Consider the following 57,671-nt stretch of genomic DNA (forward strand, 5'->3'; position numbering starts at 1 on the left):
TTTCTTCTACTGTTTCGCCTACTTTTTTCAACACAAAAATAACGTTCGCCCCATCAATACCGGTCATATAATAGAAGTTTCTGTTTGGCACAAATGTATAAAGGTAATCAGCCGACTTATGAGGCGCCTGTCCGGCAAATAGAATCGTAACAGATTCATCCGGCAATGTTTCTGCTAACCTTTTTCGATTTTCAATAAAAAATGATTGCTTCATAACAATCCCCCTTAAGTTCTATGAATCTCCTTAAAACTGTCTATCCAGTTTATTTAATTGTATTATCGTTATAATTTTCCGTCAATTCAATACCTATCGATAGACTCGAACAGGTCGAGATAAATGATGACACAAGACTGTTTTTCATAGCCTAATACTTAAAAATATATTGCACTTCTTAAATGAAATAATAATACAATACCAATCACAAATTAAAAGGCCACTTTTTCATAAAGTGACCTTTTTGTAAAAAACGATTGAAATTACCTTTTACTCCACATCATATCCTTGATCTTCAATAACTTCTTTCATTTTTTCTACATCTACTTTTGTATCATTATACTCTACATTTACAGTTCCCTCTTGTAAATCCACTTCAACATTTTGTACTCCTTCTAACTCCGTAAGTGCATTTGTTACTGACATTTTACAGTGATTACATGTCATTCCTTGTACGTTTAATGTGATTGTCATAATAAATTCCTCCATTTAATTTATATTTTAACGCGTTTCAAGCGAAGCGCATTAGTCACAACAGATACTGAGCTAAATGCCATCGCTGCCCCTGCTACCCAAGGTTCTAACAATCCAGCCGCAGCTACAGGAATTCCAATTGCATTATAAAATAAAGCCCAAAATAAATTTTGACGAATATTTTTCATTGTCTTACGACTTAACTCAATTGCTTTTGATATATGAGATAAATCCCCACCAACTAGAGTAACATCTGCTGCTTCAATCGCTACATCTGCACCAGTTCCAATGGCCATACCGATATCAGCTTTCGCAAGAGCTGGTGCATCATTAATACCGTCTCCCACCATTGCCACTCTTTTTCCTTGCTTTTGTAAATCATCTACAATTTTAGCTTTATCTTCTGGTAATACCTCTGCGTATACATGATCAACATCAACTAGCTTCGCAATCGCTTCAGCTGTACGTTTATTATCCCCCGTCACCATGTATACTTCAATTCCTATTTCTTTTAATGTTTGAATCGCATACTTTGAGCTTTCTTTTACTGTATCAGCTACAGCGATAATTCCAGCAAGTTTCCCATCAATTGCGACAAGCATTGCTGTTTTACCTTGATACTCTAATTCTTTCATGACTTCTTCATGCTTTGATATTTCCACTAATTGTTCATTCATTAATTTACGTGTTCCAACAAGAACCTTTTTGTCTTCAATATTTGCCTCAATACCATGACCTGGAATTGCTGAAAACTGTTTTAAATCTTTCAATCTAATTTCATTTTTCTTTCCATATTCAACAATAGCATGTGCTAATGGATGTTCAGAAGCACTTTCAGCTGAAATAGCATAATCCAGCATGCCTTTTTTAAATTCTAGTACATCAGTAACTTCTGGTTTCCCTTTTGTTACTGTTCCCGTTTTATCAAGTAATACCGCATTGATTTTATGCGTTCCTTCTAAGAATTCACCTCCTTTAAATAGAATTCCTTTCTCTGCTCCCTTTCCTGTGCCAACCATAATAGAAGTTGGTGTAGCCAGACCTAACGCACACGGACAAGCGATGACAAGGATCGCAATTCCAACTTCCAATGCTTTTGGTAAATCCCCTGGTGTGATAAAGAAATACCATACAATAAAAGCAATTAAAGCAATAACTACAACAATTGGAACAAAAATACCTGAAATGATGTCTGCTAATCTCTGAATAGGTGCTTTAGAGCCTTGAGCTTCTTCAACAATTTTAATAATGCCTGCTAAAGCTGTATCTTTCCCAACCTTGTCAGCCCTAATAGTCAGAACACCATTTGCATTAATAGTCGCGCCGATAACAGCGTCTCCCTCTTTTTTATCAACTGGAATAGATTCTCCAGTAATCATAGACTCATCAACAGAAGATATCCCCGAGATTACAATACCATCTACGGGTATTTTTTCACCTGGTTTTACAATAATCGTATCTCCAATAACTACTTCTTCAAGTGGTATTCGTATTTCTTGACCATCACGTACAACAAGTGCATCTTTAGCCTGTAAACTCAATAATTTAGAAATTGCTTCTGTTGTACGCCCTTTGGCTAATGTTTCAAAATATTTCCCAACTAGAATTAATGTAATTAAAACTGCACTTGTTTCAAAATAAAGGTCAGGAACATATGCAGAATTACTCAATGTTTTCAATGCTTCATATAAGCTATAAAAGTAAGCTGCTGATGTTCCTAAGGCAACTAGTACATCCATATTCGCACTTTTGTTTCTAAGAGCACGATAAGCACCTACATAGAAATGGCCACCAATATAAAATTGAACCGGTGTTGCTAGTAGAAGTTGAAACCATGGATTCATTAAAATATGCGGCATTGGTAGACCTGTATCAAATGGCATATGCCCAAGCATTGTATAGAGTAAAGGTAAAGACAAAATAATAGAAATAATAAGTTGACGCTTCTTCTCCTTAATTACCTCCTCTTTTCTCTCTGAATGATCTACATCTTCACTACGTATTTGCCCCTTATACCCTGTCTTCTTTATTTTTTCTAAAATATTTTCTGTAGAAATTAAACCTTCATTATATTCTACAACCGCACTGTTTGTAGCTAAATTAACAGTTGCATTCGAAACTCCTTCCATTTTGTTTAGCACTTTTTCAATTCGGGTTGCACAAGCTGCACATGTCATTCCTTCAATATCTAAAGTAACTTTTTCCTCTGCTACGTTATAGCCTAGTTTTTCAATTTTATTTTTTATATTTGAGATTTCTTGTTTTGATGAATCATATTTAATACTTGCTTTTTCCATAGCTAAATTTACGTTAGCTTCTACCCCCTCCATTTTATTTAGTACTTTTTCAATCCGGGTTGCACAAGCTGCACATGTCATTCCTGTAACTCCAAGCGTAACATGTTTTTGTTTATCCATTGTATACCCCTCCTATTTTGAAAACTGTTTAATGACACTCATTAATTCTTGAATAGATTCATCTCCATTCCCTTCATGAATTGCCTTTGCTACACAATGTTTTGTATGACGTTCTAATAATGAAAAACCCACCTTATTTAAAGCTGCATTAATCGCTGAAATTTGGATTAAAATATCAACGCAATAACGATTATCTTCAACCATTTTTTGAACACCACGTACTTGACCTTCAATACGCTTTAAACGTTTTATAACATTTTGAATTTCCTCTTCTGTTCGAGGAACCATTTTTGAATTTGTTTCATTACCTTCACAATGCCCCATCCATACCACCTCAGTTATAGTAATCATCGTTCTTCAAATACATTATACGGGTAAGGGGTATAAAATGCAACTGGATATAATCCTATTTTTGAATTTTTTCAAACATATACCCCTTCAACCTACAAAAAGAAGCCTACTGTTATCAGTAGGCTCTTAAGTATTTCTATCCTATAACAAACACAATTATTGTAACGCTTTTTGTATATTTTTAACTCGCTTTAAAGCCACCACCTAATACATCACGTACATCATGAATAACAACGAACGCATTTTCATCTTTTTGGCTCACGACTTTCTTTAATTGCATAAGTTCTTGTTTATTAATGACAATATATAATACTTCTTTGTTATTTCCTGTGTAACCGCCCTTTCCATCTAATACTGTGACACCTCGTGTCATATTCTTCATAATTGATTCTTTGATCATGTCTGGATAGTTTGAAATAATTGTTACAGCAGTCTTTGTATTCAATCCTTCTACAATAAAATCAATAACCTTTGCACCTATAAATACCGCTACCAGCGTATACATAGCCTTTTCCTGTCCGATAATAAATACTGAACCCGCAATAACTACGATATCAATAATTAATACACCTTTCGCAACGCTCCAGCCTAAATATTGGTTTGCTAGTTGTGCTATGATTGCAGATCCACCTGATGTACCACCTGCACGGAACATAAACCCTAAACCGATTCCAACAAAAACACCAGCGAAGAGAGCCGCTAATAATGTATCATGATTTACTGGAGTCGCAATATCTTCTGTGATATATAAAAAGAAAGATGAAGATACAATACCAAGTATTGTATATACCATTGTTTTCTTATCAAAAAATTTATACCCAATTGCAAGTAATACTGCATTTATTATAAGGTTTACAGTACCTGGTGACCAATCGAACAGATAATATGTAATAACTGTCAGTCCGATAATTCCACCTTCAGATAATCGATTTGGAATAGCAAAAAAGTTAATTCCAATCGCAAACAATAATGATCCAATTACGACAAGCGCTATTTCTTTTACTCTTTCGTTCATTACTTTTCCCCCTACCTATCCAATACATATGTTTTTCAGCCTAATTTCATCTCAGAGAATCAAGAGAATTTTTTCCATTTCTCTGCATGCTTTTCTATCATTTCAATTAATTTCTTCATTGCAGGAGTTAACCATTTACTTTTATGATATGCCAATTCAGTAGTAACGAAATCTTCACTATACTTCCATGGTAATACACTTAGCTTACCCTGCTCGATTTCTTCTTTTACCGTTATAAACGGTAAATAAGATATCCCTAGCCCACACATAACAGTTTGCTTAATCGCTTCAATACTCCAAAAATGAATATGAGAACAATTAATACCATCTTCTTTAATTCGTCTTTCTAACAAATCTCGATAACTCCCTGGCTCTGTAAGTAACAACATTTCCCCTTCTAAATCAGCAGGATCAACGTTCATTTTTTTCGTTAAGGGATGTCTCGGCGGAGCAATAAGTACAATCTTCTCTTGAACAAGAGAATGAGTAACGATGTCTGCCCCAAGTTGTTCCGGATGTGTAAATAATGCGAAATCAAATTTCCCTGATTTTAATTCATTATGCAACTCTTGACTCTCTGATGGTTGTAAAATGATATGAACTTGTGGATACTTCCTTTTAAATTCATATAAAACAGCAGGTAATCGATAAATCATTAAAGATTCATTTGCTCCAATACGTATTGTTCCTGACGATTTACCGTTCATTTGAGATGATTCCAATGCTTCATTCGATAATTCTAATATTTTATGTGCATAAGAAAGCATATGCTCTCCTACCTCAGTTAAAATTACCTTTTTGCCAAGACGATCAAATAATGGATTTCCTATCTCTTCTTCTAATGATCTAATATGATTGGTGATTGTCGATTGCGTATATCCCAGTTGTTCACCAGCCCGTGTAAAGCCACCGCTTTCCGCTACAATAATAAAAGTTTTCAAATGGCGCAGCTCCATACTTACTCCTCCTGTTGTACGATCATTCTTTTGTGTTATATAAAGCTAAACTATAAATCCCTGATATTTTTCTTGTTATATTCATATTTCCATAATAATAAAAAAGATAATATGTAAATTACATAGTTTTCTTCTAAAGCGGAAATGTAGTCCAGTATTCACCAAAACACCAATAAAAATAATAATTCTCATGAAATTAGTTGGTTTTAGTAACAACCTCATTATATTTTCAACTTAATCAATGCTCTAAAAAAGCATTAATTCCTATACTCATGAAAAAGCCGCTTCTTTGCACTCACCTAATCGCTATTATATATTTAGAATACAAATAAATAAAATGAATTATTTTAATAGAAATCATTTATAAAAATGATGGATGAATCTAATGTAGCACAGTTAGACACTCTTCTTGGAGAAAAGAATGTCTTTTTCATTTACAACTATTGACATAATCAAAAAGAAATATTAAAATAACTATAAATTAGTAAGTTACTAATTTATAGTTAAATAACAGAGGTGAAGAAAATGAAACATATATTATTTCGTATTAATGAATTGGCAAAAAAAGAAAGAATTTCAGGACTTCAAGAAATTGAAAAACAAGAACAGCAAATGTTAAGACAAAGCTACATGAAGGAATTTCGCGGGAGTTTAGATTCCATTTTATTAAATACAACGATTGTAGATCCTAACGGAGAAAATGTTACTCCACTTGCTTTACAGCATGCACAAAATCGTATGAACGTTAAAAAATGAGATCTAAGATCGATGCAAACGACCAATTTTACAAAATCGTATCAACATAAAAAGAGCCCAATTTCTAAATTGAGAAATTTTGGCTCTTTTTATAGTATAGACATAGTTTCATACGTACTACATTGTGATTTAAACACCATATCATTCCTCATATTCTTGTCTCACCTGTTGATAATTCCCCCATGTATCTACATCAAAAAACATTCTCTCACTTTCCGACAACAATGAAATTCCATTTATCGTAGGCTTCATAAAAATCGCGCGTGCTCCTTCATCCCCTTTCAACGTTTGAAAAAGTGGAAATACTTTCTTTGTAAATAAAACAGGCGGTTGCCTTATTCCCCTATAACTCGCTGCTACAAAATGAATGTTTTTATTTTGCTCATAGCAACCTATTATCTTATTAATAAATTCAGCTGTCACAAATGGTTGATCAGCCAGAAGGACCATCACTCCATCAACATTCATTCGTTTCGCCTTCTCAATACCGCATTGAAGAGAGTACGACTGTCCTCTACAAGCATTTGGACAAGAAAGAATGTGCACATTTTCACGGTGCATTCTTTTTAACATCCAAGCAGGCTCATTCGTAACAACAATAATATGTGAGAGCCTTGAAGAAATTGCTGCTTGTAACGCTAGGCTCCCAAGTGGTTCCCCTTGTAATGGAAGGTGTAACTTGTGTATTCCGGGTCCCATCCTCCGACTGTTTCCAGCAGCTAAATATATACCAGCAATCTTAATTTTACTTCCCCCTTAATTCTTGAACAATTTCAGCTATAATACTAATCGCAATTTCAGTTGGTCCTTTTCCACCAATCGCAAGCCCTACCGGAGAATGAACGTTTTTAGGTATCGCCTTTCCTTCTAACAGACGAGCAGTGCGATGACGTGGACCTAGAATACCGATATAGCGAACACATTGTTCCAATAAAAGTTCGATCAATTGTTGATCACGCTGAAAATGGTGAGTCATAATCACAACAAAATCTTCTTTGCTTAATAGAAGTTGTGGTACAACCTCTTTTGGAAATCCACTTATACAAACATCTGCACTCGGAAAACGTGCAGCATTACATAGCGATTCTCTCCAATCACAGACTGTTACAAAAAAGTTTACTTCTTTTGCAAACCGAACAAGCGGTTTTGCATCCTCGCCTGCTCCAAAAATACAAAGCCTTGGCTTTGGTGTAAAGTGTTGATAAAACCATTTACCGTGTAAACCATGTAAGGAATGAATTGGAAACAAAACTTCCTCATTCCCAAACGTGTCACCATTCTCACTAATAAATAAAGTCTGTATTAAAGAAATATTTTTTATCATTCGAACTGAAATACCCTTCTTAAGGTATTCATATAGTGTTTGCAAAAAAACTTTGTACTCTTCATCTATATACTCAACTAATATATGAATGATGCCATTACATCCCATTCCCCAAGATAAATCATCTTCTGCCCTCGTATTAAATTGATGAATAGACCATGTTTGATTCTCCATTACTTCGGCTGCATAAATAGAAACCTCTTCTTCTAAACAACCTGCACTTAATATTCCGACTTTTGTTCCATCTTCACAAAAAAGCATGATAGTTCCCTCTTTACAATATGCAGAACCTTCCACATGAATAATAGTTGCTACAGCACACCGTTGTTCACATGATAGTAGGGCTTCTAGTACAGTATGAATAGAAGTCATTATTGATTCTCCCGTTTCTTTTGTAAGACAGATTTCACAGCTTCTTCAATTTCTTGATAACTTGTGCACCGGCAAATATTAGAACTTAACCATTCTTCAATAACTGAATCATCCATGTCCATTTTTTTTGTAACGAGCGCATGACAATTTATAATAAATCCAGGCGTACAATATCCACACTGAAAAGCCCATTTGTCTTCAAAAGCTTGCTGAATAGGTGTTTCCCGTAAGCCTTCAATCGTTGTAATCCGCTTACCAATAGCTTCTACGGCTAACATAATACAAGACTTAATTGGTAGCCCCTCAACAAGAACGGTACAAGCACCACAATCACCGTTTTCACATCCTGGTTTAGCTCCAGTTAGACCGAGGTTATGTCGTAATGTATATATTAACGTATCTGCCATTCTGACAATCACTTCTCTATCTTCCTCATTCACATGAAGAATAAATTGTCCCTTTCCCATTACTTCACCCCTTTAAGCTTCATCAGCACATCATAAAGCACATGTCGCAAAATAAATATACGATAAGCACGCGAACCTCGTATATCATCTAATATAGGTGCAGGAATATGAAAAAGGACGTGCTCAATTCTCTTCTTAACTGGTATACTTCCATCATTTAGCACCGATTCTACCGCGAGCGACCGAAATGGAAATGCGCACAATCCACTAAATGCGATTCGAATATTTTCATCACTTTTTAACGCAGCAACCGTTACAAGTGGGTAATCAATTTTCTCTAATTGTCTTTTTTTTACACTGTAATAAGGAGATTCTATATATTTTTGATCAGTAATAATTTGTACAAGAAACTCTCCTTTTTGCAATTGTAACTTCTCAATAAAGGCCTCCTGTGCCCTTATATATTTCACACCTTCTTTTCCTGCAACAACAAATGTACTATCCGCTAGTAAAAATGGGAGTACCGCTTCTCTATATATAATTTTCCCTGCAATGTTGCCACCAAGCGTAATTTTATTTCTTGCTGTGTGGTCTGCAGCTCTTCCGGCAGTTTCTCCAAGAAGAGGGAATACTTTTTCCTCTTGAACTTTTGTTAATGTTAATGTAGCTCCTAGAATAAGCTTTTGGCCATTCCATTCACAAATGTTACATTCGGGAATATCTTTTAAATCAATGACCGCTTTCGTGACAATTTGTTGCAGACGCCCCATTGTAATAATTTCAGTGCCTCCTCCATAATAAATAGGCCTCTTTTCCTCTTTATCCAGCTGATGAAATAATCGGATTGCTTCTTCAATAGAATTTGGACGATAATATTCAAAGTCAAATGGTATCATATACACCATTCTCCTTTGTTTGTTTTACTTTCCAAATCAATTCAGGATTAATAGGTAATTGACGAAGTGAAATACTAGCTGCAATAGATAACGCATTCGCTAAAGCAGCGGGCATACCGATAATTCCATGCTCACCAAGCCCTCTTGATCCAAATGCAGCTTGATCATGCGGTACTTCCACAAATTCAGCAATGTATTTTGGGTGTTGCCCATAATGCATCACTTTATAAGAACGAAACTGATTATTAAGAACTCTCCCATACAAGTCATAGTGAAATGTTTCTCTCGTCGCAAAACTTAATCCCATACTCATAGCCCCTATAATTTGTGTTTCTGCTCCCTTTCTATTTAAAATCCTTCCTGCATCTGCAACCGTTACTGCTTTTATTAATTTATATGTATATACTTGTGGATCAAATTCTACCTCGATTGCCTGTGCGCCCACTCCCCATTCAGGTCCACCTTGTCCTTTTCCTGTCTCATAATCAATCTTCGTAATCCCTTCAAATACATAAGCACCTCTGCCAATTATCGGCGAACCATACACATTTCCACTCGAATCAACATATCCAAAAACAATCTTTGAAAATGATACATACATATCTGGGTTTGTTTTTACATATACAACTTTATTCTTAATTGCTAACTCATGCACTGGTATTCCAAGTATATTAGCTGCTGTATCTAGTAACTGCTTCATTGCATCTTCAGTCGCTTTTACAACTGCATTTCCAACGAGATGTGTCGTTCGACTAGCAGCTGTTTTCCAATGTTTTGGCGCTATTTGTGTGTTGACTTCCATCATAATAGATACATCTTTAACTTTCATATTCATTTTTTCTGCAACCATTTGTGTTAAAGTTGTTTTCGTTCCTTGCCCAATTTCAACTGCACCACAATTAATATTTACACTCCCATCACCATTAAAAGTTATAGTCGCACCCGCTCCAGCATTATTAGGTGTCGTCGAATTTTTCCAAAAGCAACTAATTCCTTTTGCTCGTATCCTTCCATTTGATAAAATAATTCGATTCCCTTCTTCCCAATTAATAAGCGACTTTAACTTTTGTATACACGCCTGAATATCCCCTGTATTACTTTTAGTGACCGTTACTTGTGTTGGTGTTGTATCTCCTTGCTTAATTGCATTTTTCATACGAAACTCGAGCGGACACATATCTATTTTATTTGCCAATATATCTATCATTCTTTCAATTACAAATGTATACTCAGCATGACTAAACCCACGAAACGATGTCGCATATGTATGATTCGTGTACATACAAAGCGAATCACAAGATACATGCTGAATTGAGTATGGACCTGTACAATCTAATCCGGCCGCTTTACTCATAGTCACTGCCCGATCAGCATACGCACCGCCATCAAATAAATATAAAATCTCTGCTGCTTGTAATTTCCCATTCTTTGTACATCCAAGCTTTACTTTTGCTTGTAAACCAATGTGAACAGGCGACGTTACAAAATCTTCTTCTCTACTATTCCGAAGAGTAACACGCCTCCCATCCACTGCTTTGGAAGCAAGATATACTAAATACTCAAGTTGTACCGTTGTTTTCCCACCATACGCCCCTCCAACTAAAGGCACATGTACAATTATTTTTTTCTCATCAATTTGAAACGCTTTACTAAGTAATCTTTTAATTTCAAAAGGTGCTTGCGAAGTAGAATGAATAATAACCTCTCCATTTGGCTTAATTTCTGCTTTCGCACATCGCGTCTCCATTGCAGTATGATCAGATTGCCGAAAAGAAAACGTTTCCTCTACAACAACTTCGCTATTTGCAAACCCTTCTCGAATATCTCCCTTACGAATTTTCGTCCGATTTGCAATGTTTGTATGTGCTTCTGGATATACTTCTTCTTCTAATTCATATTGTTCTACGTTTTCATGTACGAGTATATCTCTTTCTAAATAGGCTTGTAGCGGGGCATGAACCACAGGAAGTTTCTTATATGTAACACGTATTTGCGCTGAGGCATGTTTAGCAATCGCCTCGCTATCCGCTACAACAAGTGCTATAGGCTCACCAAAATACCGAACTTTTTCATAGGCTAACAGGGGACGATCTACAATACTAGAACCGACAAGAATAGGATAATCTGCTCCTGTTATCACAGCATGAACACCCGGGATTTCCTTTGCTCTCCTTATATCAATACTCTCAATAACAGCATGTGCATATACACTTGTTAAGAGTTTTGCATATAAAGTACCTATCTCAATCTCGTCATCTACATATTTTACTCTTCCCGTTACTTTGTCGGCACCTTCTTTTCGTTTAATACTTTTTCCAATGATGTGATACGGTTTCATTTTAGACCTCCCTTCTTTCTACTCTTCTACCAGCCTATTCGTAGCTCCCCTCGTTTAGTACGAAACTCTTTATAGATTCGCCTAACCTTGTGGACAGTTTACGAGGTTGAAATAGCTAAGAAGCAGACAGAAAGAGTACTCCTGCAAAACGGTCGATCCAACCCCAGCAAATTCTCATTTAAATAGAAAAATGTCTTTCCTAAACAGAATCTCAACGCTTAATTAAAAACCTATTCTTCACACAAAAAAAGAAGCTCTCCCAACATATGAATTTTAGGACAACTTCTTTCTCTTATTCATTTGAAATTAGATTAAATCCTCTATCGAAAAAGCACCTGGAAGCAATTGTTCCACCGTTACTTCTTTTTCATCACCTTTTTGATTTGTTAATAAAACTGGCATTTTAGGATCACAAAACTCTGCAATGACTTGTCTACAAGCTCCGCATGGTGAAATAGGTCCATCTGTTTCACCTGTGATTACTAAATAGCTAAAATCGCGTTCTCCTTCTGATACTGCTTTGAATATAGCGGTTCTTTCCGCACAGTTACATAAACCATAAGAAGCGTTTTCAATGTTGCAACCAGTATAAATTTTACCTTCTTTCGTAACTAACGCTGCTCCCACAGGGAATTTAGAATACGGAATATATGCTTTTGACAACATTTTTGATGCTTCTGCAATGTATCTTTTTTTATCCATAACTATTTCCTCCTCAAAGTAAATTCCATGTTACTAATCATTAATCAGTAATAATTGTATGAATTAATTTTGGAGTTTCAGCCTTTTCTGATACAGAAATGTTTTCATAAATTTTAGCTTTTACATCGTCCACATTTTCACGATTTGCATAAATTGTAACAAGTGATTCCCCTTCTTTTACAACTTCGCCCACTTTTTTACGTAGCATTAAACCAACTGCTAAATCAATTTCGTCCTCTTTAGTTGCGCGGCCTGCTCCTAAAAGCATGGCAGCAATACCAATTTCATCTGCCACAATGTTAGAGACAACACCTGAAGTTTTAGCTGGCACATCAATTACATATTTCGCTTGTGGTAATTTTTCTGGGTAATCTACAATCGAGCTATCTCCGCCTTGGTTACTTAAAAACTCTTTGAATTTCTCAATCGCTTTTCCATTCTTCATAACTTCTTTCAACATTTCACGTGCTTCTTCTAATGTATCAGCCTTTTTACCAAGTACCACCATTTGACTACCTAATACAAGGACTAATTCCGTTAAATCTTCTGGACCTTCCCCTTTTAATGTGTCAATTGCTTCTTTTACTTCAAGAGCATTACCAATTGCAAAACCAAGAGGTTGTGACATATCTGAAATAACAGCCATTGTTTGACGTCCAACATTATTTCCGATTCGTACCATCGCATGTGCTAATTCTTTCGCATCCTCTTCTGTTTTCATGAATGCACCAGCACCTGTCTTAACATCAAGAACAATCGCATCAGCACCAGCTGCAATCTTTTTACTCATAATTGAACTTGCGATTAACGGAATTGAATTCACTGTTCCAGTAACATCACGTAATGCGTATATTTTTTTATCGGCAGGTGTTAAATTTCCTGTTTGCCCAATAACTGCAACCTTATCACGGTTCACTAAATCAATGAACTGCTCCTTCGTAATTTCAACATGGAAGCCCTCTACTGCTTCTAATTTATCAATCGTACCACCTGTATGTCCTAAACCTCGACCAGACATTTTTGCAACCGGTACATCTAAAGCAGCTACTAATGGTCCTAAAACTAATGTTGTTGTATCACCAACACCACCAGTTGAATGTTTATCTACTTTAACCCCTTCAATTTCCGATAAATCAATTGTTTCTCCAGAATTCACCATAGCCATCGTTAAATCAGCACGTTCACGGTCAGACATGTCTTTGAAAAAGATAGCCATTGCCAATGCACTCACTTGATAATCAGGTATTGATCCATCTGTATATCCTTTAATAAAGAACCCGATCTCCTCTGTTGTTAATTCTTTACCATCACGTTTTTTCGCAATAATATCTACCATTCTCATTTTAATCACCAATCCTTTTTATTTTCTATGAAACTTTTAGTATATTAAACCAACTATCGTTGCTGATAAGAAACTTACTAACGTTGCACCGAAAAGTAATTTCAAACCAAATTTTGCTACTACATTCCCTTGTTTTTCATTTAAGCTCTTAACAGCCCCTGCAATAATTCCAATTGAAGAGAAGTTCGCAAATGAAACAAGGAACACGGATATAATAGCTGTTGTTCTTCCAGAGAAATTAAAGTTACCTTGTGCTAAATCTGTCATTGCCACAAATTCATTTGATACAAGTTTTGTCGCCATAATATTACCTGCGTTAACAGCTTCATGCCAAGGAACTCCCATAATAAATGCAAACGGTGCAAATACATAGCCAAGAATTTCTTGGAATGAAATACCTATCGCTCCTTTAAAAATAGCATTGATGAAAGCGATTAAAGCAACGAAACCAATTAGCATAGCTGCCACTGTAATAGCAACTTTAAATCCATCAATTATATACTCCCCTAATACTTCAAAAAAGGTCTTTTTCTCTTCCTCTTGTACTTCTAACATATCTTCTTCTTCAGTAACCTCGTAAGGGTTAATGATAGAAGCAATAATAAATCCACCAAACAAGTTAAGTACTAAAGCGGTTACAACATACTGTGGTTTCAATAAAACCATGTATGATCCGACAATCGACATAGAAACTGTTGACATTGCAGATGCGCATAATGTATATAATCTTCTTTCCGATAATAAACCTAATTGTTTCTTAACCGAAATAAATACTTCTGATTGTCCTAGAATCGCTGAAGCTACAGCATTATACGATTCTAGTTTCCCCATTCCATTTATTTTGCTTAAAGCTAAACCAATCCCTTTTACAATGATCGGCAATATCTTAAAGTGCTGCAGGATACCAATTAAAGCTGATATAAAAACAATTGGCATTAATACTCCTAAAAAGAATGAAAATTCTTTTTGATTTACTAACCCACCAAACACGAAATTAACACCATCACCAGCATACTTTAACAATTGTCCAAAACCATCTGCAATCCCAGCAATCAATATGTTCCCGATGCTCGTATTTAATAGTAAGAAACCTAAAATAAACTGAAGCACAATCATTGTGATAATAGGGCGATATTTCACTTTTCTTCTATTATTACTAGCAAGCCAGGCGATGCCTAACACAATGATCAAGCCTATGATACCGATTACATATTTCATAACATTCTCCCTCCTTTTCCGTATCCGGTTACATATTTTTCAATTGTTAAAGCAATAGATACACCCTGCTCCTTGCAATATGTGTATCTATTACTTCTAAATCTTTATAAATTAGTAGTTATCTGAAGCGCCTTCTGTGTCATTTAATACAATTGCAACACTTGCACTTGCACCGATTCTAGAAGCCCCAGCTTCAATCATTTTCTCAGCATCTTCTCTTGTACGAACACCACCAGATGCTTTCACACCAACATTTGCTCCAACTGTTTTACGCATTAATGCGATATCTTCAGCAGTCGCTCCACCAGTTGAGAATCCAGTTGAAGTTTTTACAAAATCAGCACCAGCTTTTACTGACAATTCGCAGGCACGTACTTTTTCTTCATCTGTTAATAAACAAGTTTCAATAATAACTTTTACAAGTGCTTTTCCTTTTGCAGCTTGTACAACTTCGTAAATATCTTTTTCAACGAATTCATTATCGCCATCTTTTAAAGCGCCAACGTTGATTACCATATCAACTTCAGTCGCACCTTTTGCAATTACATCTTTTGTTTCAAATACTTTTGTTTCAGTTGTATTTGCACCTAAAGGAAAACCAATTACTGTGCAAACATCCACGTCGTGTCCTGCTAATTCTTCAGCTGCTAATTTCACCCATGTTGGATTAATACAAACAGAAGCGAAATTGTATTTTTTTGCTTCTTCTAAAACTTTCATAACGTCTTCTTTTTTAGTATCCGGTTTCAAAACTGTATGATCAATTAACTTTGCAATGTTCATTTTCTTCACTCCTCATATCTTTTAACAACTTCATTCTAACTCCACCTTGAACAAATGTAAACACACTTTTGAAATTTTGTTCAATTTTTTTTCGAGATAGTGCAATAAGTTTTTGAAATTGACACAAAAAGAGAGCTGCGATATTAACAGCTCCCTCATAAAGCACAAAATTTATTCATTCATAAAGTGAAACTTCCATTTTAACCTTTTTAATAATTTAAAAGCTCTTTCGCGGTATGCTGATCGATAATCAACACATTCGCATACCCTCCGCTTAACGCACCATCAATTGCCTTTACTTTTCTAGAACCTCCAGCAACAAGAACAGAACGTTTCTTTAGACGTAATTCTTCTAAATCAATTCCAATTGTGCGTTGATTAATTTCCTCGCTACAAATTTTACCATCTCCATCAAAGAAACGTGAACAAATGTCTCCAACAGCTTGTTCTTTCAATAGGCTCATTTCTTGTTTATCTAAATAGCCTAACCGAAACAATAAAGCTTCATCTCTAACAGTTCCGACTGTAAAAATCGCAATATCCGCTTGTTTTCCCATTTCAATAATATGGTGAATATGTCGATCCTGTTCCACTAATTCCTTTGTAACTGCGTTATCAAATATAACTGGAAGCGGCAAATTTCGAGGTGTTGTTTGAAAGGCATCTGCAAATAAAGCAATCGTTTCATTTGCATACGTATTAACACTTGAGTGACTAATACCTCCTTTTAATTGAACAACCTCTACCCCTTTTACATGTTGCGGCACAATTTTCCTTGCGATTTCATACATAGTGGTTCCCCAGCTCACACCGACGATATCACCATTTGTAACAGTCTTCTCCATGTATTCAGCAGCATACTTACTTATATACTCCGTAATCGCCGTGTACTCTGGTACAGGGGAAAATACGATGTGCACTTCTAATAAATTATATTTTTCTTTAAGTAGGTTACCTACATTATCTAAATCAGCAAATGGATCCGCTATATGAATTTGAACAAACCCTTTTTCTTTCGCATATTTTAACAGTCTTGAAATGGTTGGTCTGGAGATATTCAATTTATTTGCAATTTCTTGTTGGCTATAATCAGATTGGTAGTATAATCTTGCAACTTCAACGCTTAGTTGTTGTTTTTCTTTATCCATACTAACGATATGTCCTTCCTTACATTTTCTATACTCATATACATCGTACTTACAAGCATTATACCGCTTTATTCTAGAAAATTCGACCATCTGCCAACTTCCCAAAGATAAATCACTTCAAAATGACCGATTTATAGCGTGAAAATTCCCACGAATAAGTCTCTCTTTTTTCTCCTTACTACAACATATACGTTTTCTTTACTCTCTATTTATTTTACTTTTGCATCCTCATGTAATTTTTCTGTATAATTCTTGACATCCTGCCAGCTATCTCCTGCTGTATTCAGATCCTCTTTATAAACTACCCTCACCTTCACTTCGTTTAGAGAAGAGGTCTTCTCAGTTAAAATGATAAAAACTCGAAGATCCATAATTCCCTCTACTTTCGTAATCGACTTTAAAATGATGGCAAACAAGAAAAGGTAGCTCTACCTCAGTAAAGCTACCTAAGAAATTACTTATTTTCCAATCTTTATTTTTTCAAATGATACGGTACAGTCGTAATAACTACATTTCTCTTATAAAGCAAGAATGCACGAATCAATAAGCTCGACTGGTTATGAAGAATATTGTGCCAACCTTTTTTAGGAATAAATTGCGGTATTACTACAGTAACCCGATAATTTGATTCGCTAGCTTTATATTGAACTGTGTCAATAAATTTGGTTAGCGGCTGAATAATACTTCTGTAATGAGAGTGTAGTGTCACCAGTCTAACTTCAGGCTGCCATTTCTTCCATTTTTCTTCAAACTTCTTCTCATCTTCTCTTTCAAAAGAAACGTAAACAGCTATGACCTGATCTGGTGAAAGGGATTTAGCATAATTTAATGAGTTCTCTACTACATGAGTCATACCAGCAACAGGAACAATGATTACATTCCCTTCAATCGGCACAATTGGTTCACAGGTTTTAAGACTTAATTGATCTCCTACCGCTTCATAATGCTTTCTAATTCGATGAAAAACAATAATAATGACAGGTAAGAAAATTAAAACTGTCCAAACTTGTGCAAACTTAGTTAAAAAGAACATACTCATAACTATAAAACTAATAATAGCACCAGTTAAATTAATCGTTAATTTTAAGATCCATCCTTCAGGCTTTTCTCGAATCCATTTTACCACCATCCCTGACTGAGACAACGTAAATGGAATAAACACACCTACTGCATAAAGTGGAATAAGATGTTCTGTTTGCCCTTGGAAAGCACTAATTAAGAGAATTGAAGCAATTCCAAGTATGATAATTCCATTTGAATATCCTAATCGGTCTCCCCTAACTGTAAACATTCTAGGTATAAACTTATCTTTTGCAAGATTAACTGCTAGTAAAGGAAAAGCAGAATAACCAGTATTAGCAGCAAGGATTAATATCAACGCTGTTGTTCCTTGAATAAAGAAATACATGAAGTTCCGTCCAAATGTTTCTTCGGCAATTTGTGAAACAACTGTTACCTCTTTACTTGGAGTAATACCATAATAGTAAGCTAAAAATACAATTCCTGAGAATAACACTGCAAGTAATAGGCCCATCGCAAGTAACGTTTTCGCAGCATTTTTAGGAGCTGGATCTTTAAAGTTCGGAATAGCATTGGAAATAGCTTCAACACCTGTCAAAGCAGAACTACCTGATGCAAATGCTTTTAAAAGTAAAAACAAACTAATCCCTGCTACTGGTGTACCGATTGGTGTATGCAAATTAGGTGAGACTTCACCTGTTACAATGTTGTATATACCTACACCGATTAATATAAATAGCGCTAAAACAAATAAATAAACGGGATAAGCTAAAACAGAAGCTGACTCCGTTACGCCTCTTAAGTTCAAGATTGTAATAAATATGACAAATATGATTGCAATAACCACATTATGAGCATGTAGACTAGGAAAAGCAGATGTAATCGCATCTGTACCTGCAGATACACTTACTGCCACCGTTAAAATATAGTCTACTAATAAGGAACCTCCAGCTATTAACCCTGGATTCACCCCTAAATTTTCTTTTGATACTACATACGCTCCTCCCCCATGAGGATACGCAAAAATAATTTGTCTATAAGACAAAATTAGAGCTGTTAACAAAACTAATACTCCTATTGCGATTGGAATAGAATACCAAAATGCTAACGCACCAACTGCAGATAGAGCAATTAATATTTGCTCTGGACCATATGCCACTGATGACAAAGCATCAGAAGAAAGAATCGCTAATGCTTTCGTTTTATTAAGCTTTTGCTCTCCTAATTCAGTTGATTTTAACGGTCGACCAATTAAAAATCTTTTTATGGAAGAAACCACTGATCTTCACTCTCCAATAATTTTATGCATTTCTCTCTGTTAGTTCAGTAAAAAACGGACTTTTAAGAAAATAAAAAATGCCTACAAGTCCATGACGAATAAACTTGTAGACATCAATTTTTTTGTCGCACAAGCTCCACCTTCCTTCTCATATAACGCTTACGAGGTTAGCTGTCGGATTCGGGCCTGTGAGTAGCCCTACCTTTTTCAAGGATTCACCCCTTGGATTATGCACTAATCCATAAAAACGGGTCCCCCGTACCATGCGGTTTCAGCGATTTAGAAATTTGAAACTGTCGATTATAATACTCCCTTATTTAGAAAAAGTAAATACAAATTTTTAAATAAGGGCTTAAATTTTTAGAAATAGAACAGTTGTAATGATTTTGTAGGATTTTACTTCATCAATAAACATAATGGTCCTGATGCAAAATCATTTCATAAAAACATAAAGTCTACACAATATGTTCAAGTTTAAGAGATAACTAACAAGAGTTTTTGCACCATTACCAAATGATTTATATGTGCTATCTATTAATAAATTGACTTCACCTTTTCAAATAACAATATTCAAAACATCCAATCTGAAAACCCGTTTTATTTGTAGGATTTCCTTGCTTTTTGTCGAATACGTTCAATGAGAGGAGGAATATTACATGATCTTCAAAGGATTCTTCATTAATCTATCTATTTTTGCTTTCTTAGTTAGCTCAGCTATATTTATTCGAGTGTTGATTTTGAATATTCATTCTAAATTAAATCAGCTATATGGAGGAATAGTTGCCGGTATCATAGCTACTATTTTGATGGTCTTTAATTTTAAGCACATGGGATTGTTTTATGATCTCCGAATGGCTCCTCTTATAATTTCGTACATTTATTTTGGTCGTACGGCTGGTTGGATTACAATAACATTTATTATAATTATGCGTATTTTCTATCTTGGTGGTAATTGGGGACCATCTTTGATTGTTTCTTTAGGAATAGCTACTATATATACTATTTTTGAAACATATCTCAAGAAGCTTCATCCCTTTAAGAGAGTCTTTCTCTATCTAGCTGTTTACATAGCTATGATTCATTTGGTATTTGGATACTTTTTTCCTTCTATACCACTTATACTTTTTGACATTCAAGGTACATTATTTATATCTTCTGGACTATTGATCAGTATTTTTCTTATGGAGTCCTATCAAAAATTATATTATTTAACACAAAATTTAACTAAAGCGAATGAAACATTACAAGAATCAAAGCAAGAATTAAGGGATACCGTACATGAACTGCAAGGAGGTATTTTTAAGTTTAAAAAAGTGGATGGGAATTTTATTCATACTTTATGTGATGGACAGTTATTTTATCAACATGGTTTTCACTCTGAACAAGTGGTAGGGAAAAGTTTACCTACCATAGATTCTTCCATTGTTCCATTCCATTTAGTACCTCGACTACTAAAATATTATCAACAGGCATGGGATGGTAATGAAGTCACTTTCGAATTACCTTGGCCAAATGATGAAACTATTATTCTATTCTCTCTTAGGCCAGTTAAAAGAAAGGGAACAGTGATTGAAGTGGTTGGTTCTACTGTTGATATAACGAAAAGAAAAAATGCAGAAAATGAACTAAAGGTAACGAAAGAACGGTTGGAATCATTTATTAATCATAACGTAGATGCTATCACCATATTTGATTTAGACGGACACATGATACAAGCCAATAAAGCTTACGAAAAGATATTTGGATGGTCAGAAAAAGAAATCTTGGGAAAAAAATTACCTTGCGTACCAGATTTTTTAATGGATCAAACTTTAGAAACTATTAAAAATATTACCGCAAAAGATCCTGTTATTACTAAATTAGAAACAGTGCGACAACGCAAGGACAAAACTCTCATTGATGTAAGCTTGACAGTTTCACCCATTTTAGATTTACAGGGCAATGTAATTGCTTTATCAGGAATTTGTAGGGACATTTCTGAAAGAAAACAAGCAGAAAGAAAACTACAGCATCTACATCAACAATTAAAAGGCAGTGAGATGAAATACCGTGCACTTATCGAACAAGCAACGGATGCGGTATACGTAGTAGAGCTAAATGAGGATCAATTTCCAGTTCGATTTATTGAGGTAAATCCTGTTGGGTGCAAAAGATTTGGATATAGTAGAGAAGAACTTCTCTCGATGCCATTTCCTAGTACCGTTCCGCCAGATTCTCCAATGGTCAATAGAGTGATAGAGAAAATTAGAGATGGGCAAACTTCTTTCACTTTGCAAGATGAATTTGTTTTTCCAACAGGAAAAACAATAACAACTGAGTTTGGTGTCCGTGTTTTTAACTTGAATGGCAAAAACGTTTTCTTGAGTATCTCTCGAGATATCACTGAGCGGTTAAAAACTGAGGAGTTATTACGAAAATCGGAGAAACTTGCTGTAGTGGGTCAATTAGCCACTGCTATTGCCCATGAAATTAATAATCCTTTAACAGCAATGAAAGGATTCATGCATTTACTAAAATCAACAGAAAATAAGAACAATAAGCATTATATAGATATCGTGTTATCAGAGATTGAGCGAATAGACAGTATTACCAATGAATTTATGGCGCTAGCAAAACCTCAGGCGTTAGAAATTAAAACAAATGATCTTGGCAAAGGACACAAGTTGTAATGATACTTCAGCCTCAAGCAATGATGAACAACATACAAATTACAACTGAGTTTACATCTAATACTTCATTCATCCTTTGTGAAGGGAATCAATTAAAGCAAGCTTTTATAAATATCTTAAAAAATGCGATTGAAGCAACTCCAATGGGAGGGGAAATCTTGATTCAAATCGAAGATGTACCAGATAAAAACCAGGTAAACATTCGATTTACTGATTACGGGTGTGGAATTGAAAAAGATCGTATACCTTATCTAGGAGAACCATTTTATAGTATCAAAGAAAATGGTATCGGTTTAGGATTAATGATCTGTTATAAAATTATCGAAAAGCACCAAGGAAAGATACTTATTGAAAGTGAAGTAGGCAAAGGAACGACAGTTAATATTAATCTTCCTATATCTACTCTCGAAAATTAAAGCTCTTATTCATCTTCTTAGGTACACCCTTTCACCATGAAATTTAAAATAAACATATCTCAAAAGCAAAAAGTTTCTTTTCTATAGTTTAGAATAAAGAAACTTTTTTGCTTTTAAATATTATGGATAGATTTAATATACACAACTCCTTCCCTTACTTTAATAGATCCTGATATATTTCGTTGATATTCCTGCTCTAAAGACTATTTCACGGAAGAAACTCCATTAAAGGAGCCTCGATGGTGCCTTTCAGGAAATACTTTGGTTGCATATGGAGCGAAGCTTTTCAATCTCCTTCATTTATCTGATTCTCCTTATTTTCTTGTAGCGATGTGAATGTTAAATTATAATTTAAGGTAGTTTGACATAAAAACATTGATAACATTAAATAAAAATTTCATTATTTTAAATATATTTTAACGAAATATTAAGGAGTATAGTCATGGAAAATATAGATATTGGAAAAAAAGTACAAAAGTATAGAAAAGCTAAAGGCTTGAGCAGTAAGGAGTTAGCAAAATTAGCTGCAATTACCCCTTCAATGTTAAGCCAAATCGAACGTGGATTAGCAAATCCTTCAATACAAACCATAAAGGTCTTAGCTAAATCCCTTGATGTTCCAACATTTAGTTTTTTCATTGAAGAAACAAACACAGATGATTTAATCGTAAGATCCAATAAACGTAAGAAAATGATTGTTGATAATTTATCTTATGAGTTATTGTCACCTGATTGCACTGGTAATTTGGCAACAGCGATTATGAATGTTCCTCCCAATACCTCTTCGTCAGAAAATCCTCTGGAACATAGAGGTGAGGAAGTTGCAGTCATTTTAGAAGGAAAAATTTTGTTATATCTAAATGAAGAACAATATGTATTAGACGCTGGTGATAGTGTAAAGATACCAGCAAATTTAAAACATAAATGGGAAAATAATTTCAACGAAATGGCAATTGTATTATTTTCAGTGACACCACCTTCGTTTTAAATTAAATAAAATATTGAATGTTCCCTTACAACATCTTTTCGTAAACTTTTAAATTTTGATAAATAATTTTTAACAATGGAGCATCTACATGAAATTGTTTTGCTAATTTCAACAAATATCCTTGTAAGTACTCCCCCTCGATAGATGAACCTTTTTCCATATCCCGCTGCATAGAAGATTTCATATCATATGAAATCTTCTCAATCGTCTTCATATGTTCGTCAACAATATTATCCTGAATGGGGGCCCCAGATGCTTTCATAATCTGTGCTGCTTCTTTAAATAAATTCCGAATCAAGTCCCGTCCCCCATCACTTTCACGGATCGGACCTATTGGTGCGCGCATTAGCGTAGTCACGCCTGACATAACAGTAATAAATAAATATTTATGCCACATATCTTGCACGATATGATTACTTAAAACAAAACTTGCTTTTGTACCCTTTAATGTGTTGGCAATCCCCTGTATTCGCTCTGTATGTAAATGTTTTATTTCCCCAAATACAAGTCGGTTAGCAGAGCTAGTTTGAACAACATCTCCCTCACCGTTTAATGTTGTTTCGATAAAACACAAACCTCCAATAACTTTATCCTCACCAAATACCTGTTGCAATGTAGATAAGTGAGCTATACCATTTAGTAGTGGTATAATAATTGTATTTTTACCAACAAATGGCTTCAAATCGTTTATTGCTTCTTCTAAATGATAGGTTTTTGTTGAGAATAAAATTAAATCGAATGGATCTACGGATTCAGTTTTTGTGATTAATTGTGGTATAAAGGAGAAATTTCCATTTATGCTACGAATAACAAGACCATTTTTCTCAAGCTGTTGTTTTCGTCCACTACGAACGAGAAACGTAACATCTTCCCCTTTTTCTACTAAACGGCCTCCAAAATATCCTCCAATTCCTCCAGCTCCTAATACTAAAATACGCATATAGAACTCCCCTTTTCCAATTATGAAAATTTCACTTCCTTGTAGCATAACTATATTATACATCTGACTTATTTATTTAACAGAAGATTCAACTTCTTAATAAAGTTTTATTTTAAAATTATGTATTATAGTAAAGAATTGTGTGGTTAGAAAGGATGAGAAAAAATGCAATATCCAATGTTCTTATCTAAAAGATTAACAATACGCCCATTTGAATTAGACGATGCTCCGAGAGTTCAAGAATTAGCAGGAGATAAAGAGGTTGCTAAGACTACTACAATTATTCCTCACCCTTATCCAGATGACGTGGCAGAAGAGTGGATTACCTCTACTCATACAGCTATGGATAAGGGTGACAGTTTTCACTTTGCAATGGTTAATGAGCAAAATATGCTCATCGGTTGCATATACCTTTTTATTAATAAAAAACATAATAAAGGTGAGCTAGGATACTGGATAGGTAAATCATATTGGGGGAAAGGATACTGCACAGAAGCCGGCCAAGTCATCGTTACATATGCATTTGAAGAATTGCAACTAAACCGTATTTATGCTGATGCTTTCACTAAAAATCCTGCCTCATCTAAAGTCATGCAAAAATTAGGATTGAAGCATGAGGGAACATTTAAACAAAGTTGTTTATACTGGGGAATGTATGAAGATACTGTTGTTTATGGTTTAACAAAATCTGCTTATAACAAGAGTAAATAGCTGCTCTTCTTTTTAGCAAATATCAATAATACGAAAGCTTTACTTCCGCCATAAAAATCAAAATTTCAGGAAGAAAACACACGGAAACATCCTTATAACATTTAGTTTTAATAAATAAATGGATCCTTATAAAAAGAGTAGACCACAAATTTTTATGGCCTACTCTTTTCTTTAAACATTTCCCTTGTTTTGCTTCACCAGAAATAATCTATATTTTCTCACATCTTATAAATGACTTAAATTCCTCTTCTATCCCCAAAAAACACCTACATAAAATATGATATACTAAATTAAAAATCAATAGAGGAGCTGGCTATTATGGGGATGATTGGACAGTATCTATTAGTTACAGATGAGGAATTAAGTAAAATCAAAAATAAAGAGTTGGATCTTTATTTTAAAGAGTCCGATTTAGATATCGATAAGTCATGGCAGTTACTTCATTTTACTTTATGTGGTGAGATTGGCGGAGGGGAGCCACCACTTGGACATGTCGTACCTCTTAATGATTCTATCATAGATAACGATTTGCTCGGTACTTTTTATCTTACAACTAGTGAAGTCGAAGAGACCTATTCTGCAATAAAAGATTTAAGCGAATCTGATTTCAACAACATGTACAACTTTCAAGAATTAATGGATGAACAACTTTATCCACTCGTTGAAGATGATGATTCTGATGAGATATTCGAATATACTTATAGTTATTTTTTAGAAATTAAGGCTTTATATAAACAAGCTGTTTCAAACAAACAATGTGTAATCTTTTTCATTATCTAAATACAAATAAAAAATGGATCCTCTCTTTTACGATGGGATCCATTTTTTATTAAAGTCAATTATTATCCTAATTTCACTTGATTTTCTGCTTCAATTTTTTCTAATGCAGTAGCTACTTGCTCTTCTGTTAATTCATGTTCTTTCACATAACGGTTACGTGGGTGCACACGGCACTCGTGTGAGCATGCACGTAAATATTTCTGTTCATTTTCTTCTGAGCATAAGATTTGTTTGTTACATTCTGGATTTGCACAATTTACATAACGCTCACATGGTTCTTTTGTAAAGTGATCTTTTCCAACAATAACATGTTCTTTTTGGTTCACTGGTACACCAATACGCTCATCGAATACATAACATTGTCCATCCCATAGTTCACCTTGCACTTCAGGGTCTTTTCCGTACGTTACAATCCCGCCGTGAAGCTGACTTACATCTTCAAAACCTTCTCTAACTAACCAGCCTGAAAATTTTTCACAACGAATACCACCTGTACAATACGTTAAAATCTTTTTGCCTTCGAGCATTTCTTTATTTTCATCAATCCAATCTGGTAGCTCGCGGAATGATTTAATATCAGGTTTAATTGCGCCTCTAAAATGGCCTAGATCAAATTCATAATCATTTCTCGCATCAATGATAACTGTATTTTCTTCTCGCATTGCTTCATAAAACTCTTTTGGTTCTAAATACTTTCCTGTTGTTTCTTTCGGATTGATATCATCTTCTAAACGAAGTGTAACAAGCTCTGGACGAGGACGCACATGCATTTTTTTAAACGCATGCTCATCCGCTTCATCCACTTTAAAAACGATTCCAGCAAATCGTGGATCGTTCTTCATTGCTTCCATATATTTCTCTGTTTGCCCGACAGTACCTGAGGCCGTTCCGTTAATCCCTTCTTCTGCTACAAGAATTCTCCCTTTTAACTCAAGTGAATTACAAAATTCTAAATGCTGAGCAGCAAACTCTTCAGGGTTCTCAATTGTAGTGTACATGTAATACAGCAGTACTCTGTATGGTTTTGTATTTAACATTTTATTTTTACCACCTATCTAATTCGATATTTTAAAATCATGTATAAGTTAACGATCATATCGGAACATATAAGAATAAGAAAAGATTTGTTACCTATTGTTCAAATAACCTTCTCCTATTTACAATGTTTTCCCTGAAGTTAACGCAAATGAAAAACGAGATCACATAACAATCCAATACGGTTGTAATGTAATCCCAATATATTATATAACATACAAATTAGTTTCCAGCAATTAATATGCTGTGAATCCTATTTTACAATTGAAAGCACTTTTTTCCACTCCATATTGTAAGTCAACTCTCTTTATTCTCCTACAATCCCTAAAGTTATAACTGTATGTGAGCTATTTTATTTATTTTTGTTACATAGTTATTCCGATCACACATTTTATTGTATACAGTCATATAATTTGCATTAAGGAAACAGTTATGTTCAAATAAAAACATCATCTAAAATATCTAAATGTATTGAAATAGAACAAAAGAATAAATACAATAATTGCATCAAGTTAAGAAACTAAAGGGGAAAACTACTATGAATAAAGATATAACAAAAGATGAACATGTCCCTCCTCAAAGTACAACAATTCAATCTGCCCACCTAGCTTTAAGTGGCGAAACAAAAGGATTAAAAAAATTATTGCCTTTTCTTGGCCCTGCATTCATCGCATCCGTAGCTTATATTGATCCAGGAAACTTCGCTACAAATATTGCGGCAGGTTCACAATATGGTTATTTATTACTTTGGGTGATTCTAGCTTCCAATTTAATGGCCGTATTAATTCAGTCTCTATCAGCAAAGCTCGGAATTGCTACCGGAAAGAACCTGCCTGAAGTTGCTCGTGAACATTTTCCAAAACCCGTTTCAATTGGTTTATGGATACAAGGAGAACTCGTTATTATAGCTACTGATTTAGCTGAATTTATCGGTGCTGCGTTAGGATTATATTTACTGTTTGGTATTCCAATGTTACCCGCTGCTTTAATTACTGCAGTTGGATCATTCATTATACTGGAGTTTCAACGCAGGGGCTTCCGTCCATTAGAAGCTGTTATTACAGGAATGGTCTTTATCGTTGTTATTGCATTTGGTGTACAAGTGTTTTATGCGAAACCAGAGCTAAGCCCTCTTCTTTCAGGACTGTTTATTCCTAAATTTCAAGGTGTAGATAGCATTTTACTTGCAGCTGGAATTTTAGGCGCAACAGTAATGCCACATGCGATTTATCTACATTCTGCTTTAACACAACGCCGCGTAGTCGGAACAACAGATGAACAGCGCAAAAAGATTTTCCGCTTTGAATTCATTGATATCATTATTGCAATGGTGATTGCTGGAGCGATTAATGCAAGTATGCTAATTGTAGCAGCTGCCTTGTTCTTCAAAAACGGATTACATGTTAAAGATTTAGATGTCGCTTTTAATGAGTTTAGCAATTTAGTTGGCCCTGTATCAGCTAGCCTTTTTGGGATTGGATTGTTAGCTGCTGGTTTATCTAGTTCTTCTGTTGGTACAATGTCTGGTGATATTATTATGCAAGGATTTATCCGCATGCATATTCCTTTATATTTAAGACGATTTATTACAATGATTCCACCTCTTGTTATTATTGCGTTAGGAGTGAATCCAACTCATGCCCTTGTCATGAGTCAAGTTGTATTATCATTCGGAATCGCATTTGCATTAGTACCTCTTATTATGTTTACAAGTAACAAAAAGATTATGGGTGTGCTAGTGAACCATCGCATTACAAACGCAATTGCTTGGCTAATTGCTGCGTTAGTTATCGCTTTAAATATTTTCTTGCTGTATCAGACATTTACTGGTCAATAAAAAAGAAGATCTCATCCAAATGTAGATGAGATCTTCTTTTTTATTTCAACAGTAACGTTACATATTCTCTCTTTTGTATTCGGCTTCATCTTATATTCGTTCAAAAAGATTTCACTCAACTGCTAAGACAATACCTGGCACAATCTATTCATGAGTATTCTACAAAGCTCCGCGAGGATCCAGCAGTAAAGAAAACTCAATACACATATTATTGCAATAACTTTCGAATCCATAGTTGTATCAACAGTAGGGCCTAGCACTGGAAAACGAAATACATACAAAAGCATTATAATACCTGTAAGTAAACATATTGATGAAAAGGAAACAACCACAACTCTCCTCTTAAATTGTAAAAAGGCCGCCCCCATCGCTATACCTAATAAACCTGTTGTAAAGGGAAAGATAATTAGTTCACTCGGCTGAATAATAAATAAAAGGAAAATCGTAAGGGTATAAGAAAGGATTCCCTGGCGGATAGAAAAGCAAGTAGTTAAAAAAATTGGTAAGGTCGCTAGAATACTAATCAGAAAGCCTATACCAGGCATAAAGCCCCCCGCTGATTGAAACATAGCGGCAAATGTGCTCAATACAGCTGTAATAACTAACTTGGTTGCAAGGGCCATCTTTCTTACGTGAACATAGTTTGCATCTGTCTCTATCATCGATTGATACCAATAACGAACAAACTGATCGATTCAAACACCCCCTAAAAACATCCAATTCGTCACTTTCTATACTATTCATTCCCTTGCGCTTTATGCTGTATTGCCTGTTAGTAATCAATTGGAATGAGGACTGTCCCTCCGTGAATATTCAAAAATAGAAGCTTTTTCTAAGGGGTACAATGTATCGGGCGGATACTATGAAAAGAATTTTAAAGCCAGAAGATATCTTAGTTCCATTAGGATATGGAATTGAAGTATTTGCTAAAAAGCTTATAACTCCCATTAACTTAACGTTTACAGATTGATGGTAAGGTGTTAGTGCTTACTCCAACCTGAAGAAAAGTAATAGCTGAGGGATTTCTCCTGCCACTTTCCGGTGTTACTTTTTATAAAGGGAATATCTATCAAATCCTATAGTTATAAATCATGGAACAATTTCAAAAACAGTACCTTGGTTAAAATCAGTTACTTTCATAGAGCCATAAACTCCTAAATATAGTCTGGTTTGATCCAGATTCGTTCCCAAATTAACATAATAAGCTGATTGAGACCCAAAATTATAATCCGTTTCAATAACACTAAAATCATTTAGTTTACAATTTGTACTTCCCCTGGTATAAGCTAAAACTCCTCTAACCGGAGGTCGAGATTCTTCATTCTTGGCAAGATCGGTAAACACGACGCTTCCCGTTAAATTTGGGATTTCATTCCCCATATATGGCTGGACTCCTGTAAGTGCAGTTCCTCCAAACTTATCGGGTCGGGGATCTTTATGAAAATAACTAGTTAAAGGCTGAAGACGCCCTACTAAAGTTTTTACTGCTTCATTGTAATAAGCAATTGTTTTCTCAACCAAAGTCGGATTTGCAGAACAGCCCTTTATAAACGAAGTAGGAAAAGCACCTTCCCACCCTCGCCAGCCAAAGTTAATAAATCCTTCTTGGTCAGTTAAAGAAGCTTGAATAAGCTGAGTAACCGGTATTGGTTTATAATGAACGAATGAAAAAATCGACTCTACCAGGTCCTGTCCGACAATCCCCACATATTTGATATACTGATTATAAAACCTTTGAAATGAAATGCCTGTTATATTGCGAACCCCTTTGGCAATTACCGTAAGCGTTTCCTGGATAGATGAGGGAAGTTCATTAAAGCGCGTGACTACGGGTGGATTATTAATAAATGTATTCTTAACTACATCAATTTCAATTATTTTACCAGCTATCTCCATATCATTCTGACTTAAATTAAATGGATCATAGCCTGCCCCACCATCTCCAGTTGTTAAAACAAGTTTTCCGGTTTCAGGTGAAAAGTTTAAGCTATTGACACCATTATGATTAAAAAATGGTCTTCTTAAGTTAAGTAATGTCCGTCGTTTTTGAGGTTGACCATTCGATTGTAAAATCCATTCTTCAACTGTATCAATATGATCATATTGCGTTTCTCTATTTGTCCACCTTAGGTTTAAAGTACTGGAATCACATGGGTTAGGCTTAAAATGTTCAGAAAGGGCACCTGGACCTTGTGTTCCAGCTACTGAATAATGAAGATAAAACAGACCGTTATAATAAAATTCTGGGTGAAATGCTAGCCCTAGCAATCCCCGTTCATCATATCCACTACCAGAAACACCTTCCTCAGAAGTACCTAATTTTATGACTCGCGGGCGAATATCTAAAAAAGTCCTTATAACTCCGTTTCCTATGTAAAAAATCTCTCCTACCTGGGTTGCAATAAATAATCTTTCAATTGAGTCACCCGGAAGTATAGCTGTTTTCAAAACGGTGGGTAAATTTATCTTACTTACAATGGGCCGTAAACTAACTTTAACTTTTATCAACTAACTTTACACCCCTTTTTAATGTTTTCTATCATAAGAATATGATTAGAACTGTTCTATTAGTATCAAATTTGGACCAGGGATTCCCTCAAGAATATGGCCCTTTAACGGAACAACTCTATGTCACTAAATAATTCCTTAATCCACTTTTTATTCAGATGTTCTTTTTGTTCTAGTCAAAAAGAACATCTTCTGACAAAAATACCTAGGAGGGTAAAGGTTCACAATTTTTTTATAAACATCACGACTTTATTTCAAATCAACAATAACCCCGCCCTAATTTTAAGGCGGGGTTAAAATAATATACCAAATCGGATTCCATATTAATTATTTTTCTCCTTTTTTAAATCGATTTGTTTTTGTATTTCATTCTGTGCTTCATCACTCATTTCAAATGCATATATATGAGACCAGTACTTCTTGGTTAAAGGATCGTATTCCACCCTTACTGTGACATCTTTTTTGGAATCTTCGTTTAAATAACCGTTAATTTTTATTTCATGCACTGGATTCGATGGTCTATTTTCTTTCTTGTTTGAGTTTATACTCTTTTCAAATGTTTGTTTAACGAGTGTTAAATTTAAATTGTACTTCTCTTTTAAAAATTGAATTGCCTCAGATTCAGCATTTTTTCGGATGTTCGTTTCTTCTTCAGAAGTAAGAGCTTCCTGTTTCGCCTTCTCTTCAGCCTGTTGGTTATTTTTAGATAAATTCATTCCTCCTGCATTTTCTTTTGAATCAAAATCAATCAACCATTTTTCCTGTTTATAATGCGCTTCAATAGAAGCTGTACAGGAATACCCATTTATTTTTTCGTCTTTTTGTTTATCGCAGTTTAATAATTCATATCTAATCTCTAAAATAGGATATTCGGGACTCCCTGTACCCTCATTCCATTCCAGCATACTTTGTTTAAGCTCATCCGTAATCTTAATAGGACCATTGTTTTTTTCTACTGCCTCTTTTACCTTTTCTATGATGTGTTGCTCTTTTACTTGTTCTGTAAATATGTATTTTTCTTCATGATTACCATAAATGCTTAAAGGGATCTCTAAAGCAAGCCATAGGATCAACCAAGATAATGCATAATAAGTCAACATTCGCTTTACAGAGAATATTCGAAACATGGCAAGTACAGCGCCAATACATATTAGGGGTAAACCTATATAAAGTAATGGAACTGTAATTATAAATGTAAAAGCTGTCATGAGAAGAATACCGTAAATCAAACTGTTATATTGCGGGATACCCATGTTGTATGCAGATATAATTAAAACCCAGATGTAACTTGTTGAAACGAGAAAAGCGATTGTATAATACAGCTTATTTCTTCTGTTTTTCTCTGCCATTTTTTCACCACCTTTGCCATATTAAAAATCTATATTTTAGTTTAACATAATAGCCCATTAAAAAATTATCTATTCTGAAAATACAATGCTGTGAATGGTGAAAAATTAATTTTCCACCATTCATCTCAGAGCTTATTTTTAAAATGACTTTATGATTCATACAGCTTAATCATTCCGATGTTGGATTGAAATAAAGTTTGAGTGAAAAGTAGCTAAAAACTTTGATTTCATCATAAAAAAACCTCGTATTTTGATTAAAATGCGGGGGCTAAAATTTTGCAAGCTATATATTTTTATAATAAAGTTTAATGATTTCGGTAAGCGAATAGTTATGATTCGCCCTCCCGTTTCTTATTCCTCCAAACATAATTTATACTGTATCAACTTAACCTTTTTGTCTAAATAAATTTCACTACCAATACGACTAACCTCAGTAAAACCTAATTTCCCCATCATCTTCCTTGAACGGAGATTTGTTTCATGCGTTTCACCGTAAAATATAGTGATTCTTAATTCTTTGACTGCATGATGGATTAGACTATTAACAGTTTGAGTACCAATTCCCATGCCCCAGAGTTTGCTATCCCCAATAGCAATACCAATTTCAGCACTATTATTTCTTATCTTTGCTAAATCTGCATAGCCAATAAGTCTATTATTATATTCAATTCCAAAACGAATAAAATCATTTCGTTGCTTATCTACACAATGATTCCACCATTGAAATAATTCATCTTTATCTCTATTTTTTTGCCAGCCATTTGCTTCACAAAATCGTTCATCTTTATTCCAATTTAAAACAACGTCATAATCCTCTAATTTTAATGCCCTAAAAGAAATTCCTTTAGCATTTTCATCAATTTCCATTTCTTTCACCTACCATTAACAGCACTTTTTTTCGCGTTAATATCGTAACATTCTCACTTTTGTCATATAGGATAAAAAGAAAATATGATATTCAATTTCAATTAAAATCACATTTTTAATCAAACTGTATTCCAAGGCTACAGTTGTTAAAAGCGGGGGAATCGTCTTGAAAATAAGCTCGCCGTTATAAATCCGCATTTTCCTGACGGTACCCCTCATCTATCAACTTAAGATTTTGAAATGCATCAAAACGAATTTTTTTCTTTCCACTTTTATTCATGAGAATTAAGTTCACTTTTTTCGCTTTAGGATACAACCTTTTTTACTTAATGGCGATGTATAGTGACCCACAAGTTAAAAAACATCATTTTAATGTTTTTTAACTTGTGGGAGTAATAGAACAGATTTCTTAGCAAATTTCAGGAACCCAACTGTAGTAAACGAATTAAAAATGCTAATTTTCTACATAACCGTTTGTCAAGGATACCTATTAAAGGTCATATCCATCATTCGGGAACATTCTTGTTATTTGGAACTATTTCTGGCTACGCTGCATTTCTTGCTTCTCCATATAACTACGCATCTGTCGCATATATTTAGGTGCGTCCATCGGATTCCCCGCGATCATTTCAATGATACAGAGTCTTTCGGCACTTTCCACCTTACTTTGGACTTCAGAACCTCCGAAAGAGCCTAGGTACATTCCGATATAATTTGGATGGCTCTCGTCGAATGCCCCCTTCCCATACATCATCGTTGCAACAGGAACGTTCATGGCGTCGACCAGCTGCCGAGCTGCTGTCTGAAGCCCGAAACGCATTGTTTTCACATCCACCAGGATAACCGGACGCTTTGCACGCTCCAGCAGCCGATGGACATGATTCACCGCAGCCTGAAGGGTTTTCAGGTTGGACGTTGGACGTGGTGGTACCGGCTCTTTCCGGACCGCGATCGCCTTGTTCACTAAATCATCGGCTACAACCAGGTATACCGGTTTTTTCTTTTCCTTAGCAATGCGAATCGCAGCCGGAATTTCAATCTTGGCGTTTTCCGGCGTAAGTACTGCGGTATAAGCCGTAATCTGCTCATACACCTTGCGGAAGACATCAAAATTTCCATCCATTAGGGTGTGGTACATCAGCTTGTGCTCTTTTTGATCCTTCTCAGGAGGCGCACCCACAATGTGAATAATTGGCACATGCTCGCTGTTGGCTCCCTCTATCGCATTGCAGGCGCTAAGCTCCCCGACCCCAAAGGTCGTAATAAGAGCGGATATTCCTTTGATTCTTGCATAGCCATCTGCGGCATAGCCCGAGTTTAATTCGTTCCGCCCTTCTATAAAACGGATACCGTTATAACACTCCAAGGTATCAAGAAGTGTAAAATTATAGTCCCCTGCGACGCCGAAAATTTCGGTAATGCCCTCCAGTTTCAAGCAATCGAACAAATACTGGCCAACCGCTTTTTGAGCCGTCCTGCTTTGCAAACCAAAGCTGCCCGCATTTATTATGTTGTCCATCGCTTGCTCACTCCTTATCCATTTCTTTGGCTTGTCTTGTTTTATAGCACTCTTTTTGAGAATTCCTTTTCATCAAACAGGTTATCCGCCGTGCTGAGCTAAAGATACTATCATAAGTCATTCAACGTAGTTTTAGGGAGGTAGTTAACACTAGCACAAATGTGTTATGAAGGAGTAACCGGTGCAAAAAAACGTTGAAATTAGAGATGTATTTCTTATAACAAAAAATGTCCATCACAGAGAAAGAACAAACTCCGAATTATTTACTTTAAAATTTAAAAAAGAGCCAATACTTCTGTATCAAGTAATTAGCTCTTTTCAACCTTATTATTTTTCAGCTATAAAAGCATGTTTATACGTATACACCCCACCAAATTGGTGCTTCTCAATACCTTTGACATATTCCTTCTGTATATATGCTGAACCAGTATGATAAAGCGGGGCAATTGCAGCATCTTCCAAGACTACTCGCTCTGCCTCTTGTAAGGTCTCCCATCTTTTCTGTTGGTCTTGTACAATATCATATTTTGCTTTCTTTATAAGATCATCATAATAAGAATTCGAGTACTCCATCTTATTATTAGAATTATTTGTCGTAAATAATTCTAAGTAACTTATCGGGTCTTTATAATCTGGCCCCCACACTACCATAGATATATCATATTGCCCTGTTTGTTCTAGCTGTAATTTTTGCTTAAATGGTTGCTGTTTAATCTGCACTGTTAAACCTACTAAATTCTTTTCGAGTTCCTCTTTTATATATTCAGCTATACGCTTTGCATTATCTTGTTCAAATGTCAGAAACTCAACTGTAATACTTTCTGTGCCAAGCTCTTTTTTAGCGTCTGTCCAAAGTTTTTTTGCTTTTTGCAAATCATATCTAGCAATATTTCCATTCTCCTTTCTAAAATCCTTCCCAGTTGCTTCATTCTTATATCCTTTTGGGATCAGACCTTGTGCAGGAGTTGCACCATTATTTATAAAGTGCTTTACAAATTCCTCTTTATTCAATGCTAAAGAAATAGATTGGCGAACTTTTTTATTTGCTAGTGTAGCATTTCTTTCATTAAGTCGAAGCATCGCTATGGCTGACTCACTTGACACATGTAGCCCCTTGTTGTTTTTGTATTGTTCTACAAATGTAGAATTAATAGGCACACGGTCAAGAGTACCAGATTCATATAAATTTACAGCCGTCATTGTATCTTTTACAATATGGAAGTTTATTTCATCTAGCTTCACTTTCCCTTTATCCCAGTAAGTATTATTTTTCTTTAATTGAAATTCTTGTTCATGCTTCCATTTTTCTAACACAAACGCTCCATTATATATTAGGTTATTAGGCTCTAATCCATAACGATTTCCTTGTTCTTTCACAAATGATTCATGCTGTGGTAAATAAATAGGCAATGCTAATAATTGCAGTAAATACGGAACAGGCTGTTCTAACTGTACTTCTAGCGTATAATTATCTAATGCCTTTACTCCTAGTCGATCAGTAGCCAATGTACCTTTATTTATTTCTTGTGCGTTTTTTATATAAAATAACATGTACGCATATTGAGAGGCTGTTTCAGGACTCAATGTCCGTTTCCAAGCAAAAGTAAAATCATGTGCTGTTACTGATTCACCATTTGACCATTTTGCATCTTTACGCAAATGGAATGTATATCTTTTCCCATCTTCACTTTTCTCAAATGACTTCGCCACACCAGGTACGGGGTTATCTTGATTATCTAGTACATATAACCCTTCAAATATATTTTGCATCACATGTGATGATGTACCATCCATCGCTTTGGCTGTATCAAGAGAAGGGATTTCTTCTGATACTGTTACGTTTAACACTTGTTTTTGATCCTCTTTATTAACTTTATTCGCTTTACTACTACAAGCCGATAAAATTAAAGATGTGACAAGTGAAATTGCTAGTAAGCGGCTCTTTTTCTGCTTCATGAATTTTTCTCCTTAAATTCGAATAATATTATAAAACGCTATACATTATAGCAGAAAGACTAGTATAAAGTCGTGTTATTCTGTTGAATATTTATTCGTTTCACATAAAATTCACAAAAAAACGCTCTCCTCTTGTATTTCATTAAAAAGGATAGCGTTCTTTATCAATTTGTCTATTTCAATTACATCTTCAACCCTCGTTTATAACGACTCGCTTCAAAAATAATTCGCTCTTCATCTAATGTTTTACATTCACCGTTCCACACAATGTGCTTTCCGTTAATTACAACATCTGATATATCTTTCCCACTCGCGGCATAAACAAGGTGTGACAATACTTCTTCCGCCGGTTGCAAATGTGGCTTATTAGATGGATCAATTGTAATAAAGTCGGCACATTTTCCTACCTCAATTGAACCTGTTTGTTTCATTCCAATTACTTCTGCCGCACTTTTTGTGGCTAATGAAAGAGCTGTTTCAACGGGTAGTGCAGTTGCATCCTTATGGATACCTTTTTGCAATAAAGTGGCAACGCGGAGCTCTTCAAACATATCTAGGTTATTGTTAGATGCAACACTATCTGTGGCAATACCAACTTTGATTCCCGCTTCTAACATTGTCTTAACATCTGCTATACCAGATCCTAATTTCAAATTACTATTAGGATTATGAGCAACACGAACATCATGTTCTGCTAAGAAAGCGCGCTCATTTTCATTTAGCACAACCCCGTGTGCAATAACTGTCGGTCTCTGAAATAAACCACAACTTGCCACATACTCTACTGGACGTTTGCCATATTGCGTTTCAATATCACGTACTTCACGCTCTGTTTCCGAAAGATGGATGTGAACCATTGTCTGATTTTCCATCGCAATGCGTGCACACTCTTCTAGCATTTCTGTAGAACATGTATATGGACTATGAGGGGCAATCATTGTTGTTAACATGTCGCCTTCACTGTAATATTGTTTTACATATTTCTCCGCATCTTGAATTGCTTTCTTCTCATCCTCTTTCGTTCCAAAGCTAAATAAAGTTCTTGAAACTGCAGCACGCATTCCACTCTTACGGACCGTTTCCATAATAGTATCTTGATCTACACCAATCGGATTAAACATATCAGAGAATGTTGTTGTCCCACTCTTCACCATTTCTAATAAACCAAGTTCTGTACTCGCAACAGCAAGTTCTGGAGTAAATTGACTTTCCAGTGGCCAAATTCTTGTTTCAAGCCACGGCTGGAGCAGCATATCATCACCAATGCCACGTAAAAGAGTCATTACAACATGTGTATGCGTATTCACAAGACCTGGCAATAACCACTTTCCTTTTAAATCGATTACTTCATCCACTTGATCCTGATTAGAAAATTCTCCATTTTGTACTTCTATAATCTTATCATCTTCTACGATGATATATCCGTTTCGTAACACTTCATTCTGTTCATTTAGCGTTGCAATCGCAGCGCTTACATAAGCTGTTTTCAAAAGTTTTTCCCCTCTCAACTCTATAAAGTATATTCCTTTCGATAAGTTACCACCATTATAGTAACTTATTAAACATTGAGAGTCAAAAGATATTTCACTTCAGACAAATTCTATTGCATAAAGATATGCACTTTTTGTTTTAAAGTATAATATTGCCTTTCATTCGTGTCTGCAAATGCTTCTTCTCTATTAGAAGGAATGTCCATATAAGTTATCTCTTCAAAAAATTGTGATGATGTAAAATCATATCGTTTGCCATTTATCATATTGTAAAAATGCCAAACTTCGTCAACTTGCGTCTTCTTTATTTCTTCTCCAAACAAATCGTGTATAACAAGTGCTGTTACACCGCATTGCCCTTTTGCTGGATTTTCTATCGTCCACTTTGAGCTTGTTTCAATTGACCACGACTTTTTTAAGATTTCGTACACCTCTGCAAACTTTAACTCATTCATTTTCTCAGCATCCCCTATGTAATATCGATTCTATACATCATATTGTAAAAGTGGCAAAATCCGATTTTTAAAAACAGTTGAAGGTGTCTCACCGATTAATTTTGCGCCCATTTTCATATAATACCCTTTTGCATTTGGATCACTATCAATTGTAAATCTCTTAATTCCCAAGTTAGCTGCTCTTTCTACAACACTTTGCCATAAAAGTTTCCCATAACCTTTCCCCTTATAATTTGGATGTAAATATAAGAAATCAAGAGCATCCTCTTCTTTACGCAAAAACGAGAAAAAACCAATTTTTACTCCTTGATTTTCTAAAACATATACGTAGTTATTGACAATATACGCTTCTGTAATTGTTAAATCTTCCTTACATGCTAATATAAATTCTTCGCTGTAATCCCAAGTTGCTTTTGAATTTAGTGCTAGTTCACTTAATTCATTTGCTTCGTTTAATAACGCTTCCCTTACTTTCATTTCTCCCTCTCCTTTTGTAGCTATGTCTTGAAAATCTCTTTCTATATATTCTACATTTATAAACTCACTCACGATTCCCCTCCAATTTCTTAAAATAAAAGTCTCACTTCTACAAAAAGTGAGACTTTTATTTTATGCGTTATGTTCATTTAACCAAGCTATCAAATCTTGAAATACTTCATCCCTATTCACTTCATGAAACATTTCGTGCCTTCCATTTTCATATAAACGAAGTGTTACATCTTTCACACCGCATTTTTTATACATATCGTACACCTCTCTTACACCTTTCCCCATGTCGCCCACCGGATCACGATCTCCAGAAAAAATGTGTATCGGAAGGTCTTTAGGTGTTTTTTTATATTCCTCTAGTTTATTCACTTCAAGCACACCGTTAAATAATTCACGATAAAAACTTGTTGAACAAATAAAACCACATAATGGATCTTCTATGTATCTATCAACTTGATTTGTATCTGAAGAAAGCCAATCAAACTTTGTACGATTCGGTTTAAAGTTCGAATTAAAATTTCCAAATGATAAAAAGTTTAACATTGGACTTTTTGTTTTTGCGCCACGTAGCTTCATTTCAACTGTTGCCACTTTATGACCTACTACACCTAAAAACCCAGGATTTCCACCTGTCCCAGAAATAAGGAATCCATCATATAGTTCACCACGAAGTTGCACAGCACGTCTAGATAAGAAAGAGCCCATACTATGTCCTAATAAAAAAAGCGGACAATTATGTTCATTACGAATAAGTTCCGATAAAAAGATTATGTCAGAAACAGCTTGATCCCAGCCAATATTCGGTTCAAAATGGCCGTAATCCTCTTCTTGTTTTGCTGTTTTTCCATGTCCCCGGTGATCATGAGCATACACACCATAACCAGCCTTCAATAAAGCATCAATATACTCTGTATAGACACCAGCATGTTCCGTCATACCATGTGCAATTTGTACAATTCCACGAATTTCACTTTCCGGTAGCCACTTACGTAAATAAATTTCCGATCCATCCAATACCGTAACAAAGCTTTCCTGTATGTTCATTTTCACACCCTCCAAATCCATTATGTATATTTTTATAAAATGAATGAGTATTCATTATTCTTACTATGTATTATATGCAATTGTTTTCGTAATGACAAACACTGTATTTTCTAAACGAATCCTCAAATTATTATCTTGACGAACAAGAAATATGATTATATAGTTACTTACATAAAGTAACTATATAATCATATTTCTAGGAGGGAACCATTATGATACCATCATTATTTTTAGCACACGGCTCACCAATGCTTGCTATTCAAGATACAGACTATACACGTTTTCTAAAAACACTTGGAGAAACATATAAACCAAAAGCAATTGCTATTTTTACAGCACACTGGGAAACTGAAGTATTAACCATCTCATCTTCAGATGATGAATATGAAACAATTTATGATTTCGGCGGATTCCCTCCCGAATTATATGAAATACAATATAAAGCAAAAGGTTCTTCAGCCATCGCAACAATGCTCGAAACAAAATTTAAACATAAGGGGATTCCAGTTCACAAAGATACAACTCGAGGGTTAGATCATGGTTCATGGACACTATTACATCGTATGTATCCAAAAGCTGATATACCTGTCGTTCAAGTTTCAGTAAATCCATTCCTTCCCGCAAAAAAGCAATATGAAATTGGACAGGCAATTCAAGGACTTGGACAAGAGGATATTTTAGTAATCGGCAGCGGTGTTACTGTGCATAATTTACGTGCACTCAAATGGGATCAAACAACGCCTGAAAGTTGGGCTGTTGAATTTGATGACTGGATTATAAAACATATGCAAAATAACGATAAAAATTCATTGTGTAACTGGGAAACCGCTGCTCCTCACGCACGTTTAGCCGTTCCAAGAGCAGAGCACTTTGTCCCACTTTTCATTGCTATGGGAAGTGGGAATACTGAAGGTAAAGTGATTCATCGTAGCTATGAACTTGGAACATTAAGTTATCTTTGCTTTCAGTTTTAATTAATTTAAAACAAAAAGGATGAAGCACCGTTCACTTCATCCTTTTTATTCAATCTTTACAACCTTTATAATTCACCTTATTAACTAGCTTCCAAATGCTCTTTTTCTGATTCCATTGCGCTTTTACTATTAAAATATACCCAAATGCAAGCCAAGAATAAAAGCGATGCTGTAGAGAAGAATACATATTGAAATCCAGCATGTGCGGCAATCTGTCCTCCGAGTACTGGTCCAATCATATTTCCTAAAAACTGAAAGGATTGATTATATCCAAAAATACGTCCAGTCACATGTTGTGGTGTATGTTGTTTAAGTAGGGTTTGTACGGAAGGTAACAATCCAGCTTGTGCAATCCCTAATAGAAAACGCAATATTAATAATTGCCAAGCAGCTGTCACAAACGCTTGTGGAATAAAAACAATTCCTGCGACGCACAATGCTACAATTAACGTTTTTTGAGGGCCAATATGATCCGATAATCTTCCGAGTTTAGGAGCTGCTAAAATGACTGCTAGACCTGTTGCAGATATCACCGCCCCCGCAATTATCTCAATATGATCCATATGAGGACCCGCTAAATGTTTCACATACAACGTAATAATAGGTTGTATGGACATATTTGCAAGTTGAATCATAAAAGTTGCTACAAATAGGCTTATAATAAAATGTTTCGCCGGGACCATCGTCCATACTTTTTTTGGTTGCTCTTTTTTTGCTTGAACAGAATGATTCGATTCATGTAAAAAGAAAAAAACAATTAAGAATGAAAGAAATAAAAAAGCACCCGTTACTAAAAATACATGACGCATTCCGATTAATTCAGACAAATAGCCACCAAGCATCGGGCCAAGTAAGGAACCACTTACACCACCGGTTGATATAGTAGAAATTGCCCAACCTGAATGCTCTTTCGGTGTTTCTGCTGCTATAAATGTGATTGCAGTCGAAAGAAATCCTGACACTGCCCCCATAAAAAAACGAAGTGCAACTAATTGATATACATTTGTAACAAATCCCATAAGCGTCATAATCATCGCCATACCAAGACTCGCACGAATAAGCATCAATTTCCGGCCATGTATATCACCGAGTTTCCCCCATATCGGCGATACAATTGCGCCCATTAAAAATGTTACACCAAATGCAATTCCTGACCACTGTGCAATTTCAGATGTTCCCGTTACGCCTAGATCCTCAATATAAAAGGATAAGAATGGTATCACTAAGCTCATACCTGCCGCCGTAGTAAAACAACCAAGCCAACAAATCATTAAATTTCTTTTCCAGCTGGCCATTTTCGCACCTTCTTTCTTAGATACCCATTCTACACCTTTCTACTGAAAAAGTTTAGCAATACGATTCAAAAGAACATATACGTTATTGAAATAAACTAGCAGTTCAGCTTAATAAGAAAAATCCTGCATTTTCACTATAGGATTTTGATTAAATCTTATTCAAAAACTGCAATAACATGTAAGAACAATAAACAACCCTCCTATTGCTTCTGTAACATTTCTACTCAAAGTAATCTCTATATAATATGTATTACTTGCGCATCACAACTCTCCTCGTAAAACTCAATCGGACCTGCCTGACCACTCACTGCATATCCATAACCAATTTGCTTCATTTCAGCCAAGCATCTATGTAATAGTTCTCTTCCTACACCATTTACACGATTATTTTTAGCGATTCCCATCGGTCCAAACAGCCCCTCCTTTCCTCTTACAACATCATAACAAGCAAAACCAATAATCTTTTTCTCTTGCACTGCGATATACATTGGAATTTCTTGATATATTTGAAAACCATTATGAATTGCATCAATCCATCTTTCTCCAAATTCAAACATAACAAATTGAAGAAGTTCTTCTAAATCAGATTGAACAACTCGTCTAACATTGCAAAAGGCATGTTTCATACTTGTTGGTATTTCATAACTATTCAAATTTACAGTCATATCTCTTGGTACTGAAACAATCTGTAAAATACTTTGTTTCATATCTTCGTCTATTAGACTTGCAATTGTCTCATCTTGCTGAAGGATCACGCTTAAAATATGTCCTTCATTCAGATATAATTGATTAAATCGCGCCATCTTATGTTTAGCTAATTGTAATATCTCCATTATTTTATAAGAAACTTTGTATCCTTGTACTTCTATATATCTTTTATCCTGAAAGCCCGCCTGTTGTAATTGTACAAATTCCGTTACAAAATCTAGCCCTATATTATGAAATAAATACATATATAATTCACTACAAACCCCTGTTCCTTCTTTATACGCTCCCATAAATAAATCTAACGGACGAATGATGTATTCATTATATTTAGATTCTTTGCTTGCAATTTGAAACATTCTATTTACTCGTTTTGTGAACTGGGATTCTCTCATATGTATTCTCCCTTTTACAGCAACTGTTTAAATATATACTTAACTCCCGTATCATCAGACTTTATATCCCATTCAATATCCATCTCTTTCGTCATAACTGCAATAATGGATAATCCAATTCCCGCACCTTTATTTGGCGAATGAGTATTTTGAAAACCTGGCCCATGGTCAACAACTGTAATTGTTTTTTCCTCATGGTTTACATATACTCCTATAAATTTCCCATCAGCTGCATGCCTAACTACATTTTGAATTATATTATCTATAATTCTTTGAAACCAATTTTCATCGATGTTCCAAAACAATTGCTTTTCCGGAATCACAATATCAACCTCAAAACCTTTCTCATCTAATATGTCATACCATGATGCAACAAGCTTTCTCATTAAACGTGTCATATCCGATCGTTCTGGATGATATGGATATTTCTTTGCCGTTATTAAAGAATAAGATAATAAATTCTCAATTAATTCTGCCACATAATTTATTTTTTCGTCCATTAACATCATTGTTTGATACCCTTTTACCGAAATCACTTCTTCTTTCAATGAATCTATTTGTGCACGCATTATCGTTAATGGTGTCCGTAAATCATGAGAAAGATCGGCAATTAATTTTCTACGAAATTGTTCCTCTTCCTCCTCCTTCAATCGACTTTGCAGTAAAGCCTCTACCATACGATTAAAAGACTCTTCTAATAAACCGATCTCGTCTTGCTTTGATATAGAAATTTTTGATGGAAGTGTCTGGTCATGAGGAAGTTCCATTGCTTTTTGTAGCTTTAATAATCTTTTTCTAATCTTAAGAAAAAAGATGATAGAGATAATGATAAACGTCGTAAAACATCCAATAATAACCATTCTAAAAACAATTTCATATCTTTCACGTATTTGAGCAATTGGTGCTTTCACATATTTCCTCGGAATTTGAAATACCATAAACGCCCCTTGTTTCTCTTTTCCAATGTAAGATACAACTGTAAATGGATCCCCTTCAAAACTCCTTTTCATAAACGCAACTGCATCACTTGCACTCCACTCCTGTGGAACATTTTGTTTTTCAGGAATTTGAAGGTTTGTTTTCCCTTGACTATCCACCCAAAACATTGATCCTTCTGGATATTTTTCTTGAAACTCTCGAAAAGTTCGCTCAATTCCTTCAGAATTTTTTTCGTGTAAATCTATCGCTTTATTTCTCCATTCCTCTTCTATTTGCACACTTGAATATGCAACTTTAAAATCTTCTATCCACTCTATATATTTAATAAAGAGAAACGAACTGAGTGGGACAATAAGAGGTAACATTATAATCGCTATAAATATGATAAATAGGTACTTTCGTAATAATGATGTACTTTTTATCATACTTTACACCGATAGCCTATCCCACGTATTGTTTCTATTATTTGAGGGCTACTAGGGTTTCTTTCTATTTTTTCGCGTAAATGACGGATATGAACCATCAATGATTTATCCCCTTCTATGTAGGATTCATTCCATACCGCTTCAAAAATTTGTTCTTTCGTTAATGTACGATTCATATTCTTCATCAAATAAAAAAAGATTTGATGCTGCTTTCCTGATAAAACAATTTCTTCACCCGTGTTTGTATCAACAATCCGGTATTCTTTCATAAATACTTTTAAATGTTTCACATGTTGCACTTCTGCTCCATCTTTATTGTACCGCCTTAATAAAACTTCAATACGTGCCATTAACTCTTTTGGATGGAATGGCTTTGTTATATAATCATCAGCAAATGTTAATCCATATATTTTATCTTCTAATGTTGTTCTTGCAGTTAGCATAATAATAGGGGTATCTGGATATTCCCTTTTAAAACGTTGACCAAGTGTAAAACCATCAAGACCTGGCAACATAACATCTAAAACAATAACATCTGCTATTTCACATACTTCATTGGCACCATTCTCTGAAGTAAACCATGCAACTTCATACTCTTGTTTTTGCAGTTCCCTTTTGACCCATTCCCCAATCTCAAGATCATCCTCAACATATAAAATGTGTGTCATTTTTTCACCCTCATATATAAATTTAACCGTTCTCTTCCATCATAAGAAATACAACACGATTTGAAAACCAATACACTCCAAAATTAGGTAATGCTGTATAAATTTAAACAAATCTTAAACTCTTCTAACATTATCATTAACCTTTATTTCCTATACTTGATTTGAGGTGATAGGAATATGAATTATATTTTGGAAACGACAGGGTTAACAAAAAGATATCGAAATGATTATGTAGTACATAACGTAGATTTAAAAATTCCAAAAGGAGAGATTTATGGATTTCTCGGGCCTAACGGAGCTGGTAAAACAACTAGTATTCGTATGCTTTTAGGCCTTATTAAACCAACGCAAGGAAGGGTCACTATATTTCAACAAGATTTAATGAAAGAGCGTTTATCGATACTATCTAAAATTGGAGCTCTTGTTGAAAATCCATCTTATTATGCCCACCTAAATGCCCTTGAGAATTTAGAGGTTTACCGGATTTTAAGAAATGCTCCGAAAGAAAAAATTGAGGAAGTGCTACAAATTGTCGGTTTACAACATGCTTCCAAACAAAAAGTAAAAGAATATTCATTAGGAATGAAACAACGGTTAGGAATTGCCATTGCCTTACTTGGTGATCCACAGCTATTAATTTTAGACGAGCCGACAAATGGACTCGATCCAGAAGGGATTCATGAAATTCGTATGCTAATTAAACAACTGGCGAAAGAAAGAGGAATTACCATCCTTATCTCTAGTCACTTATTAAGTGAAATTGATCAAATGGCAACTTATGTTGGAATTATCGCAAAAGGAAAGCTTATTTTTCAAGATAAAATAGAGATATTGCGCCAGCACGCTCAGCATTCTATTACACTTAGGACAGACAAACCAGATGTAGCTTGGAAGCTCATTCTCGCTAAAGGGATTCCTTCTATGCAAGAGGAAAATCAAATTATTCTATCAAATGTATCAAATGAAACTGTTGGCGAAATTGTAAAAACACTTGTAACACATAATATTTCTGTATTCCGAATTGAAGAAAATAAAAAGTCACTCGAAGAGATATTCTTACAGCTTATAAAGGAGGAAGAGACACATGTACAAACGCCTCTTTCAATCTGAGCTTTTAAAAATAAAAAGGAAATGGATTTGGTTTTTAATCTTTTTAGGACCAATGGGTGTTATTTCTCTTCAAGCATGTAACTTTTTTCTTCGATATGATTTTTTGACAAATAAATATGCGAAGGATTTATGGAGCGGCCTCATTTCTGAAGCTCAACCGCTTGCTCTCACAACTCTTATATTAGGAATTACGATCGTTACTTCTTTAATTGCACACATAGAGCATCATTCTAGTTCATGGAAGCATCTCTTATCCTTACCTATTAATAAGGGGCATATTTTTCTAGTAAAATTCATACTGGTATTTTTCCTGCTTACTGTATCTTGTTCTTTATTATTGATTGGTATAGTTGGATTGGGTTTAGTATTACAATTCGATGCTTCAATTCCATGGCTTTCTATATTTAAAATGAGTTTCTATCCTTATTGGTCGGCACTGCCAATTGTAGCTCTTCAACTATGGATTGCCATCATATTTCAAAACCAAAGTATCGCATTTACAATCGGACTGTTAGGAACTATTTTCACAATGTTTTCAATAGCTCTTCCCAATTGGTTTATATGGAGATGGCCAAGCCTACGCATTGACTGGGGATCTCCACTTCTATGTGTAGTAATAGGCCTAATCGTTGGTATATGTATGTTATGTATTGAAACAGCAGATTTTACTAGAAGGGATGTGCATAAATAATGCTTTGGCTTAAAACCATACAAGCTGAATTTTATAAAATAAAAAAAACCAAAATATGGACATTACTATTTTTAAGCCCGACTTTAGCAGGAGTAATAGCTTATGCAAATGCCTCAAACTATCCCGATTATAAACATTGGGAGCTAATTTATAATATCATGATACTGGTACATGGTATGTTGCTTCTTCCATTATTAACAGGCATTTTCACTGCATTTATTTGCCGATATGAACATTCAAACGGGGGATGGAAACAACTTTTGGTGCAGCCGATAGCAAGGTATCATACCTATATAACAAAATTTTTCTTTGTTCTCTTATTTGTAGGTACAATGCAAATTCTCTTCATTATAAGCTATGTTAGTGTTGGACAACTTTTACATATATCTAGTCCATTCCCTCTCATTCCTACAATTAAAAGTATTATAGGCGGTTGGATTGCTACTCTGCCTTTAATCGCCTTACAATTATGGGTTTCAACCATCTGGTCTAGCTTTGCGGCACCAATTGCTTTAAATGTTATAGCTTCCATACCCGCTATGGTAATTGCAAATTCTGCAAGGTTTGGTCCCATTTACCCATGGTCCCAACCTTTTCTTGCAATGCTTCCTAAAGAAGGATCTGGGCTGTTTTATATCTCTTTTCAAACACTGGTATTTGTCGTAATTGGGAGCTTTGTGATTTTATTTATAGGTGGCTTTATTCATTTCATGAAAAAAGCATATTAATTTTTACATACAAATAGTCCACAACTGTTCCAAAACAGTTGTGGACTATTTAGCTTAATTAAACATACAAATTATATCCATACATAATAGAAACAATTATTCCAACTACAAGTATCCCTGGCAATAAGTTTGCCACTTTAATTTTAATAAAACCAAGTAAATTTAATCCGATTGCAAAAATCATAATTCCGCCAGTTGCAGCCATTTCTATGATAAACTGATTCATTAGCTTTTCTGGTACAAAGCTATTAATTTGCGTCGCGAAAATCGCAATACCTCCCTCATATAAAACGACTGGTATCGCTGAAAATAGTACGCCTATTCCAAGCGTTTTCGTTAAAATGAGAGAAATAAATCCATCAATTATTGCTTTTGTAAATAGCACATCATGATTTCCACGAATACCACTATCTAAATCCCCATTGCACCGATAGCAAAGATTAATGTAGCTGTTACAAACCCAAGGGATATACTACCTTCCCCTTTTGAGCCAACCTTTTTTTCTAACCAATCTCCTAAACTCTTTAATTTCTCTTCTAACTCCAGCCATTCTCCAGCCACTGCACCAATAACAAGACTTATAATTACAACAAGAAAGTTTTCACTTTTCAATCCCATTTGAAGACCAAGTACAGTAACAGCTAAACCGATTGTATGCATAACTGTCCCTTTCATACTTTCCGGAATATTGCTTAATAGTTTACCTAAGATAGTACCAATTATGATACAAATTCCGTTCACTACCGCTCCTAATATAACCATTGTGCCTTTCCCATTCTCTTCAACCATTATATTTCTAATTTTTATATCTACCATACAACAAAATACAAGGATTTTTAACAGAATTTTCAAAACTTTATAAGTAAAATTGACTTATGTATTGTATTCTTTCATCGTTTCATGTTACCGTAATATTGCATACACTATGAGAGGAGCTCTCAATACATACCTATAATCTAACAGACGTATCTTTCAACCTACATATCATGTCTAGCATACATAGACTATTAAGCACTTACTCATTTTCTTACATATCATATGAAACTCTTATCAGCAGATTTTCTAAAGGTCAGTCATTATATAAAGGGAAACTTTAATCAGCCCTCACCAATCAAGATTTTACGGGCAGCCCGGAAATAGCGGGAGAATATTGAAAAAAGGAAAGATAACTATGACAACTTTATTTAAACGATTTATTTTAATTGTAATTCTTATTACGCCAATTGTTTTATTGATTAATAACTCCTTTACATCAAAAGCAAAAGATGCATCCGGAGTCGAAAATAAAAAAGAAAAAACAAAGAAAAAAGAAGATCCTGAAATTACACTTACGTTCTCTGGTGATACAATGTTTGATTGGCAATTGCGACCGGTTATTCAAAAAAACGGAGCTGATTATCCATTCCAACACGTAAAAGATGAAATAGCAAAAGCTGATATTTCCTTTATAAACTTGGAATCTACATTTACAACACGTGAGAAAAAAATTCCGGGTCAACAATTCTGGATTAAAAGCGACCCTGCCACCTTACAAACTATTAAAAATACCGGCTATGACATTGTCAATATCGGGAACAACCATACACTCGACTATGGACAAGAAGGTTTAATGGATACGATATCTCACGTAGAAAATCTAAAACTTCCTTATATTGGAGCAGGAAAAAATGCGAATGATGCATACACAGCAAGAGAAATTACAGTGAAAGGGAAAAAATTCAAATTCCTTTCCTTCGTTCGTTTCATGCCTGACTTTACCTGGGTAGCTGGTAAAGACAAGCCAGGTGTTGCAAATGGATATGATATCAATCAAGTCACAAAAACGATCAAAGAACAAAAGAAAGACGCTGATTATCTGATTGTGTATATGCATTGGGGCGTTGAAAAATCAAATAGACCTGTAGACTATCAAAAACAGTATGTACCGAAAATAGTCGAAGCTGGTGCTGATGCGATTGTTGGAAGTCATCCACATTGGTTACAAGGATTTGAATATTACAACAATGTCCCTGTCGCTTATTCGTTAGGAAACTTCTTGTTCCCTAACTATGTAAAAGGAAAAAGTGCTGAAACGGGTGTATTAACTCTTACCTTTAAAGGAAAAGACGTACAGATGTCATTTAATCCTTACATCATTCGTAATAATCAAATTTCACCAACTACTCCTGAGGAAAAGAAAAAAGCATTACAATATTTACAAACTGTTTCAACTGATGTAGAAATTGATGAAAATGGAACAATTAAAAACAAACGTAGTTAGAAAAAAGGAAGCTTTTGCATAAAAAGCTTCCTTTCTCTTTGTATATTAAATTAACAAATCAAACAAAACAGGATTTTTATTTAACTCCATAAATTGAATATTATTTTCTTGAAAACGGGTAATTAACGGCTCATAATCTTCTTTATGTTTTAGCTCTATCCCAACAAGCGCAGGCCCATTTTCTTTATTATGTTTTTTAATATACTCAAAACGAGTGATGTCATCTTCTGGTCCTAAACCTTTATCAAGAAATTCTCGCAATGCTCCTGAACGCTGCGGGAATTCAATAATAAAATAATGTTTTAATCCTTCATAAATGAGAGAGCGTTCTTTCATTTCTTGCATTCTATCAATATCATTATTGCCACCACTTAACGTACAAACAACGGTTTTCCCTTTAATTTCATCCTTGTAAAAATCGAGTGCTGCAATTGAAAGGGCACCAGCTGGCTCCGCAACGATTGCATTTTTCTTGTACAATTCTAAAATTGTTGTACAAATTTTTCCCTCAGGAACCAACACAATATTATCCAACACTTCTTTACAAATTTCAAAAGTCAATTTCCCTACTTTTTTAACCGCTGCCCCATCAACGAAACTATCAATTTTTTCTAGGGCTACATTTTCATTTTGTAAAAAAGCCTCTTTCATCGATGCTGCTCCCTTTGGTTCTACACCGATTACTTTTGTAGCAGGACTCACACCTTTTACATATGTACCAATACCTGATGCTAAGCCCCCTCCACCAATTGCAGCAAAGATGTAATCAACAGGTTTCTCCATATCGTGTAAGATTTCAACAGCGACTGTCCCTTGTCCTGCGATTACATACGGATCATCAAATGGATGAACGAACGTCATACGATTTTCTTCACAATAGCGCTGCGCTTCTTGAAAAGAGCTATCAAATGTATCCCCGACTAATACAATTTCCGCATAAGCACCACCAAAAAATTGTACTTGTGATACTTTCTGCTTCGGTGTTGTTGTTGGCATAAAAATTTTCGACTGAATCTTCAATAAATTACACGTATATGCAACTCCTTGCGCATGATTCCCAGCACTCGCACATACAACACCATTTTGCAATTGTTCTTTCGACAAACTTTGAATGACATTGTAAGCACCACGAATTTTAAACGAACGAATCACTTGTAAATCTTCCCGTTTTACATATACGTCACATTCATATTTCTCAGATAAAACTGAATCCCGTTGAAGCGGCGTTTTATTGACGATATCCTTCATATGATTATGAGCCACAAGGATATCTTCGATTTTCACTCTCTCCTTTACATTTTGCACCATCTCGTATCATTCCTTATCTCTTTTTTATATCGGTTCAATCAAAATTTTGTATTTTCAATACTGCACCTGTATTTGCTGATGTTACCATTTGTGCATAGCGTCCAAGCCATCCTGTTTTCACTTTTAACTCTGGTTTTTTCCATTCTTTTCTACGTTTTTCTAATTCTTCATCACTTACTCTCACTTCAAGTAAACGTTCTTCTACATCAATACATACGATATCACCGTGCTCAAGAAGTGCAATTGTCCCGCCGGCAGCAGCTTCAGGTGAAATATGCCCTACTGAAATACCTCGTGATGCCCCTGAAAAACGACCATCTGTTAACAGTGCAACATCTGCACCTAATCCCATACCAGCAATCGCCGAGGTTGGGGCTAACATTTCTGGCATCCCAGGTCCACCTTTTGGTCCTTCATAACGAATAACAACAACATCTCCCTTTTTCACTTTACCTAGCATAATCCCTGCAAGTGCCTCGTCTTGAGATTCAAAAATAACGCATGGTCCTTCAAAACGTTTCACTTCTGTTGCACCACTTTTAATAACAGCCCCATCTTTTGCAAGGTTTCCTTTTAATATACGCAGGCCACCTTCTTCACTATGAGGATTTTCAAGAGAATGAATGACTTCTTTATCATGAATTTCTGCATGAGCAATGTTTTCTCTTAATGTCTGACCAGTAGCTGTAATACGGTCCAGATGGAGTACACCCTCTTTTCTACTTAACTCTTTTAAAATAGCACTGATGCCACCCGCACGATCAATATCTTCCATATGCCAATTAGAAGCCGGACTCACTTTACATAAATGTGGAACGCGTCTTGAAACTACATCAATTCGGCTCATATCATATTCAAGTCCCGCTTCCTGTGCGAGTGCTAACGTATGTAATACCGTATTTGTTGATCCCCCCATCGCCATATCTAATGCAAATGCATCATCAATCGCCTCTTCTGTCACGATATCTCGAGGTTTAATATCACGTTCAATTAATACTTTTAATTTTTCAGCTGCTTGTTTAATAAGTTCCTCACGTCTTGGATCAGTTGCTAAAATACTCCCATTCCCAGGAAGTGCAAGTCCTAATACTTCACATAAGCAGTTCATTGAGTTTGCAGTAAACATACCTGAACAGGAACCGCAAGATGGACAACCATGATCTTCAATATCCTTTAATTCTTCTTCTGAAATCTTTCCAGATTGATAAGCTCCTACTCCTTCAAAAACAGAGCTTAAGTCGACTACTTCACCTTTCGATGTTTTCCCAGCTGCCATCGGTCCACCTGAAACAAATACAGTCGGAATGTTAACACGTAATGCCGCCATCATCATACCAGGTGTAATTTTGTCACAGTTCGGAATACAAATCATCCCATCAAACCAGTGAGCATTTACTACCGTTTCAACCGAATCCGCGATTATTTCACGGCTTGGGAGCGAATAGCGCATACCGATATGTCCCATCGCAATCCCGTCATCTACCCCAATTGTATTAAACTCAAATGGAACCATTCCTGCTGCACGTACGGCTTCTTTTACAAGGCGACCAAATTCATTTAAATGTTTATGCCCTGGAATAATTTCAATAAAAGAATTACAAATGGCTACAAAGGGCTTATCAAAATCCTCATCTTTTAAACCAGTTGCTTTTAATAAACTTCGATGTGGTGCTTTGTCAAAACCCTTTTTAATCATATCGCTTCTCATTTTTCCAAATCCTTTCCTGTTCACTTTTATTCATCTAATTTCACTCTATTTTTTTACTAACTTTTTTCCTTCTGACCCCTGAATCCAACTCATCATTTCACGGAGTTCCGCTCCTACTTTTTCAAGTTGATGATTTTGCTCTGCTTTTTTCATTGCATTATAAGTCGGGCGCCCAGCTTGGTTTTCTAGAATCCATTTCTTTGCAAATTCGCCTTGCTGAATCTCCGAAAGAACTCGTTTCATTTCTTTCTTCGTTTCATCTGTAACAATTCTAGATCCTGTTACATAATCACCAAACTCTGCTGTATCTGAAATAGAATGGCGCATATTCGTTAAACCGCCTTCGTACATTAAATCAACAATTAATTTAAGCTCATGTAAACATTCAAAATACGCAATTTCTGGACGATATCCTCCTTCTGTTAACGTTTCAAAACCTGCTTTTACAAGTGCCGTTACCCCTCCGCATAATACAGCTTGTTCTCCAAATAAATCCGTCTCTGTTTCTTCTTGGAATGATGTTTCAATTACACCAGCACGTGTACAACCAACTCCTTTTGCATATGCAAGAGCAACATCAAACGCTCTCCCAGTTGCATTTTGATGAACCGCAACTAATGCAGGGACCCCATTTCCTTCTTGGAAAACACGGCGAACAAGATGTCCTGGACTTTTGGGCGCAACCATCGCTACATCTACGTAACTTGGTGGCTGGATTTGTCCAAAGTGAATATTAAATCCATGTGAGAAAAGTAACATTTGTCCTTCACGAAGATTTTCTTCTACTTCATTTCGATATACATGCGCCTGCTGTTCATCTGGCAATAATACTTGCACAACGTCTGCGGTTCGTACCGCTTCTGAAACTGGCATTACTTCAAAACCATCCACTTTCGCTACCTCAAATGATTTCCCTGGACGAACTCCGACTACAACACGAACTCCAGAATCACGTAAATTTTGTGCTTGCGCATGACCTTGTGAACCATAACCAACTACCGCCACTGTTTTCCCTGCTAATACCTCTAAATTCGCATCTTGTTCATAATATGTTTTCATTTTCACATACACTCCTTATAATTTGTTTACTTGCAGAACATCAATTAACTTTTTCAACTGATTTACGAGCAATGTCGCTTCATTTTCTGTACAAACTGTTATAAGTTTCATTTCCGAAATCTCTCTTGTTTCTCCTTCATTTAAATTTAAAGAAGAAATATTATAACCACGCCGAGCAAAAATCCCACATACTCTTAGTAAAACTCCAGGATCGTTATTGACAACGAGTGAAAAAGTATGACTCATTCTTCCCACCTCTTCATAATCATTTCATGATTCCCTTTATTAGGAGGGACCATGGGAAATACGTTTTCGCCCTCTTCTACACAAAAATCAACAACAACTGGTCCTTGATGACAAAATGCTTCTAACATGACTTGTTTCGCTTCAATTGGATTTGTAGCGCGTAAACCTTTTACTCCATATGCTTCTGCTACTTTTACAAAATCAGGTGATCCAATCTGTGATTCTGATAAACGATTTTCATAGAACATCTCTTGCCACTGTCTGACCATGCCTAAAAACTTGTTATTAATAATAAAAACTTTCACTGGAATATTATTTTCAGCAATTGTTTGCAATTCTTGAATGTTCATTTGAAATGAAGCATCTCCCGCAATACAGACAACTGGCTTATCCTCAAATGCAAGCTGAGCACCGATTGCTGCTGGGAATCCAAACCCCATCGTTCCTAGTCCACCAGATGTTAGAAATGTTCGCGGTTTTTGCGCCTTATAAAAATGCGCTGCCCACATTTGATGCTGTCCGACTTCTGTGGTCACAATTGCTTCACCATTTGTTAGTTCACTTACTAAATGAATCACATGCTGCGGCTTTAATTTTGATTCACTCTGTTCATATGACAGCGGGTATTCTTCTTGCCATGTTCTTACTCTCTCTACCCATGCATCAGTTTGACATGCTACTCGCATATCTACTAACATCTGCATCGCTCGTTTCACATCCCCTACGATTGGATATTCTACCGTCACATTTTTATGAAGTTCCGCTGGATCAATATCGATATGTACCTTTTTCGAATGAGGTGAAAATAACTCTAACTTTCCTGTGACTCGATCATCGAAACGAACTCCAAATGCAAGAAGCAAATCACATTCCGTTACTGCCATATTTGCAGCATACGTCCCATGCATACCAAGCATCCCTAAAAACAGAGGATCTCCTGGTGGATAAGCACCAAGTCCCATTAAAGTTGAAACGACTGGAATTTGATTCCGCCCCGCAAATGTTAGAAGCTCTTCAGATGCATCTGCATGAATGACACCGCCGCCGATATACAGTAGCGGGCGATCTGCTTTTGAAATTGCCTCTGCCACGCTCTCCAGCTGCATTTTGTCTGGTTCGATCCGTGGCTTATAACCAGGAATTTGAACTTCTCCTTCAAAAACATTCGTTACAATAGAATTTTGAACATCCTTTGGAATATCAATTAACACCGGACCCGGCCGTCCACTTTTGGCAATATAATATGCTTCTTGCAATATACGTGATAACTGATTTACATCCCGTACTTGATAATTATGTTTTGTAACCGGCATTGTAATTCCCACAACATCCGCTTCTTGAAATCCATCTTTTCCAATGAGAGGTGTCGCTACCTGACCGGTAATAACAACTAAAGGAATCGAATCCATATATGCATCTGCTAAACCAGTAACTAAATTTGTAGCCCCTGGACCGGAGGTAGCAAATACTACCCCGACCTCCCCAGAGGCTCTCGCATATCCTTCCGCACCATGAATGGCAGCTTGTTCATGACGCGTTAAAATATGTTTCAAACCACTGTCATACAGCGCGTCATAAACTGGTAAAATAGCTCCGCCCGGATAGCCAAACACGGTTGTTACACCTAATTTTTTTAAGCAGTGAATCACATGTCCGGCACCTGTTACTTTTTTTACTTCTCCGCTATATACTTCATCACACACTGCATGTTGTTCCACCATTTCAATAACTCCTTCCCCTGTTTGTTAAGCTAAACTTTCTGCTAGTCCCGGAACGCGCACTCCTCGCTCTCTCGTTAACTTTTTAAATTCTTCCGTTAACTGTTTTGTTACTTCCCCTGGATTTCCATTTCCAATTTCTCTTGAATCCACTCTTACAACTGGAATTAATTCCGCTGCAGTTCCTGTTAAAAATACTTCATCTGCTACATATACATCGTGTCGAGTAAATGGTCTTTCTTCACAAGGAATATTTAGCCGTTCACAAAGTTCAATGACACTATTTCTTGTAATCCCTTCAAGAGCTCCTAAATAGGCAGGTGGCGTTACTACTTTTCCATCTTTCACAATGAACACGTTATCTCCCGATCCTTCACAAACATACCCTTGTTGATTTAACATAAGCGCTTCAAGCACACCTGCTTGTGCTGCTTCAATCTTCACTAATACGTTATTTAAATAATTCATCGACTTAATACGTGGGTCAAGTGCGTCTGGCATATTCCGACGAGACGCAACCGATACAACGCTAAGCCCGTTATCATAAAACTCTTGCGGGAACAACTTTAACTGTTCCGCAATGATGATGACACTTGGTTTCGTACAGCTTCTTGGATCCAGCCCTAAATCCCCTTTTCCTCTTGAAACAATTAATCTAATATATGCATCTGCATATTCATTTTTTTGTAGTGTCTGTAAAACTGCTTGTTCCATCTCTTCGATTGTCATTGGGATTGTTAGTAAAATCGATTTCGCAGATTCATATAAACGCTTTAAGTGTTCTTTTAAACAAAATACATTTCCTCCGTAACTACGAATCCCCTCAAATACGCCGTCTCCATACAAAAATCCATGATCATAAACAGATACAACAGCCTTTTCTTTCTCTACTAATTCTCCATTCATATAGATATACTGGTTTTTCATCCTACATCGCTCCTCTTTTTTTATCTCTTTATGTGCAATCCATCTTTGTATCGATTGCTGAGAAGAATATATTTTTCTAAATCTTCTGTAAATTAATTATAAAAATATCCTCGCCTCAACAATCGATTTTCTACAAACGTGTAATAATCCATTGCTGAGACGAGGGAATCGTGGTACCACTCAGCTTCCTTATACTTCTCGCGAAATACAAGCTCTGTAAGTCCTATTAGACTTTTGTTCTTTTATCGTGAACAACTCCGCTGCGCTCTACTCAGTTTTTTCGAGGGCAGTGCTCTGAGGTGATTTTCAACCGATACAATTGTTACCACCCTCACAGCCACGGGGTAGCTCTCTGAAACAATCTATATCGTTTACTCTCCTCTTCTTTGCATTACTCTATTCTCTTTTCTAAAATAAAAACTCTCGCCTCAGCAATCAATCACTACATCA

General features: G+C 35.5%; 50 protein-coding genes, 3 pseudogenes, 1 riboswitch and 1 other annotated feature (1 of these 55 only partly in view). Of the genes and pseudogenes, 12 read left to right on the forward strand and 41 right to left on the reverse strand.

What is annotated here, in order from left to right; genetic code table 11:
• The 6 genes from M014_RS0112205 to M014_RS0112230 form a co-directional block, all read right to left on the reverse strand.
• Positions 1 to 214, reverse strand: the beginning of a protein-coding gene (locus tag M014_RS0112205) for an aminopeptidase P family protein (RefSeq protein ID WP_026591987.1). The gene continues 1,070 nt to the left of window position 1, outside the view; the window shows 214 of its 1,284 coding nt (coding positions 1–214); it begins with the start codon at positions 212 to 214; its stop codon lies beyond the left edge, outside the window.
• A gap of 270 nt (positions 215 to 484) precedes the next feature.
• Positions 485 to 688: a copper chaperone CopZ gene (gene copZ / locus M014_RS0112210; protein ID WP_026591988.1), complete on the reverse strand. Its 204-nt coding sequence runs from the start codon at positions 686 to 688 to the stop codon at positions 485 to 487.
• A 20-nt stretch (positions 689 to 708) separates the two neighbouring features.
• Positions 709 to 3,105, reverse strand: a complete 2,397-nt coding sequence (locus M014_RS0112215) for a heavy metal translocating P-type ATPase (RefSeq protein ID WP_026591989.1) — start codon at positions 3,103 to 3,105, stop codon at positions 709 to 711.
• A 12-nt stretch (positions 3,106 to 3,117) separates the two neighbouring features.
• Positions 3,118 to 3,429 carry a metal-sensing transcriptional repressor gene (locus M014_RS0112220; RefSeq protein WP_026591990.1) on the reverse strand — a complete coding sequence of 104 codons (312 nt, stop codon included), beginning with the start codon at positions 3,427 to 3,429 and terminating at the stop codon, positions 3,118 to 3,120.
• Between the two features lie 208 nt (positions 3,430 to 3,637).
• On the reverse strand, positions 3,638 to 4,471 hold the full coding sequence (locus M014_RS0112225) for a YitT family protein (protein ID WP_026591991.1): 834 nt from the start codon (positions 4,469 to 4,471) through the stop codon (positions 3,638 to 3,640).
• 59 nt (positions 4,472 to 4,530) lie between these two features.
• Entirely contained in the window at positions 4,531 to 5,427 is an 897-nt protein-coding gene (locus M014_RS0112230) for a LysR family transcriptional regulator (protein ID WP_026591992.1), read from the reverse strand.
• Between the two features lie 525 nt (positions 5,428 to 5,952).
• Here M014_RS0112230 and M014_RS0112235 point away from each other — a divergent pair.
• Positions 5,953 to 6,183, forward strand: coding sequence for a DUF896 domain-containing protein (locus tag M014_RS0112235; RefSeq protein WP_026591993.1), 231 nt, complete (start codon positions 5,953 to 5,955; stop codon positions 6,181 to 6,183).
• Positions 6,184 to 6,324: 141 nt separating this feature from the next.
• On the opposite strand, the gene M014_RS0112240 is transcribed toward M014_RS0112235, so the two are convergent.
• The 12 genes from M014_RS0112240 to M014_RS0112300 all read right to left on the reverse strand — a co-directional run bounded on the left by M014_RS0112240 (position 6,325) and on the right by M014_RS0112300 (position 19,012).
• Positions 6,325 to 6,927, reverse strand: a complete 603-nt coding sequence (locus tag M014_RS0112240; RefSeq protein WP_081811026.1) for a nucleotidyltransferase family protein — start codon at positions 6,925 to 6,927, stop codon at positions 6,325 to 6,327.
• Position 6,928: 1 nt separating this feature from the next.
• Complete coding sequence (locus M014_RS0112245; RefSeq protein WP_026591995.1) at positions 6,929 to 7,879, reverse strand: XdhC family protein; 951 nt, start codon at positions 7,877 to 7,879, stop codon at positions 6,929 to 6,931.
• Positions 7,879 to 8,346 carry a (2Fe-2S)-binding protein gene (locus tag M014_RS0112250; RefSeq protein ID WP_026591996.1) on the reverse strand — a complete coding sequence of 156 codons (468 nt, stop codon included), beginning with the start codon at positions 8,344 to 8,346 and terminating at the stop codon, positions 7,879 to 7,881. Before M014_RS0112250 ends, M014_RS0112245 begins: the two co-directional genes overlap by 1 nt.
• Positions 8,346 to 9,182, reverse strand: coding sequence for an FAD binding domain-containing protein (locus M014_RS0112255; RefSeq protein WP_026591997.1), 837 nt, complete (start codon positions 9,180 to 9,182; stop codon positions 8,346 to 8,348). Before M014_RS0112255 ends, M014_RS0112250 begins: the two co-directional genes overlap by 1 nt.
• A complete protein-coding gene (locus M014_RS0112260; protein WP_026591998.1) occupies positions 9,169 to 11,520 on the reverse strand; it encodes a xanthine dehydrogenase family protein molybdopterin-binding subunit in 2,352 nt (783 codons plus the stop codon). The genes M014_RS0112255 and M014_RS0112260 overlap by 14 nt, the downstream gene beginning before the upstream one ends.
• A 306-nt stretch (positions 11,521 to 11,826) precedes the next feature.
• On the reverse strand, positions 11,827 to 12,222 hold the full coding sequence (locus M014_RS0112265; RefSeq protein ID WP_026591999.1) for a cytidine deaminase: 396 nt from the start codon (positions 12,220 to 12,222) through the stop codon (positions 11,827 to 11,829).
• A 40-nt stretch (positions 12,223 to 12,262) separates the two neighbouring features.
• Complete coding sequence (locus M014_RS0112270; protein ID WP_026592000.1) at positions 12,263 to 13,564, reverse strand: pyrimidine-nucleoside phosphorylase; 1,302 nt, start codon at positions 13,562 to 13,564, stop codon at positions 12,263 to 12,265.
• A gap of 36 nt (positions 13,565 to 13,600) precedes the next feature.
• Positions 13,601 to 14,782, reverse strand: a complete 1,182-nt coding sequence (locus tag M014_RS0112275) for a NupC/NupG family nucleoside CNT transporter (protein WP_026592001.1) — start codon at positions 14,780 to 14,782, stop codon at positions 13,601 to 13,603.
• 111 nt (positions 14,783 to 14,893) lie between these two features.
• Complete coding sequence (gene deoC, locus M014_RS0112280; RefSeq protein ID WP_026592002.1) at positions 14,894 to 15,565, reverse strand: deoxyribose-phosphate aldolase; 672 nt, start codon at positions 15,563 to 15,565, stop codon at positions 14,894 to 14,896.
• Positions 15,566 to 15,774: 209 nt separating this feature from the next.
• Entirely contained in the window at positions 15,775 to 16,713 is a 939-nt protein-coding gene (locus tag M014_RS0112290) for a sugar-binding transcriptional regulator (RefSeq protein WP_026592004.1), read from the reverse strand.
• A gap of 209 nt (positions 16,714 to 16,922) precedes the next feature.
• Entirely contained in the window at positions 16,923 to 17,084 is a 162-nt protein-coding gene (locus M014_RS29175; RefSeq protein WP_155924331.1) for a hypothetical protein, read from the reverse strand.
• Between the two features lie 101 nt (positions 17,085 to 17,185).
• On the reverse strand, positions 17,186 to 19,012 hold the full coding sequence (locus M014_RS0112300; protein WP_026592005.1) for an APC family permease: 1,827 nt from the start codon (positions 19,010 to 19,012) through the stop codon (positions 17,186 to 17,188).
• A 140-nt stretch (positions 19,013 to 19,152) separates the two neighbouring features.
• Positions 19,153 to 19,299, reverse strand: a riboswitch (cyclic di-AMP (ydaO/yuaA leader).
• 369 nt (positions 19,300 to 19,668) lie between these two features.
• Between M014_RS0112300 and M014_RS26870 the strand changes: the two are divergent.
• Positions 19,669 to 22,097, forward strand: a pseudogene (locus tag M014_RS26870) (PAS domain S-box protein).
• Positions 22,098 to 22,539: 442 nt separating this feature from the next.
• Positions 22,540 to 23,085 (forward strand): cupin domain-containing protein, encoded by a 546-nt coding sequence (locus tag M014_RS0112310; RefSeq protein WP_026592006.1) that lies wholly within the window; start codon positions 22,540 to 22,542, stop codon positions 23,083 to 23,085.
• A 25-nt stretch (positions 23,086 to 23,110) separates the two neighbouring features.
• Here M014_RS0112310 and panE read toward each other — a convergent pair whose 3' ends face one another.
• The gene (gene panE / locus M014_RS0112315; protein WP_026592007.1) at positions 23,111 to 24,025 is read right to left on the reverse strand and encodes a 2-dehydropantoate 2-reductase; all 915 of its coding nucleotides are present in this window, start codon (positions 24,023 to 24,025) and stop codon (positions 23,111 to 23,113) included.
• A 165-nt stretch (positions 24,026 to 24,190) separates the two neighbouring features.
• Here panE and M014_RS0112320 point away from each other — a divergent pair, with 165 nt between their 5' ends.
• Entirely contained in the window at positions 24,191 to 24,736 is a 546-nt protein-coding gene (locus tag M014_RS0112320; protein ID WP_026592008.1) for a GNAT family N-acetyltransferase, read from the forward strand.
• Between the two features lie 318 nt (positions 24,737 to 25,054).
• Positions 25,055 to 25,516 (forward strand): YfbM family protein, encoded by a 462-nt coding sequence (locus M014_RS0112325; RefSeq protein ID WP_026592009.1) that lies wholly within the window; start codon positions 25,055 to 25,057, stop codon positions 25,514 to 25,516.
• Between the two features lie 62 nt (positions 25,517 to 25,578).
• On the opposite strand, the gene trhO is transcribed toward M014_RS0112325, so the two are convergent.
• Positions 25,579 to 26,553 carry an oxygen-dependent tRNA uridine(34) hydroxylase TrhO gene (trhO, locus tag M014_RS0112330; protein WP_026592010.1) on the reverse strand — a complete coding sequence of 325 codons (975 nt, stop codon included), beginning with the start codon at positions 26,551 to 26,553 and terminating at the stop codon, positions 25,579 to 25,581.
• 536 nt (positions 26,554 to 27,089) lie between these two features.
• On the opposite strand from trhO, the gene M014_RS0112335 reads away from it, so the two are divergent.
• Positions 27,090 to 28,388 (forward strand): Nramp family divalent metal transporter, encoded by a 1,299-nt coding sequence (locus M014_RS0112335; protein WP_026592011.1) that lies wholly within the window; start codon positions 27,090 to 27,092, stop codon positions 28,386 to 28,388.
• Between the two features lie 122 nt (positions 28,389 to 28,510).
• On the opposite strand, the gene M014_RS29630 is transcribed toward M014_RS0112335, so the two are convergent.
• A complete protein-coding gene (locus M014_RS29630; RefSeq protein WP_441296561.1) occupies positions 28,511 to 29,050 on the reverse strand; it encodes a hypothetical protein in 540 nt (179 codons plus the stop codon).
• 182 nt (positions 29,051 to 29,232) lie between these two features.
• Between M014_RS29630 and M014_RS30345 the strand changes: the two genes are divergently transcribed.
• Positions 29,233 to 29,358: a hypothetical protein gene (locus M014_RS30345; protein WP_255259984.1), complete on the forward strand. Its 126-nt coding sequence runs from the start codon at positions 29,233 to 29,235 to the stop codon at positions 29,356 to 29,358.
• 119 nt (positions 29,359 to 29,477) lie between these two features.
• Here the strand turns inward: M014_RS30345 and M014_RS0112350 are convergent, their stop codons facing one another.
• The 9 genes and pseudogenes from M014_RS0112350 to M014_RS0112400 all read right to left on the reverse strand — a co-directional run bounded on the left by M014_RS0112350 (position 29,478) and on the right by M014_RS0112400 (position 40,065).
• Positions 29,478 to 30,896 carry a PQQ-dependent sugar dehydrogenase gene (locus M014_RS0112350; protein ID WP_026592013.1) on the reverse strand — a complete coding sequence of 473 codons (1,419 nt, stop codon included), beginning with the start codon at positions 30,894 to 30,896 and terminating at the stop codon, positions 29,478 to 29,480.
• A 323-nt stretch (positions 30,897 to 31,219) separates the two neighbouring features.
• The gene (locus M014_RS0112355; RefSeq protein ID WP_026592014.1) at positions 31,220 to 32,245 is read right to left on the reverse strand and encodes a hypothetical protein; all 1,026 of its coding nucleotides are present in this window, start codon (positions 32,243 to 32,245) and stop codon (positions 31,220 to 31,222) included.
• 351 nt (positions 32,246 to 32,596) lie between these two features.
• On the reverse strand, positions 32,597 to 33,112 hold the full coding sequence (locus tag M014_RS0112360) for a GNAT family N-acetyltransferase (protein ID WP_098302548.1): 516 nt from the start codon (positions 33,110 to 33,112) through the stop codon (positions 32,597 to 32,599).
• A 622-nt stretch (positions 33,113 to 33,734) separates the two neighbouring features.
• A pseudogene (locus tag M014_RS0112375) lies at positions 33,735 to 34,631 on the reverse strand (thiamine pyrophosphate-binding protein); the annotation flags it as partial.
• A 327-nt stretch (positions 34,632 to 34,958) separates the two neighbouring features.
• The gene (locus M014_RS0112380; RefSeq protein ID WP_026592017.1) at positions 34,959 to 36,587 is read right to left on the reverse strand and encodes a peptide ABC transporter substrate-binding protein; all 1,629 of its coding nucleotides are present in this window, start codon (positions 36,585 to 36,587) and stop codon (positions 34,959 to 34,961) included.
• Positions 36,588 to 36,769: 182 nt separating this feature from the next.
• The gene (locus M014_RS0112385) at positions 36,770 to 38,095 is read right to left on the reverse strand and encodes a bifunctional S-methyl-5'-thioadenosine deaminase/S-adenosylhomocysteine deaminase (protein ID WP_026592018.1); all 1,326 of its coding nucleotides are present in this window, start codon (positions 38,093 to 38,095) and stop codon (positions 36,770 to 36,772) included.
• Positions 38,096 to 38,187: 92 nt separating this feature from the next.
• Positions 38,188 to 38,532: a YunG family protein gene (locus tag M014_RS0112390; protein ID WP_026592019.1), complete on the reverse strand. Its 345-nt coding sequence runs from the start codon at positions 38,530 to 38,532 to the stop codon at positions 38,188 to 38,190.
• 30 nt (positions 38,533 to 38,562) lie between these two features.
• The gene (locus M014_RS0112395) at positions 38,563 to 39,009 is read right to left on the reverse strand and encodes a GNAT family N-acetyltransferase (RefSeq protein ID WP_026592020.1); all 447 of its coding nucleotides are present in this window, start codon (positions 39,007 to 39,009) and stop codon (positions 38,563 to 38,565) included.
• A 132-nt stretch (positions 39,010 to 39,141) separates the two neighbouring features.
• Entirely contained in the window at positions 39,142 to 40,065 is a 924-nt protein-coding gene (locus tag M014_RS0112400) for an alpha/beta hydrolase (protein WP_026592021.1), read from the reverse strand.
• Between the two features lie 212 nt (positions 40,066 to 40,277).
• On the opposite strand from M014_RS0112400, the gene M014_RS0112405 reads away from it, so the two are divergent.
• Positions 40,278 to 41,039 carry a DODA-type extradiol aromatic ring-opening family dioxygenase gene (locus tag M014_RS0112405; protein ID WP_026592022.1) on the forward strand — a complete coding sequence of 254 codons (762 nt, stop codon included), beginning with the start codon at positions 40,278 to 40,280 and terminating at the stop codon, positions 41,037 to 41,039.
• 80 nt (positions 41,040 to 41,119) lie between these two features.
• Here M014_RS0112405 and M014_RS0112410 read toward each other — a convergent pair whose 3' ends face one another.
• From M014_RS0112410 to M014_RS0112425, 4 genes are all read right to left on the reverse strand, one after another.
• Positions 41,120 to 42,334, reverse strand: coding sequence for a multidrug efflux MFS transporter (locus tag M014_RS0112410; protein ID WP_026592023.1), 1,215 nt, complete (start codon positions 42,332 to 42,334; stop codon positions 41,120 to 41,122).
• 236 nt (positions 42,335 to 42,570) lie between these two features.
• The gene (locus tag M014_RS0112415) at positions 42,571 to 43,434 is read right to left on the reverse strand and encodes a GNAT family N-acetyltransferase (RefSeq protein WP_026592024.1); all 864 of its coding nucleotides are present in this window, start codon (positions 43,432 to 43,434) and stop codon (positions 42,571 to 42,573) included.
• A 14-nt stretch (positions 43,435 to 43,448) separates the two neighbouring features.
• On the reverse strand, positions 43,449 to 44,798 hold the full coding sequence (locus M014_RS0112420; protein ID WP_026592025.1) for a HAMP domain-containing sensor histidine kinase: 1,350 nt from the start codon (positions 44,796 to 44,798) through the stop codon (positions 43,449 to 43,451).
• Entirely contained in the window at positions 44,795 to 45,466 is a 672-nt protein-coding gene (locus M014_RS0112425; RefSeq protein ID WP_026592026.1) for a response regulator transcription factor, read from the reverse strand. Before M014_RS0112425 ends, M014_RS0112420 begins: the two co-directional genes overlap by 4 nt.
• A 177-nt stretch (positions 45,467 to 45,643) precedes the next feature.
• Here M014_RS0112425 and M014_RS0112430 point away from each other — a divergent pair, with 177 nt between their 5' ends.
• Genes M014_RS0112430 through M014_RS0112440 form a run of 3 tightly spaced genes read left to right on the forward strand, consistent with a single transcriptional unit; the run spans position 45,644 to position 47,995 of the window.
• Entirely contained in the window at positions 45,644 to 46,576 is a 933-nt protein-coding gene (locus tag M014_RS0112430) for an ABC transporter ATP-binding protein (RefSeq protein ID WP_026592027.1), read from the forward strand.
• On the forward strand, positions 46,551 to 47,267 hold the full coding sequence (locus tag M014_RS0112435; RefSeq protein ID WP_026592028.1) for an ABC transporter permease: 717 nt from the start codon (positions 46,551 to 46,553) through the stop codon (positions 47,265 to 47,267). Before M014_RS0112430 ends, M014_RS0112435 begins: the two co-directional genes overlap by 26 nt.
• On the forward strand, positions 47,267 to 47,995 hold the full coding sequence (locus M014_RS0112440; protein WP_026592029.1) for an ABC transporter permease: 729 nt from the start codon (positions 47,267 to 47,269) through the stop codon (positions 47,993 to 47,995). The genes M014_RS0112435 and M014_RS0112440 overlap by 1 nt, the downstream gene beginning before the upstream one ends.
• A gap of 58 nt (positions 47,996 to 48,053) precedes the next feature.
• Here M014_RS0112440 and M014_RS26875 read toward each other — a convergent pair.
• Positions 48,054 to 48,757, reverse strand: a pseudogene (locus M014_RS26875) (DUF554 domain-containing protein).
• A 409-nt stretch (positions 48,758 to 49,166) separates the two neighbouring features.
• On the opposite strand from M014_RS26875, the gene M014_RS0112450 reads away from it, so the two are divergent.
• Positions 49,167 to 50,255, forward strand: a complete 1,089-nt coding sequence (locus tag M014_RS0112450; RefSeq protein WP_026592030.1) for a CapA family protein — start codon at positions 49,167 to 49,169, stop codon at positions 50,253 to 50,255.
• 45 nt (positions 50,256 to 50,300) lie between these two features.
• On the opposite strand, the gene ilvA is transcribed toward M014_RS0112450, so the two are convergent.
• Genes ilvA through ilvE form a run of 6 tightly spaced genes read right to left on the reverse strand, consistent with a single transcriptional unit; the run spans position 50,301 to position 57,221 of the window.
• Positions 50,301 to 51,563: a threonine ammonia-lyase IlvA gene (ilvA, locus tag M014_RS0112455; RefSeq protein WP_026592031.1), complete on the reverse strand. Its 1,263-nt coding sequence runs from the start codon at positions 51,561 to 51,563 to the stop codon at positions 50,301 to 50,303.
• A 34-nt stretch (positions 51,564 to 51,597) separates the two neighbouring features.
• Positions 51,598 to 53,271, reverse strand: coding sequence for a dihydroxy-acid dehydratase (gene ilvD, locus M014_RS0112460; RefSeq protein WP_026592032.1), 1,674 nt, complete (start codon positions 53,269 to 53,271; stop codon positions 51,598 to 51,600).
• 45 nt (positions 53,272 to 53,316) lie between these two features.
• Positions 53,317 to 54,330, reverse strand: a complete 1,014-nt coding sequence (locus M014_RS0112465) for a ketol-acid reductoisomerase (protein ID WP_026592033.1) — start codon at positions 54,328 to 54,330, stop codon at positions 53,317 to 53,319.
• A 15-nt stretch (positions 54,331 to 54,345) separates the two neighbouring features.
• The gene (locus M014_RS0112470) at positions 54,346 to 54,576 is read right to left on the reverse strand and encodes an ACT domain-containing protein (RefSeq protein WP_026592034.1); all 231 of its coding nucleotides are present in this window, start codon (positions 54,574 to 54,576) and stop codon (positions 54,346 to 54,348) included.
• Positions 54,573 to 56,297: an acetolactate synthase large subunit gene (gene ilvB / locus M014_RS0112475; RefSeq protein WP_026592035.1), complete on the reverse strand. Its 1,725-nt coding sequence runs from the start codon at positions 56,295 to 56,297 to the stop codon at positions 54,573 to 54,575. Before ilvB ends, M014_RS0112470 begins: the two co-directional genes overlap by 4 nt.
• 24 nt (positions 56,298 to 56,321) lie before the next feature.
• Positions 56,322 to 57,221, reverse strand: coding sequence for a branched-chain-amino-acid transaminase (ilvE, locus tag M014_RS0112480; protein WP_026592036.1), 900 nt, complete (start codon positions 57,219 to 57,221; stop codon positions 56,322 to 56,324).
• A 152-nt stretch (positions 57,222 to 57,373) separates the two neighbouring features.
• Positions 57,374 to 57,617: a binding site (T-box leader), on the reverse strand.
• Positions 57,618 to 57,671 lie beyond the last annotated feature (54 nt).

The sequence above is a fragment of the Bacillus sp. UNC437CL72CviS29 genome (genome assembly GCF_000482345.1).
Taxonomy (GTDB): Bacteria; Bacillota; Bacilli; order Bacillales; family Bacillaceae_G; genus Bacillus_A; species Bacillus_A arachidis.

Coding starts and splice junctions, on each gene's coding strand:
- M014_RS0112290 (WP_026592004.1), bottom strand. CDS start 16,713: ATGGATAAAGAAAAACAACAACTAAGCGTTGAAGTTGCAAGATTATAC.
- trhO (WP_026592010.1), bottom strand. CDS start 26,553: ATGTTAAATACAAAACCATACAGAGTACTGCTGTATTACATGTACACT.
- deoC (WP_026592002.1), bottom strand. CDS start 15,565: ATGAACATTGCAAAGTTAATTGATCATACAGTTTTGAAACCGGATACT.
- M014_RS0112220 (WP_026591990.1), bottom strand. CDS start 3,429: ATGGGGCATTGTGAAGGTAATGAAACAAATTCAAAAATGGTTCCTCGA.
- M014_RS0112320 (WP_026592008.1), top strand. CDS start 24,191: ATGCAATATCCAATGTTCTTATCTAAAAGATTAACAATACGCCCATTT.
- M014_RS0112465 (WP_026592033.1), bottom strand. CDS start 54,330: ATGAAAACATATTATGAACAAGATGCGAATTTAGAGGTATTAGCAGGG.
- M014_RS0112360 (WP_098302548.1), bottom strand. CDS start 33,112: ATGGAAATTGATGAAAATGCTAAAGGAATTTCTTTTAGGGCATTAAAA.
- M014_RS0112245 (WP_026591995.1), bottom strand. CDS start 7,879: ATGACTTCTATTCATACTGTACTAGAAGCCCTACTATCATGTGAACAA.
- M014_RS0112235 (WP_026591993.1), top strand. CDS start 5,953: ATGAAACATATATTATTTCGTATTAATGAATTGGCAAAAAAAGAAAGA.
- M014_RS0112275 (WP_026592001.1), bottom strand. CDS start 14,782: ATGAAATATGTAATCGGTATCATAGGCTTGATCATTGTGTTAGGCATC.
- M014_RS0112265 (WP_026591999.1), bottom strand. CDS start 12,222: ATGGATAAAAAAAGATACATTGCAGAAGCATCAAAAATGTTGTCAAAA.
- ilvB (WP_026592035.1), bottom strand. CDS start 56,297: ATGGTGGAACAACATGCAGTGTGTGATGAAGTATATAGCGGAGAAGTA.
- panE (WP_026592007.1), bottom strand. CDS start 24,025: ATGCGTATTTTAGTATTAGGAGCTGGAGGAATTGGAGGATATTTTGGA.
- M014_RS0112230 (WP_026591992.1), bottom strand. CDS start 5,427: ATGGAGCTGCGCCATTTGAAAACTTTTATTATTGTAGCGGAAAGCGGT.
- M014_RS0112270 (WP_026592000.1), bottom strand. CDS start 13,564: ATGAGAATGGTAGATATTATTGCGAAAAAACGTGATGGTAAAGAATTA.
- M014_RS0112390 (WP_026592019.1), bottom strand. CDS start 38,532: ATGAATGAGTTAAAGTTTGCAGAGGTGTACGAAATCTTAAAAAAGTCG.
- M014_RS29175 (WP_155924331.1), bottom strand. CDS start 17,084: ATGGATCTTCGAGTTTTTATCATTTTAACTGAGAAGACCTCTTCTCTA.
- ilvD (WP_026592032.1), bottom strand. CDS start 53,271: ATGAGAAGCGATATGATTAAAAAGGGTTTTGACAAAGCACCACATCGA.
- M014_RS0112380 (WP_026592017.1), bottom strand. CDS start 36,587: ATGAAGCAGAAAAAGAGCCGCTTACTAGCAATTTCACTTGTCACATCT.
- M014_RS0112250 (WP_026591996.1), bottom strand. CDS start 8,346: ATGGGAAAGGGACAATTTATTCTTCATGTGAATGAGGAAGATAGAGAA.
- M014_RS0112255 (WP_026591997.1), bottom strand. CDS start 9,182: ATGATACCATTTGACTTTGAATATTATCGTCCAAATTCTATTGAAGAA.
- M014_RS0112440 (WP_026592029.1), top strand. CDS start 47,267: ATGCTTTGGCTTAAAACCATACAAGCTGAATTTTATAAAATAAAAAAA.
- M014_RS0112420 (WP_026592025.1), bottom strand. CDS start 44,798: ATGATAAAAAGTACATCATTATTACGAAAGTACCTATTTATCATATTT.
- copZ (WP_026591988.1), bottom strand. CDS start 688: ATGACAATCACATTAAACGTACAAGGAATGACATGTAATCACTGTAAA.
- M014_RS0112335 (WP_026592011.1), top strand. CDS start 27,090: ATGAATAAAGATATAACAAAAGATGAACATGTCCCTCCTCAAAGTACA.
- M014_RS0112410 (WP_026592023.1), bottom strand. CDS start 42,334: ATGGCCAGCTGGAAAAGAAATTTAATGATTTGTTGGCTTGGTTGTTTT.
- M014_RS0112450 (WP_026592030.1), top strand. CDS start 49,167: ATGACAACTTTATTTAAACGATTTATTTTAATTGTAATTCTTATTACG.
- M014_RS0112400 (WP_026592021.1), bottom strand. CDS start 40,065: ATGAACATACAGGAAAGCTTTGTTACGGTATTGGATGGATCGGAAATT.
- M014_RS0112260 (WP_026591998.1), bottom strand. CDS start 11,520: ATGAAACCGTATCACATCATTGGAAAAAGTATTAAACGAAAAGAAGGT.
- M014_RS0112470 (WP_026592034.1), bottom strand. CDS start 54,576: ATGAGTCATACTTTTTCACTCGTTGTCAATAACGATCCTGGAGTTTTA.
- M014_RS0112225 (WP_026591991.1), bottom strand. CDS start 4,471: ATGAACGAAAGAGTAAAAGAAATAGCGCTTGTCGTAATTGGATCATTA.
- M014_RS0112435 (WP_026592028.1), top strand. CDS start 46,551: ATGTACAAACGCCTCTTTCAATCTGAGCTTTTAAAAATAAAAAGGAAA.
- M014_RS0112310 (WP_026592006.1), top strand. CDS start 22,540: ATGGAAAATATAGATATTGGAAAAAAAGTACAAAAGTATAGAAAAGCT.
- M014_RS0112395 (WP_026592020.1), bottom strand. CDS start 39,009: ATGAAAGTAAGGGAAGCGTTATTAAACGAAGCAAATGAATTAAGTGAA.
- M014_RS0112415 (WP_026592024.1), bottom strand. CDS start 43,434: ATGAGAGAATCCCAGTTCACAAAACGAGTAAATAGAATGTTTCAAATT.
- M014_RS0112430 (WP_026592027.1), top strand. CDS start 45,644: ATGAATTATATTTTGGAAACGACAGGGTTAACAAAAAGATATCGAAAT.
- M014_RS30345 (WP_255259984.1), top strand. CDS start 29,233: ATGTATCGGGCGGATACTATGAAAAGAATTTTAAAGCCAGAAGATATC.
- M014_RS0112355 (WP_026592014.1), bottom strand. CDS start 32,245: ATGGCAGAGAAAAACAGAAGAAATAAGCTGTATTATACAATCGCTTTT.
- M014_RS29630 (WP_441296561.1), bottom strand. CDS start 29,050: ATGATAGAGACAGATGCAAACTATGTTCACGTAAGAAAGATGGCCCTT.
- ilvE (WP_026592036.1), bottom strand. CDS start 57,221: ATGAAAAACCAGTATATCTATATGAATGGAGAATTAGTAGAGAAAGAA.
- M014_RS0112405 (WP_026592022.1), top strand. CDS start 40,278: ATGATACCATCATTATTTTTAGCACACGGCTCACCAATGCTTGCTATT.
- M014_RS0112325 (WP_026592009.1), top strand. CDS start 25,055: ATGGGGATGATTGGACAGTATCTATTAGTTACAGATGAGGAATTAAGT.
- M014_RS0112425 (WP_026592026.1), bottom strand. CDS start 45,466: ATGACACACATTTTATATGTTGAGGATGATCTTGAGATTGGGGAATGG.
- ilvA (WP_026592031.1), bottom strand. CDS start 51,563: ATGGTGCAAAATGTAAAGGAGAGAGTGAAAATCGAAGATATCCTTGTG.
- M014_RS0112215 (WP_026591989.1), bottom strand. CDS start 3,105: ATGGATAAACAAAAACATGTTACGCTTGGAGTTACAGGAATGACATGT.